Here is a 57,671-nt window from a genome sequence, read left to right as displayed (position 1 = left end):
AGCTCGAGTGTATTCGAAAACAAGTAGATAGAACTTGACCAGACATATTAATTTCAAAATGCCTTGATCTAATTTCAAGGCATTTTTAATTAAAATAAAGATCGTAAATCCCTTCCTAAAATCGTAATTTTGCACTTTGAAAAATTAAAAGAAAAGAAACGTGAAAATTCAGAATAACGCTACGCTGGAATTGAGTCATGAAGAGATGAAAAGCTACGGTTACGATGTGGTTGACGCTATCGTGGATCATTTTTCCACCCAAAACGAAAAACTCCCGGTAGTTTCCGGATCCAGACAGGAAATGGAGAAACTTTTTTTGGAGGAAGCTCCGGAAAAACCCACAGATGCCAAGGAAGTCTTGAATTTTGTTTTAGATGAGGTGATGACCAAAAGTAATATTGTGTCACACCCAAAGTCCTATTCTTTTGTTCCTGGACCCAGTAACTACATTAGTGCAATGGCCGACAGTTTAACGGCTGGGTTCAATATATTTTCGGGTGGCTGGCAGGCTTCCCCTGCGGCGGCCGAAATGGAAATCGTTGCTATGAACTGGCTTTTAAAGATGTTCGGTTTTCCACAGAAAAAAGGAGGCGGTATTTTTACAAGTGGTGGTTCTATGGCGAATTTAACGGCTTTGGTTACCGCGCGTACCGTGAAATGTGGCGATGATTTTAGCAAAGCCATAATCTATCTTTCAGACCAAGCGCACTCTTCAAATATTAAAGCCATTCGCGTTCTTGGATTTAGCAAAGAACAAATTCGAATTATCCCAACCGACGGCGAATTTAAGTTTTCATTGAATAAATTGAAAAATGCAATTGCAAAAGATCGTTTGGCAGGATTGCAACCATTTTGTTTGATTGCAACCGCCGGTACCACAAATACAGGAACAGTAGATCCACTTTCAGACATTGCAAAAATCTGTAAAAAAGAAGATATTTGGTTTCATATTGATGGCGCTTATGGTGGTTTCGCTATTCTTTCAGAAGAAGGAAAGCCACTTTTAAAAGGAATTGAAAAAGCAGATTCGCTAACTATCGATCCGCACAAATGGTTTTACCAACCCTATGAGATTGGATGTCTACTTGTGAAAAAACACAAATGGCTAAAAGGAACTTTCACCGAAAAACCTGAATATTTACGCGATATTGAAGGCAATCCTTCAGAAATAAACTTCTATGATCACGGAATTGAATTGACGCGTCGCTTTAGAGCCTTGAAGTTTTATATGTCAATAAAGACTTTTGGCTTGGAGGAATTCAGAAAGGCCATTTCATATAATATATCACTTGCCGAAGCAACGGAAGCATTTCTCCGTAAGAGCTCTAATTGGGAGGTGATTTCCCCAGCTACTTTGGCGGTAATCAACTTTAGGTATAACCCGATTGGGAACAAGCTTACCGAGAAGAAACTGGACGCATTAAACCAACGAATCTCCCAAAGTGTTGTAGATTCTAAAGAGGCTTTATTGGTAACTACGGTTTTGAACAGACAAGTTGTGTTGCGTATGTGTTTGATAAATCCACGCACTACCTTGGATGATGTTAAGGAAACTATCGCACTCTGTGAATCTTTCGCTGAAGAAAAAGCCCTCTCTTGAAACAAGCTGATGTCATAATAATTGGCGGCGGTGCTGCGGGTTTTTTTACGGCAATCAATGCTGCTGACCTGCCTGCCGGCAAGGCAGGAAAGAATCCTAAGGCTAAAATAATAATTCTCGAACGTGGAAAAGAAGTGCTCACCAAGGTTAAAATTTCTGGTGGTGGACGCTGCAATGTCACCCACGCCGAATTTCTACCGAAGGAATTATCGCAGAACTATCCACGTGGCGAAAGGGAATTGTTAGGACCTTTTCACACGTTTATGACAGGCGATACTATTGAATGGTTTGAAAAACGAGGCGTAGAACTTAAAATTGAAGAAGATGGCAGAATGTTTCCGATTTCTGATTCATCTCAAACCATAATTGATTGTTTTCTTTCCGAAACCCGACGTCTAGGAATTGATGTTCTTTTAAATCAATCGGTCAAGGAAATTCAGACGGATAGAGAAAATTTCATAATACAGACAGCCACAGAAACTTTTTCCGCAGAAAAATTGGTAGTTGCTACTGGAAGTAATCCGAAGATTTGGAAATTACTTGGAAATCTGGGGCACAGTATAATTCCTGCAGTTCCGTCACTTTTTACTTTTAACATTAAAGACCAAAGAATTTCGGATCTTCCTGGGATTTCTGCAGTTGTGAGTGTAAACGTTTTATTGCCAAAAGGCGTTCCCCCTTTGGGGGTTAGGGGCCTTCCACTATTAATTACCCATTGGGGAATGAGCGGGCCAGCAATTTTAAAGCTTTCGGCTTGGGGCGCTAGGATATTGGAGCCTTTAAAATACCATTTCAATATTGAAGTAAATTGGTTGAATAATCTTTCGGAAGACGATGTTTTTGATTCTTTAAAAGATCTGAAAATATCACAAGGAAAGCAGACTGTCTTTAAATACGCACAGTTTGAATTGCCAAAACGCCTGTGGCAAAGTCTTGTAAAAACTTCGGGAATTGATGAACGTCTTACTTGGGCTGAAGCCACTCGCCAAAATCTTCAAAATTTAGCAAATCAATTAACAGCTGGGATTTTTGAGGTTAATGGTAAAAGTACTTTTAAGGAGGAATTCGTAACTGCTGGTGGTGTAGATTTAAAAGAAATAAACTTTAAAACCTTTGAAAGTAGAATCTGTAAAAATCTTTACTTTGCGGGAGAAGTCCTTAATATAGATGCTATTACCGGTGGATTTAATTTCCAGAATGCGTGGACAGGCGGCTTTATTGTTGCTCAAAATTTGTCCTCTTAGTACGTTGAAACGAGGGACTGAATAGTAGAATTAAATATATTTTTTCATATATTTACTATATAAAATCTATATACAATGGAAAAGACGAAGAAATTGATCGAGCTGGATAATAAAACTTTAGCCATTTTAGAAGTCCAAGCCAAGTTAAATAAACGTTCGCTTAAAAATTTTATTGAATGGTCATTGGAGGAAACCGCACTACGTTTAGCAGAGCCGAGTGAAGAATATAGGGCAATGATAGATATACTAAAGAAACGTGATGCAGAGGGAAAGCTAAAATGGTATAGCTCTGAAGAAATCAAGAAGAGCTATGGCAGATAAAATATTCTTCTCCGAGGATGCCAAGCGTGATATTTATAGAACGAAATGCCAATATGATCTTGCTCAAAAAGGTGATGCTTTCTTAGATGATATCTTTAATACTTTAGAAGTGGTGAAATTAATGCCGGAAGCATTTCAGATTAGATATGATTCCGTGCGCATTGTTGCTTTAGAGCATTTTCGTTTTTCTATACATTATGAAATCGAGAGTGACGTGATAAAAGTTTACCGGGTTATACACCAAAGCCAATCCTATTAATATGAAAACCCACATAGCGCTTCTCCGCGGCCTGAATGTTGGCGGACATAAAATACTGAAAATGGCTGACCTAAAACTACTTTTTGAGAGTTTGGGTTTTGCTGAGGTTACTACCTATATACAGAGTGGAAATGTACTTTTTTCTTCCTCTGAACCACAAATGAAAGCACTGATTCTTGAGGAAATTATTTCTGAAGGAATAAAAGAACTTTACGGTTTTGAAGTACCAGTACTCGTAAAGGAAATTTCAGAAGTTGAAGCAATTCTTGCTGCTTGTCCGTTTTCCGAAGCGAAGAAAATGGCTTCCTTCTTCACGTTGCTAAATCAAAAACCTTCAGAAGATTTGGTCAAAGAAATTAGCAAACTTGACTTTCCAGATGAAGAATTTATTATAACTGAAAATTGCGTATATCTCTTTTCCGAAAAAGGCTATAACGAAGTTAAGTGCAACAATAATTTTTTTGAGAAAAAACTAAAGGTGGCGGCAACTACGCGTAATCATCGAACCATGGCAAAACTTGTCGAGTTGGCAAAATAGATTTTATTGGTCTAATTTTTTCAATTCGTTATTGGTGAGATCGAAATTTTCATCATCAAAACAGACAAAGATAACTTCCTCAATGTTCTTGTGATCTTGAAGAAAATCATTTACAGTTTCAACGGCAATTTCGGCAGCTTTTTCCTTCGGGAAATGATAAATACCTGTGCTGATGTTGGGAAAAGCGATGCTCTTGCAATTGTTTTCAATAACCAGTTTTAAGGAATTTATATAACAATTGGCGAGCTTTTGAGCTTCGTCATTTGTGCCACCGTTCCAAACCGGTCCAACCGTATGGATCACATATTTTGAAGGTAATTTACCGGCTGAAGTTATAACTGCTTCCCCCACTTTGCAACCGCCTTGTTCGGCAACAATCTTTTTGCACGAATTGAGTATTTCTGGTCCGCCTGCACGATGAATGGCGCCATCTACGCCACCGCCTCCCAGTAAGGAGGTGTTTGCAGCATTTACAATAGCATCTATCTTAAACGTGGTTATATCTCCTTTTTCTACTTTTAGTTTCATTACCCAATTTTAAACTTTTGAAAGTGCCGAGCCTTTATGAGCAGCAATATGATCAGACTTATCACTTTTTATTTCATACTGCGGATCGTCCTTACTGGCGTGATGCGTATAACCTTTATACTTAAAATCTGAATGATGTACTTTAATAATTTTCCCGCTTACGTGCCCGGCTTCTGAGTTCCATTTAACATGATCGCCTACTTTGTAATTTTTCATAGCTATTTCTTTTAAGTTAATTTTCTTTCAACTTAAAGATAAATAATTCTTGGGAATTCTAAATAGGTATTAACAAAGGTGTTGGTTTTTAAGATGATAAGCCTCTAAAAAAAATAGCAGCTTTCAAGTAATCTTATGAATCTTAGGAGCGTTTATAAAGTGGATTTTTAATTCTAGACAGATATGAGCACTTATGCTTCATGTAGGTTTAAAATGCAAATTGAAGTTTAGATCTCTTTCTTATATGATATAGAGATGCAATAAGAAATCGTAGATAGCGCTAAATGAAGAATATACTGCGAATCATATTGTAGGTTTAGTATTCCAAGCCTTACATAAACCTATATATACAGATCTATAAGACCATCGGGAACCTCTAAAAGTATTGTTTTCTTTTCGCGGTCCACTTTTTTAATAAAATGGTCAATCATTGGGATTAAGATTTGTTTTCCATCTCGGTCTATTTCAAATAGAGCCTGTGAGGTGGTATCATTTACACCAGTTATCTCACCAATCTTTCCGAAAGATTCGTCCTCAGCTGTATAACCTATAATTTCGTGATAGTAGAATTTGTTACCGGTAAGTTTTGGAAGAAATTCTAGGGGAAGATAAAGATGCGCGCCAATAAGTGCATCGGCTTCGTCTTCATTGTTTACATCTTCAAAGCGCACGCGTAAAAGTTCGCTTTTGTGCAAGGAACTTTCTTCAATAAAAAATGGAATCAGGTTTTTGCGTCGTTCCACAAAAACCGATTCCATTTCAGTAAAAAGTTCGGGTTCGTCCGTATCAAGTTTTACGAGCAGTTCCCCTTTAAAGCTATATTTCCTAACGATTTTGCCCAAGTAGAAGCAGTTCTCCTTTTGCATCGTTATTTAACTTAAGCTTCTTTTCCTTTGTTCTCTGTAGCTTTAGCAGAAGAAGAATTGTCTTCCTTAGCTTCATCAGCAGCTTCTTCAATTGCACTTTTGGCAGCCGGAGCTTCCTCTGTTGCAGTTTCAGTAGACTCACCTTCTGTAGCCTCAGCAGTTGCTTCAACTTCTTCTTCAGCAGGAGCAGCAGCAGCGGCTGCCTCAGCGGCGCGCTTATCACTTACTGCTTTTTCAGCGGCAAGTTTTTCAGCTTTATCTTTCTCCTCAGCTTCAGTTAGTGTTGCTCTTTTGCTGTCAATAGAACCTTTTTTAGTCTCCAACCATTCGTTGAATTTTGCTTCTGCTTGTTCCTCGGTTAAAGCACCTTTACGAACACCACCAGCAAGGTGATTTTTCAATAAAGCGCCTTTATAAGAAAGAATCGCACGAACAGTATCTGTAGGTTGTGCTCCATTTTGAAGCCAAGTTACAGCTTTGTCAACATCAAGGTCAATCTGTGCAGGGTTGGTTGTTGGATTGTAAAAACCAATTTTTTCAAGGTATTTACCATCTCTTTTGCTACGGCCGTCCGCCGCGATAATCCAGAAATAAGGTTTCCCTTTCTTTCCGCGTCTTTGTAGTCTGATTTTTACAGGCATGTTATGAATTAATTTTTGGAGTTCCCGACTCCGGTTATAATTAAGGACGGCAAAGATAGTATATTTTCTTTTTGAAACTCAATCAATTAAAGTTTTTCTTTACATTTGTCAAAATCCCTAACGAACTCTCAAAAATGCAAAAATATATATTTTTCCTTTTAGCCGCATTGTCGCTTTTCTCTTGCGAAGATATTGAAAAAAATGATCCGGCGCTTCAAGCAAATATTGACAATAACTTTTATGCTTCCAATGATGCGCGAGCTTCGTTAAATGACGACGGCAGCCTTACCATTCAGGGATTTACACAACTAGAAACGTTAACCTTGCAACTTTCGCAATTGGCTGAAGGTAATTTTACCATCGCTGAAGGGCGCCCCAATTACGCCGTTTTTCAGGGCCTTGGAGGAAATACGTATAGTTCTAGGCCTGATGGAGAAGGAATGATAACTATTTCAGAAGTGAATGAAGCAAACAAAACACTCACGGGTACTTTTCGTTTTAATGCTTTTCTGCCGGGGATTGATACCATTTATGTTTCAAAAGGTGTATTGCACAATATTTCTTACGCTGGCGCAGAAATTACAGATCCTACCAACGCAGGAACTTTTAGTGCAAAAGTGAACGGCGACACGTTTACGCCTCTTTCTGTTTCAGCTAACGACACAGGCAACACGCTCGTTATTGCCGGAGTAGGAGCTAATTCACAAATTGTAATTTCGATGCCTTCCAATGTTGAGCCTGATGCATATACAATTCCGAGATCAGGGTTCAATGCAAAATACCAAGATGCAGATGGGCTAGATACAACCGAGGAAGGATTGATAACTATCCTAGAGCACAATATTTCAGAAAGAACTATTGAGGGAACTTTTTCTTTCGTCACAAATAGATCTGAAATAACGGTAGGTGCTTTCAATGTAACCTATTAAATCCCACCATTTCTTAAAACTCCCTTCAAAAGGTTAAACCTTGTTAATTTACACTAAACTTAGGTTAATACTTCGTTGAACGCCTTTGTTAATGCTATATTAGGATATATCCGAATGAAGTTGAGCAGTTGTCTTTAGAGGAATGATGAAGAAAAAACAACTGTATAATTTAAAACGAAAGATGATGAAGTTTACTGAAAAAATGTCAAATAAATTAAACGAGCTGTTGGAGAAAAATTATGATGCCGAAAAGGGTTATAAGCAAGCTGCCGAAAAAGTGGAAAATACTCAAATGAAGCAGTTCTTTACCGAACAGGCTCAAAAACGTTACGATTTTGGTCACGAATTAAAGACTGAAATTAAAAACTATGGCGAAACCCCTGAGAAAGGTGGAAGTGCCACTGGAACCATGCACAGAACGTGGATGGATATTGAAACCGCCTTTTCTTCAAACAACGAAGAAACTATTTTAGGCGAAGTTCAAAAAGGTGAAAAAGCCGCTGTTGAAGAGTATGATGAAGTAATTAAAGATACTACATTGCCTCCAACAACCCAGAAAATTTTAACCAATCAGCGCAACAGCATTAACAGTGCGTGGCAAAGTGCCAAAAATTTTGAAGCGATAGTTTCTTAGAAGTTAAGAACTATGATTAAGAAAAAATGAAACCGTTCCCTATTTGGGAATGGTTTTTTTTGTGAACAACTCCTCGTATTTTTGCTTCATCAAAGACAGGGATTTTTCTATTTTTACCTTCAAGGTTCAATTTCGAGGTTTCAAGTTCCAAGTTTCAGGTTGAAAGTTCAAAAGCTTTACAAATACCAACTTTCAATAGGCAGTAAGCAATTGCAATAATCAATAATAATAAACAATAAATAACATTCAATGTATTTAATTTTCGATACAGAAACCACAGGGCTTCCCAAACGTTTTAACGCTCCCGTTAGCGATACTGATAACTGGCCACGCTGTATCCAGATCGCTTGGCAGTTGCACGATGAAATGGGGAATTTAATTGAGCATCAAGATTATTTGGTGCAGCCTGAAGGTTTTAATATTCCCTTTGATGCTGAAAAAATCCACGGAATTTCTACCGAATTGGCAACTGCTGAAGGGATTTCTTTAGAAGAAGTAATTGAAAAATTTAATACTGCGCTTTCAAAAACTAAATTCCTTGTCGGTCAAAATGTTGGCTTCGACCTTAATATTATGGGAGCGGAATTTTTCCGCATGGGAATGGAAAATCCGTTGCCCAACTTGCCTGTTTTGGACACTTGTACCGAGACTACTGCCCAGCTTTGCCAAATTCCAGGTGGGCGTGGAGGAAAGTTTAAACTACCAACTTTAACCGAACTTCACCAATACCTTTTTAACGAAACTTTCGGCGACGCGCACAACGCAACCGCAGATGTTGAGGCAACAACACGTTGCTTTTTGGAATTGGTGCGACGTCAGATATTTACAAAAGAAGAATTAGATGTTCAGCCAGATTACTTCGAAAATTTTTCAGAAGTAAATCCGAAGACGATCCAATTAATCGGGCTAAAGCATATCAATCTTAAAAAAGCTTCGGAAAAAATCCGGAAGCAAATGCAAGCCGCTTCGGATACCGAAGAGATTTCTTCCGAAGAAATAAAGGAAAACATTGCTACTTTAGAGGAAGCACCTTTTGTTCACCTTCACAATCATTCGCAGTATTCCATTTTGCAATCTACGTCTAGTACTGGAGATTTGGTAAAGGCGGCGGCGGCAAACAATATGAAGGCGGTGGCAATGACTGATACCGGAAACATGATGGGCGCTTTTCACTTTGTGCAGGCGGTTAGCAATTATAACAAATCTCTTTCCGAAGAAGATAAGGACAAAGAATTAAAAGGTATTGTAGGCTGCGAGTTTTTTGTGTGCGAAGATCATCTCAACAAAAGCCACAAGGACAATGGTTACCAAATTGTTATGCTTGCCAAAAATAAAAGTGGCTACCACAATTTGGCAAAAATGTCTTCTATTGCCTATACGGAGGGTTTTTATTACGTACCTCGAATTGATAAAAATATAGTAGAGAAGTATAAAAAAGATATTATTGTTTTAACGGGAAGCCTTACTGGCGAGGTACCCGGAAAGATTTTGAATATAGGTGAGAACCAAGCTGAAGAGGCTTTGCTTTGGTGGAAGGAAATGTTTGGGGAGGATCTTTATGTGGAAATTATGCGCCACGATCAAGAAGATGAAAAGCGCGTAAACGATGTTTTGGTCAATATGGCAAAACGCAATAACGTAAAGCTCGTTGCCTGTAACAACACCTATTATATAGATAAGGAAGATGCCAATGCCCACGATATTTTGCTCTGCGTAAAAGATGGCGAAAAGCAGGCGACTCCAATAGGACGTGGCCGCGGATATCGATACGGCTTGCCAAACCAAGAGTATTATTTTAAAGGTCAGGACGAAATAAAGGCCTTGTTTAAAGACCTTCCTGAAGCAATTTTAAATATAGAGGAGGTTGTTTCAAAAATTGAATCTTACTCTTTACATCGCGACGTCCTGCTTCCCAATTTTGGAATTCCCGAGGAATTTTTGGATCCCGGAGATGTTGATGGTGGTAAACGCGGTGAGAATGCATTTTTAAGACATTTAACTTATGAAGGCGCTAAACGTCGGTATCCTGAATTGATAGAGGTTTCCTATGAAGCGCTTACCAGTTTTGAGTTTCCAGAAGAAGCATCAGATCGGATTAAAGAAATAAAACAACGCCTTGATTTTGAATTGGAAGTAATTGCCAATACAGGTTATCCGGGTTACTTTTTGATTGTACAGGATTTTATCGCCGAAGCCCGAAGAATGGACGTTTCCGTAGGTCCCGGGCGTGGATCGGCAGCGGGAAGTGCCGTGGCCTATTGTTTGGGAATTACCAATATCGATCCCATTATGTACGATTTGCTTTTTGAGCGTTTCCTTAATCCGGATCGTGTAAGTATGCCCGATATTGATATCGATTTTGATGACGAAGGCCGAAGTAGGGTCATGGATTACGTTATCAACAAATACGGGAGTAATCAAGTGGCGCAGATCATCACTTACGGCACCATGGCGGCAAAATCTTCCATTCGCGATACGGCGCGGGTGCTGGATTTACCATTGAATGAAGCGGATCGGATTTCGAAGCTTATTCCGAATATGACCAAGCTGAATAAAATCTTCGGCTTTAGTGATGCGGAATTGCGAAGTCGTTTCCGTAGCGACGAGCTTCCGAAGGTGCAGGAGCTTTTAAATCTTTCCAAAGGAAGTGATTTGGAGGCACAAACCATAAATCAGGCAAAAATATTAGAAGGTTCTGTTAGAAACACAGGGATTCACGCGTGTGGAGTGATTATTACACCCAGTGATATTACTAATTTCGTCCCGGTTGCCACAGCTAAAGACTCCGATTTATATGTGACTCAGTTTGACAACTCGGTTGTGGAAAGTGCAGGCTTGTTAAAGATGGACTTTTTGGGTCTAAAAACCTTGACGCTTATAAAAGACACCGTAAAACTTGTAAAGCACAAACACGATATTGACCTCGATCCAGACTTTTTTCCGCTCGACGATGTAAAAACATACGAACTCTTCCAAAGAGGGGAAACCGTTGGGATCTTCCAATATGAATCTGCCGGAATGCAGAAATATATGAAGGAATTAAAACCAACGGTCTTTGCAGATTTAATTGCAATGAACGCCTTGTACCGTCCTGGGCCGATGGAATATATTCCCAGTTTCGTAAAAAGAAAGCACGGCGAGGAGGAAATTGAATACGATCTTCCTGCAATGGAGGAATATTTAGAGGAAACTTACGGGATTACGGTTTATCAAGAGCAGGTGATGTTGCTCTCGCAGAAATTGGCTGGATTTACCAAAGGTGAAGCAGATGTTTTGCGGAAAGCGATGGGTAAAAAGCAGATAGCTGTTCTTGATAAAATGAAACCGCAATTTATTGCTCAAGCTTCAGAAAAAGGTCACGATGCCGTAAAATTAGAGAAAATCTGGAAGGATTGGGAAGCCTTTGCGAGTTACGCCTTTAACAAATCGCACTCTACGTGTTACGCTTGGATTGCGTACCAAACCGCCTATTTAAAAGCGCATTATCCCGCAGAATATATGGCGGCAGTGTTGAGCAACAATATGAGCGACATAAAGCAAGTAACATTCTTTATGGACGAATGTAAGCGAATGGGAATGAATGTTTTAGGTCCTGACGTAAACGAATCTTTTCACAAGTTTACTGTAAACGATGAAGGTGCCATCCGCTTTGGAATGGGCGCGGTAAAAGGTGTTGGAAGCAGTGCCGTGGCAACCATTGTGGAACATAGGAAAGATGGAAAATACAAATCCATTTTCGATTTAGCTAAGCGTATCGATCTTCGTTCGGCAAACAAAAAAGCTTTTGAAAACCTAGCCCTTGCAGGAGGATTTGACAGTTTTGATACCCACCGCGCACAATATTTACACGACGAAGGTGATGGGATTATGTTTCTTGAAAAAGTGTTGCGCTATGCGGCAAAATATCAAGAAACGGAGAATTCGGCACAAGTTAGTTTGTTTGGAGGAGCTAGTGAAGTTCAGATTCCAGAACCAGAAGTGCCACCTTGTGAACAATGGGGCACGATGAAAAAATTGAAGCAGGAAAAAGAAGTGGTTGGAGTTTATATTTCGGGCCATCCACTGGACGATTTCCAAATAGAAATGAAGAGTTTTACCAATTGTAAAGTTTCAGATTTTAATAGATTAGAACATTTCTTGAACAAGGAAATGACTTTTGGAGGCGTAGTAAGTGATGTGCAACACCGAGAATCGAAAGCTGGAAAAGGTTGGGCTATTTTCGCGGTAGAGGACTATGAAGACAGTTATGAATTCAAGATTTTTGGAGAAGATTATTTAAAATGGCGCCATTTCTTAGTTCCGAATAGCTTTATTTATGGCCGTGTTTTCGTAAAAGAAGGCTGGACAAATCGTGACACCGGTAAAAAGGGAGATCCGCGACTTCAGTATAACAGTTTTCAATTGCTTCACGATGTAATGGAAAACAATTCAAAAAAGCTAACCCTTCAAATTCCGTTAGGCGATTTGGAAGATGGCAGAATTGATTCGCTTAAAGATTTGATACAAACACATAAAGGGGAAAAACAACTGTTTTTTGTGGTTTATGAAATGAACGAGAAAATTAAACTCACCATGCCTAGTAGAAAGCAAAAAGTGAATATTTCAAAAGAATTGCTGGACGAGCTGGAGAAAGAGCAAGTTCGGTATAGATTGAATTGACGCTGTGAGAGACCTAACAGGTCTTACTTCGACATTCGTAGCTTTACGCGAAGAATGAGAGACCTGTTTGGTCTTAATTGTTAATGACAATAGAAATAAACAATACCCCCATTTCCTAAACATATATTAACACGCTAAATTATCTTATAAAATTTCTTACTTTTGGGAATTAATTAAAAACAAGATTATGGCATTAGAAATAACAGACGCGAATTTTGAAGAAATGGTTTTAAAAAGTGATAAGCCAGTGTTGGTTGACTTTTGGGCAGCCTGGTGCGGACCTTGCAGAATGGTAGGGCCAATCATTGAAGAAATAAGCAAAGAATACGAGGGCAAAGCCGTTGTAGGGAAATTAGATGTAGATGCGAACCAAGAGTTTGCTTCAAAATATGGAGTTAGAAACATCCCAACGGTTTTGGTTTTCCAAAACGGTGAGGTTGTAGGGCGTCAGGTAGGCGTTGCTCCTAAAAACGTTTATGCAGAAGCAATTGACACGCTTTTGTAAGATTTCGATTAAAAAATAAAATTATAAAAGGCTTGGCGTATTGCTAGGCCTTTTGTTATTTTAGTGGAATTGTCTGGTCGAGTACTCCAGACAGTTATCGGGAGTGCTCTAAAGAACATTGAAAATTTGAAATAATTATAAAAGATACCCGTCTACGCGGGCCTAAATATGAAAAAAACAGAAAAAGTACAAGATAGAATCGATGGTAAATTATTAGAGGAACGCAAAGTTTTTTTATGGGGAATGGTGGACGATAAAAGCGCAAGACACGTTGTTGACAGATTGATGTATTTGGATGCCCTTAGTCACGATGAAATTAAATTCTACATTAATAGTCCAGGCGGATATGTTACTTCGGGTTTTTCGATCTACGATACCTTACGCGAAATAAAAAGTCCAGTTTCAACTATATGTACTGGCTTGGCAGCTTCCATGGGGAGTATTTTGCTTTCAGCTGGAGAAAAGGGCAAGCGCTTTATTCAGCCACACGCCAGAGTAATGATTCATCAGCCTAGTGGTGGCGCTCGTGGAGTTGCAAGCGATATTGAAATTACCGCCCAGGAAATTTTAAAAACCAAGGAAATCAGCGCACGCATCTTAGCAGAAAACTGCGGACAGACATTTGAAAAAGTAATGAAAGACTTTAATCGCGATCATTGGATGGATGCCGAAGAATCTGTGGAGTACGGAATAGTTGATGGAGTAATGAAATAGCTCCCTTTTTTAGACGAATTGGCTCTAGTTTAATTGAGCGTTGATATTAATTTCAAATCCATATTTTGGAGATTTCAAGTTGGCTCGAACGTAGGAAATTCAATTATTCCCTTTAGGGTTAGGGTAAAAATAATTGGATTTTCGGCCCTTTGCTCTTACCCCTTCCCTAAAGGGTGACAAAGTGCCGAAAATTAGATGTTTCAATAATAATAACCAGTTTAAACTTGAGCCGTCGGATTGTAATTTGAGACTTGAGACCTGCCTGCGGCAGGCAGGTGTGAGACTTCAGACGATTTAATAGCTGAAAAATAGTCTTAATCAATTTAACTTTATAATAAATTAATGGTCAATTGTTTGTGTTTGAGTAAGTATAGGTATAAACCATTCTTTGCTAAATTGATATGGCATTAAAAACAGAATGAAAGTCTGTTGCATTCGTTAGATTCAGAGTCGTGATGAATTGTATACTTGGTTTTAATAATTGATCTAATTTGTGCTATTCGTGGCGGTATTTTAACCCTAAGTTAGATAAAGTTCGTGATCTTGGACGGGCTCGAATTATGGACTTAACATCAACAAGACTATTTGTTATTTTTATAAATGAAATCTATCTAAACTTCGAAAAATGAAAAAAATAACTTTATTATTTGTGCTAGCAGCTACTATTATGTTTAGTTGCAAGAATGACGAAAAGAAGGAGGTTACTTCAGAAGAAACTGTAAAAGACATAGAAACCGACGACTCCCAAGTTATCGATGATCACAATTCCCGAATCGCACTGGATTGGGCTGGAATATATCAAGGTACCACGCCTTGTGCAGATTGTGAAGGAATTAAAACCGTATTGGAACTCAAGGACGACAAAACCTATACACTTTCCCAAACCTACCTTGGGAAGTCTAAGACAGATAATGAATTTAAAAGCAGTGGAAATTTTACTTGGGATGCTACTGGATCAAAAATAACGCTTAAAGGTGGAGATAGCGAGTTAAAGTATAAAGTAGGGGAAAACCAATTGCTGATGCTAGACGCCAAAGGAAAAATGATTAATCGCAAGATGTCTGATCTGTATATTCTGAAGAAAAGAAAATAACTTGGGAATCTGAGATTTATAGTCTCATTTAAACTGGTTTAATTGGATGGCTGTAGAGCTTTAATAGTATTTCTGAACAAATGCCGCTGAGTGATTTTTGCTAAATCGCATAGCGATTAATTAAAAGTTGTACCGTAAGAAAGTTTAAAAAATGTTACCGAACAAAGGTCGCTGAGTGATTTTGATTAAATCGCATAGCGATTTAATAAAAATAGTATCGAAGCGTGGATATTGAAAAAGGAATAAACGAAATTACAGGTTTTAAAAACCTAGAGCTGCTTGCAAAACAAGTGGTAGAAGGTTTTATTTCGGGACTTCATAAGAGTCCGTTTCACGGGTTTTCTGCGGAATTTGCCGAGCATAAAACCTATAATAACGGAGAAAGTACCAAACATATCGACTGGAAGCTCTTTGCCAAAACCGATAAGCTCTACACAAAACGTTACGAAGAAGAAACCAATCTGCGTTGCCATCTTATTGTGGACAATAGCAGCTCCATGCATTACCCAAAACTGAAACAGTTCCATATAAATTCCTTGAACAAAATTGGGTTTTCGGTATTGGCTTCGGCGGCAATTATGAACTTGATGAAACGGCAGCGCGATGCTGTTGGAATGAGTATTTATAGCGATAAATATGAATTTTACGCTTCGGAAAAGGGGAGTGAACGGCATCATCACATGCTTCTTCAACATCTAAACAAGGCCTTACTTTCTTCAAATGAAAAATCAGAAACGAAGACCTACGAACACCTACATCTAATTGCCGAAAAACTGAAACGTCGTTCTTTGGTCTTTCTTTTTACCGATATGCTCCAAAGTGATGCCGAGGCCGAAAAACTTTTTGAAGCCCTTCAACATTTAAAATACAACAAACACGAGGTAATCCTCTTTCACACTTTTGATAAAAAACATGAGGTAAACTTCGACTTCACTAACCGGCCAAAGCGTTTTGTGGATGTGGAAACTGGTGAGCATATAAATCTGTATGCCGACAATATTAAGCAGCAATACGAAGAAGCGATACAGAGTTATTTTACCGAGCTTCAATTGCGATGCGCCCAATACAGAATAAAATATGTGCTAACCGACATCAACGAAAGTTTTAATAAAATTTTGACTACGTACTTAGTGGAACGACAGAAGTTCGGGTGAGTAGAGAGTAGTTGTTAGCAAGTAGGCAAGTAGATTATTACTTTTGATTCTACTTTAATACTTCCTATTCAGCTTCTGATCCCCTTGAGGTATTAGCACTTTCTGGTTTGGAAATCATTAGTGTCCGATTAAAATATTACAAAACTCTGTCAAAGATAATGGGCGTTTAGAACTTTTTTATTAATCAGACACTTCCAGGTTAAAAGTTCCATTAGTTACTGAAATTTGAGAATCATCATCGTAATTATTAATCGCGGTGAAGGAGAACGTGCCGGCGATACGGTTGCCACTGTATTCTGTAACCTTTACTAAGCCTGTGCCTTCTCCAAACGTGTAATAGCTAGTTACCAGCCCATCATCGGAAACTGAAGAGTAGGAGGCAGAATTTTCTGTAGAGTCACCTACTATATAATCACCTATTCCTGTCACGTTCACTAGAATTATATCTATTTCGTTACTGTAATCAGAAGTGCCACCATCAATAAACAGCGCTGAAGATTCATCGTAAAGGCCTTTATAGCATCCGGACATTGCAGAAAAATCTATGGCAGTTCCCGCAACGGAAGCCTTAAAATCTCCAGCAGACATGTCGGACTCATCGTCTGAACTAAGATCACAGGAAATTAAACAGATGCTAAAAAATGCCATTATCGATAATTTTACTAAATTTTCCATGGTTTTGAATTTTGTTTTGCACGTATCGCAGGTGAGTTTCAAATGTATTGATGGAATATTTAATGTAAAATACCTAGTAGAGGGTATATTACTTTTTAAGGCTAAAGTTGCGGTAAAATAAAGGGTGATATTAAATTTGGAGAAGTCTATTCTTATTAAAACAGTGGCTTTATGGCATTTATGTGAGTTATTTGGATAGGCTTTGATTGGGTTTAAGCATAAAGTTTAGGGCAATTAATTCAGGTTTATTCCCTTCAAAATGGAGTGCTTAAAAAAATATAATTTTTTTTCAAAAAATAGTTTGTTAGAACCAAATGGAGTGGTATATTTGCCACCGCTTAATACAGCAAGGAACACGTTTCCAAAATGTATTGGTAACAATTTTTCACTTTGCCCAACTGTTGTTGGGGTTACCTGAAAAGGTTAATTGAAAATTTGGTCTGGTAGTTCAGTTGGTTAGAATACCTGCCTGTCACGCAGGGGGTCGCGAGTTCGAGTCTCGTCCAGACCGCTTAATGCCTTTGAAGAAAGGCATCTCACTCAAGAGTGAGTTTTAATAATGTTGTGTTGTCCTCTAAAGCTTTAGCGACAGAGGATGTGGTTTGATCCCGATAGCTATCGGGAAGACCGATGAGAAGCTTTTCCACACGGAGAGGCTTTTTTTGTTTTCGGGTAGTTTGCAAATTTAAAAGGGTTGCAAAAAGGTTGCAGTCCTAAATAAAAAGGTTGCAGTTGCCGAGTTGTCTAAAAATAACTTCTATTCAAACAATTTTTTTAGAAAGTTAGATTTTAAAGAATGAAAACTTCTTTATTATGCCAACTTAAAGATTCAAGAGAAGGAAAGCATTTTGCATCTGAAGGTAAAATAATCTCCGTTCCTTCGAATTGGGAGATAGACCATTTAGAGTCGTTGTCTTTTACAATTGGTGACACTCTCACAATATATTCATTGTTCACTGTAATCAAGCCTCTGTCAAAGGCGCGATGAAGGTTAGGAGATAGTGAGATGCCATTTGGAATGTTGTCTTCATTAGAAAGCCTGAAAGGAACTATATGGCAAGCATCAATCATTTGAATGTTTTTGGTGGTTTCTACTCGCATACCAGATATACAGCAACTATAGTTGTCTATTTTTGGAATGGTCCTTTTAAAAACGCCGCCTCTCACAAAGATTTCTTCGTCATACTCTTCTTCCTTGAGCTTCTTTTTTGATACGCTTTACTTGGTGATCAACCCCAATTATAGTGTTTACTTAGAAATTGGGATTGAGCTATAAAGGAAGAATGCTGCATTTTTATTAAGCATACATCCTTAAAATCTCCACTAATTCAGGAATGGAATGTATTTCCAGTTTTTCAAATACCCGATTTTTATAAGTGCTTACCGTTGAGGTATGGAGGTTTAATTGGTTGGAGAGCTCTTTTAATGGCAGTCCTTCAACTAACTTGTTTGCAACTTCAAGTTCTCTGTTTGATAAAGTTTCAAGAGGGGAGGAGCTTTGTGGTTTGTTAAGGGTATGTGAAAACATGGAATCTCTTATTTCCTCACTTATATACCTACCTTTTTGAAGCATTGCGGAAAGAGCTTCATCAATTTTCTCTTTGGAAGAAAGTTTGTTTAAGAACCCATCCGCACCCATTTTTAAATAGCGCAAGGCGTACAATTGTTCATCTTGGGAAGAGAAAACAAGTATCTTTAATTTTGGTTGTTTTATATGAATAAAATCGATGGCCTGCTGTAAGGTACCATTCGGCATGTTTACATCAAGGATAACAAGTTCAAAACTTTCTTTGGAAATAAGAGCGGAAAGTGATTTATAATCTTCTACTTCAGATAATAGGGCGTGGGGACGAAGCTGTTTTATAACTTGCACAAGTCCCATACGCACTATACCGTGATCATCCGCAACTAAAATGCGAGTGCCAGTGTGCATGGTAATTTATTTTTCGATTTAGGGCAGGATAACAGTGATTTTGGTGCCCACATTGTGGGTAGAATCAATTTCTATTTTTCCTTGCATCAAGGATACGAAATTTCTGACAATATTCAAACCTAATCCGGCACCTATTTCTCCATTTGTACCTTTAAAAACAGGGCTTCGAAAGGTGAAAAGAGATTCTTGGATCTCTAATTCCATCCCCGCTCCAAAATCGATTATAGATAGAGTTGTAGTGTTTTTTGTTCTAAAAGCTTCAAAGTGAATAGGTTTATCTCTATGTGAATATTTGATGGCATTGTCTAAAAGCTTTTCTAAAATGGCAAAAATTAAAAATGGATCAGTTTTAAAAACCAAACTTTCATCTCCTTGAAATTGGAAGTTTATTTTTTTGGCAGCTAGCTTTTTTTCAAACTTCGTTTTCAACTTGATAAATAAGTCTAAAGCCAAAAGATTTGATTTTTCTGGTTTAAAACCATTCATTTGGGTTTTAAACCATTCGTTTGTATCTGTAACTGTTTGGAGATTTTTTTTTGCATCCTGATGTATTCTAGGCAATAATTTAAAAAAATCATCTTTAGCAATGGTCTCACTTTCCACTGCTTCGGTTAACCAGATCAAACTTCCAAAAACCTCTTTAAAATCGTGCGAAAGTAGTGAGATCCAACCTGACTTTAATTCGTTTTCTTTCTGTAAGCGTTCTATTTCAGCGGATAGTTTTTTTATTTCCGATTTCATTATTTAAATATTCGTTTGATCTTTTCTGCTACCCTTCTTTGTACTTGTTGTAGCGCCTTATGATTTTTGGATGCGAAACTTTCGTTTTTTTATTTTTAACTTTCCCCTTGATTCATTTTCACTCCCAACCATTTTGAAAGCATATTACCCAAGGATTGCTTTAAGAGTGGTTTGGTTAAAAAATCGGTCATTCCGGCTTCTAGGCATTTTTCCTTTTCTCCAGGTAGACTTCCAGCGGTAAGTGCAATTATGGGGACTTCCATATGCGCTTCAGTAGCTCTGATTCTTCGCGTAGCCTCGAGACCGTTTAAAGTTGCCATTTGTACGTCCATTAAAACGATGTCTGGCTGTTCTTGAAGATATTTCTCCACTGCTTCCTCTCCATTTTTTGCCTCAAAAACTAAGGCTTCAGAAACAAGACTTTGTAAAAACAACTTTGTTAGGTACATATTAACTTCGTTATCTTCGGCAATTAAAATTTTTAGACCGGGAGTTTTCGGCACCAGAGGAATCTCGTCAAGGGTTTTGATTTTGTCCAATGCAACATTCTTGAGTCCAGACAAAATCTGATACATCTGCTTCATGCGGATGGGTTTTACGAGCCTACTCTCAATTTCCAATTCATCGCAGGCTAATTTTAGCTGATCGTCATCAGAAGAACTGTATAACACTATAAAAGGTTGTTCATGGGTAGGGGAGGGTTTTAGACCCTTTATTTTCCGTATTGTTTCAATGCCATCCATAACGGGCATGTGATAATCCATAATTATTACATCAAACTCTGGATGATCTATCATAACCAGCAGAGCTTTGAGGCCGCTATCGGCCTCTTCCACCTCAATACCTTTGATTTCCAACATCCGTCGCAAAATTTTTCTGTTGTTTTCATTATCATCAACAATCAGTACTTTTTTGATTTCCTGTAGGCCATTCTCTATTTCCTCACTTTCTACTTTGAATTCAAGATCAAAGAAGAAATTACTGCCTTTTCCCTGCTCACTTTCCAGTTGCAACTTAGAGTTTGCCAAAGCCAATAATTTATTGGAAATAGAGAGTCCCAGTCCTGTTCCCCCAAAACGCTTGGTGATGCTGCTATCTTCTTGTGAAAAAGCATTGAATATTTCTTGTTGTTTGTTCTCGTGGATTCCAATTCCAGTATCCTTAACTCCAAATCGCAATTGCATTTTTCCGTTTCCGTGATCATTTAATATTTTAATATAGAGCTCTATTTCACCGGTTTCCGTAAATTTTAAAGCGTTGCCCAAAAGATTGACCAGTATCTGTTTTAACCGCATCGCATCAGCCCAGATATATTGAGGTATGTCATGATCAATATCCATCAACATCTCCAAACCTTTTTTATTTATTCCGTAGGACACAATATTAAATGCTTCTGAAACCACTTCCTCCACTTCAATTCTATCAATGGCAAGTTTCATATTGTTGCTTTCCATTTTGGAAAAATCTAGAATATCATTAATGATACTGTACAGTGAAACCCCCGATTGGTTAATGATCTCTAAATACTGTTTTTGGGTGTCATCCAGATTTGTTGCGAGGGCAAGTTCTGTAAACCCGATAATCCCATTTAATGGAGTGCGAATTTCGTGGCTCATATTCGCCACAAACTCAGATTTTGCTTTATTCGCTTCTTCTGCCTCGGTTTTTGCTTTTTTAAGTTCGTAATCCAATTTCTTTTGCTCGGTAATGTCCAGCACATTCGCCAAAACTTGTTTGTTTCCTTCTGCATCTTCATCTAAGGCACTTGTAAAATACCAGATCGCTTTTTCCCCATTTTTTTTGATAATAGCCATTTCTCCCGAAGCATGTTCATAGTGTTGTACTGCCTGCAAATAAGCTTGTATCTGCCCGTGTTTTTCAGGATCGATCAGATCAAACAAAGTGGATTTCTGCATTTCTTCTTGAGAATAACCGGAGGCTTTAAGTCCGGCGGGATTAACCTCTAAAAAGTTACCCTCCAGGTCGTGAACACTCAAGATGCCTTCAATGTTATTAAAAAGTCGATAAAACTTTTGCTCGCTCTTTTTTAGAAGCTCCTCGCGTTTTACAAATTCGGTTACATCGCGACCTATAACAAATATCAATTTAGTTTCTGTTTCAGGAATACAGGTCCATTCTATCCACTTAACTCCGCCTTCTTTAGTATGATATCGATTCGTAAAGTTGACAACTGGTTTACCTGTTGTGAGTTTCTGCATCACTTCTACAGTGGCTCTTCTATCCTCGCGATCAATAAAATTGATAAAAGGCGATGCCATAAATTCTGCATCTGTCCAGCCTAAGGTTTTGGAAAATGCCGGGTTCAGCTTCAGAAACTTTCCCTCGAAGCTCACAATCCCTATGAGATCGCTTGAAAGTTGAAATAGATGATCGTGTTTTTCTAATCGCTGTTCCTTTTCTTTGCTCAATATCCATTTTGTAATCTGCGCTGCCGCTTTTTGAAGCGTTTTGTCATCAGATTCTGTAAAGGTTCGTTCTTTGTTGTCAATGATGTTTAGTGTCGCAACGTGTTGGTCTTCTGAATTAAGTATAAATTGAGATTTCCAAAATTTCACATCTATATCACACAAGGTAGAAGTTGATCGTTTAAACTCTAAGTTGTGCTTATCAATAAACTCTTCAGGATTGTATGAACCTTTCGGCCATATTTTTAAAACGGAATCGTTGGAAGAGGCCAAAACATACGAATCGCCTTCCTCAAAAAAGACAACAGTACACAAAGCGACATCTGTCAATTCTGCTACAGAGTCAACTAAAAACTGAAAGGTGTCTGTATAGCGATCGCTAAGAGTTTCGAATCGATCGATTAACTGTTGTGGAGTTGCTGGGGACTGAGAGTTCGGTTTTGCCATTGTTTTGGGATGATGAATTTTTGAGAAATATTTTATAGTGCGGTAAAACTGTATATAACGTTAATAGAATAAGTGTCTTTTTCCTTCGCCACCAATGATTGGGCGGCAATAGGGGAAATGGTATATTTAATATTCAAATTTTTATCGAGAATGGGTGTTCCATTGGCAATAATTTTTTGGGAAGTAGGAGACAGGGAAACATTTGGTGATTCTCCTTCTACGCCCACTTGCAAAATACTGGATGCTACATCAGACTGGACACCAGATTTTCTAAAAAAAGGTACATCTGTTTTAACGTACAGCTCATAGGTTTCATTATTTGAGATCCTTAATTGATTCGGAATTAATTTTGACTGCCCATTTTGATAATGAGCTATGGTGTTAAATTCAAAATTAACTGCACTGCCCGAGGTGGGAATGGTTATTTCTGAAAGCGGAAGTACCTTTAATGTGAAGTCGATATTCTGTTGTGAAGCAGTGGTGTTATCTGTGCTTTTTGCATTTAGATTTATCTGAAATTTATAGGTTCCCGCCTCGAAAAATTGATTTTTAAAATCTGATTGGGATACGGAAAGATTTAGTTCAAATTCATTTCTATTGCCGTTTTCAACATGGAAGCTATTGCCCTGAGTAAAATCTTTCCAGCTAGCAGTGAGCGGTAAAGTTGCTATTTTTGCGTTGTTGCCGCCAAGATTAAACATGGAAATATTGCGCGTTCCCTGTACTCCTTTTGATGAAGTAAACTGAATGTTGGAGGAAGCACTTTTAGCAAATAACTTAAAGTTGACGGTATTTCCTAGAGCAAAAACGCCCAGTTCCTTCGAAACGCTTGGGGGGGCCACTCTGAACTGTTCCAAAGAGTTTATTTCCTTATAACTGACGTTGCTGGCCGTAAGCCAAGAAATTGTCTGAGGAATGGAAATTAGTAAATTGAAGGAGTTTGGGGTAAAATCGTTATCATAATTATGCGTAACAACTAAGGAGTAATTTCCAGCTACAAAGGCATTATTTAAAAAAGCTTCGGCAAGCATTTTAAATTTGAACGTTATGTTTCCTTGTTTATATCTTCCCGAAGGGTGTGGATAGTACCAAGCTTGCGGGCTAGTAGTGAAAGATTGGAAGCCGGGTAATCCATCCTTCCCTTGGAGTGGAGAATCTTCTCCTCCAATGCTATCAAATTGCCAATTAAGCACGGAATTTGTTAATAAAACTCCCGATAGGGTGGTGTGGGAAAAATTTTGACTGTTTATGGCCCAGATTGCTGGGTCGTTATGATTATCCCACTTCTTATTTCTTTGGGCATTCATAACAGTTTGAATCGTTACGAATTCTGCTCGATTAAAAATATTATGAGCAGGCACAACAATATTTACATCCTGCGCCTCCACCGTCATCAGTGTTCCAAAGAATAAAAGAATTCCTAAAATAATCAATTTATAAATTTTCATATTCTTGCTTTATTAAAATTTCTTCACCTTAATTTCAGTATCCTTTTTTCTGTATTTAAAAATCAAAGGGCGCGCATAATCCGCACTTTCTACCACAATTTTTTGGGAAGGATTAATGTATTCATATTTGCTGTTTTCAATATAGATATCGTACGTGCCATTGCCTAAGAAAAACTCAAATTCATTGTTTTGGTCTACCACGGTACTACTTATAGTACCTTCATTGTCTTTCGCATATATCACTACGCCGCGTACATACGTGTCTAACTTATCATAGGCTTGCTTTATTTCTACTAATTTTCCGATTACCATATTCTTTTTCACCAAGCCAATTTTTAAGGTTTTATTTTGGTTTACAATAATGCTTGCATCTGTAATCATCCGCAAGCCGGCAGTTTCGTTAATTTTTATGGTATAGGTTCCATCGGGAACATTTGAAAAGCGAACTTTACCGTTCTTGTCTGTAATAGCAACAAAGTCGTTCAGTTTTACCGTTTCATCAGCAATGACAACTTCATCGGAATCATAAACCCCGTTGAAATTTTTGTCGTGATATAATTGTAAACTAACTTTATGATTCCCTGCAGCTGTTGCTTTTATAAAGTATTTTTTAATCCCGACCTTAAACTGATAATTGCTTCCTGAAAAGCCAAAATTCATCGTTGAATTATATTCGGAATAATTCCCATAGCCCGTAGCAGCCCAGCTTTGGGAGAATTTGTATTCTATATTACCATTTAGTGTTTTGTTAGTATTACTATATAGTTCAGAATAATTAATTCCTGCTGAAATTGCTCCTGTAAGTATGTTGTTAATGGTTTGGAAGTTATAGGAGGCATAGGCATTATAATTGAAAAAATTCTTGGCTTCCATATTGTAATAATTGAGATCAATCACGTCATTGGGATTGATCTGGGCAGAAGCATTTAGGGAAAAACCCAAATAACGATAAGATAAAGTGGTTTTTAGACTGTGAAACCAGAGCAGATTTGAAGGTCTAGAATATGAGTATTCTGCGGAAATATCAAGGCCGTGACCATTAAAGGAGGTTCCTATATTGGTGCGAAAGCGGTACGAAAGTAATTCCTGTGCAAAAGAAGTATTTATACTTTTCTGTCTTTCAATTTGTGGAGAAAGTGTAAAACTCCATTTTGCAAGCGAAAACTGTGTTCCCGTCTTTAACGATTGCGTGCTGTAAAAGTAATATGGATAATAATCCTGACCGCCATAATCACCGGTTTGTTGCAGGCTTAAATATTCAGGTTGTACTTGGGAGTTCTGGTATTGCAAAAATAATCTTCCGAATTTAGAGATTTTATAACCTATATTTTGATTAAAGTTAAAAGAGCCGCGATTTAGTCCTGCATAGCTTTTACTCGCTATATCGTTTAGGGATTGAAATTCCCATTTCCCAAATCTAGTTTCGTAATTTAATCCTGCCGAGATACCTGTATTCTGATCGTCGTTTACGCTTCCTTTCTCGTGGCTAGCACCGGCTTCTACCCTAAAATTATGTATAGCACCTCCCACAAAGGAAGAAACAAAATTTGCCACTTGAGTGTCGGTCTCCAAACGCGGATTGTGGTCAAAAATATAGGAAAGCTTTCCGTTGAACTCATTGGTCTCTCCAAAGCTGAATTTTGCTCCTGCTATTTTGGATCCTTTATTCTCCGGAAAATAGGTCCCGTAGAGATTGTAGTTATTGTCTAAAGCGAAAACCTCTACAGCTTTGTTTTCGCCAATTTTGGTCTTTATCAATCCTCCTCTTCCCGATACAGAATAATCGTAATCGTTTGCGTAAACATTCCCTAGGCGGAGTAGGGAATTTTTTCTTTCCAATTCAAACCAAGTGTCGTATAAATTATACTGGTTTTCGGAAAAATAGTAATCGGTAGCAAGATTAAACCTTCCTTGCATATCCTTTCCAATTAAAAACTCGGTATTACCCTTTAATTGCAGATAATTGAAACCACTGCTCTGTTCATTATAGCCAACTTCTACAAAATTTTTACCCATTTCAAGACCGGGGCCGCGCATTACCTGCCGGTTATTAGACAAGATGATTAGCTTTAAATTGGTGTTCCCTACTTGTTCGTTATTTATTAAATCGGTTGCTCTTACACTGATATTATAATCTGGGTAAAAATCTCCTTGATGCCGAAGTGAAACCCGAAACTCGACCAATCTTTTTTCTTGTCCTTCCAAGGAAAGAGTAATTTCTTTTGGCTTTACCTCCAAGCCATCAGGTACGGTTTGAAATGTGAGCTTGATGGAACGTTGGGAGTAGCCTCTGTTCTCAACAAACAAAGAAATAGTAGATTCAGCTTGCGCAGGATTGATATAGGTTTCGCGCGAAAAGGAATATAGGGCAATGTGTTTTTCTTCATTTCTGTCAACAAAAAACGAAGCTTCCAAGCTTTTCTTTTCTCCTTGAATAAGGTATGATAGCTGGTAGCTGATTTCTTGCGATTTCATTTTCATAAAATCCGTATTCACTAAAAACTTTATAGGCAAGCGTTTTTTTTCGTCTTTTGCTAGGGTATAGGTGGATTGTGAAGATAAAAGAAGTCCTGGGTATTTCTCTTGAGGTGCGATGTTTTCAACAATAATCTCGCTTTCACTTAAATTCTTTAAAACAAGAAAATTGATAAAACTTTGTCCCTGTTCTACAGAAAGCGTATCCTTTTCAAAATAAAAACCCAGTTGATTTTCGTTTTGGGCATATGCATTGAAAAGGCCAAAAAGCACGAGTGCCAAAATTGGAACTGTGTTTTTTAGGTTAGGGTACGGTATGCGATTAGGGGATTTCAATTTAATTTTTAAAACTCAAAAGTTTTTTCGCCGACTCTTAAATCGTTGGTTCCCGCCATTTTTATGATAGAAACTCCTAGGTAAGATCCAGAAAGCCCTTCGGGAAGTTGAAAGTTTACAACTTGTTTGGTTCCGGGAAGCATGGAAATGTTGATAGGGTTCAATTTAAGTTCTTCACCTGTGCTTGTATTTGTAAGTTCCAACTCTACCGTGGCATCGTTTACCAAATTGCCATCGTTTTCTATTCCAACGGCAACTTTGGGAGCTGCAGCGGTTTCAGCAGTGATGTTCTTAATACTAACAATGTCTAAACTTAGATTAGTATTGTCCAAAGGAGTATAATAAACGTGCAGACCAAATTCAAACAAAGTGATGATTCCAATCCCTTTTTGTTGATCTGCAATATCCTTTTGCTTGCCTATCTGTGTGAAAAACAACATAGCGTTAGTCACTTCCGAAGTAGATGCGTTTGCAGGAATCTTCATAGTAACCATAATCTCCTTGTCATTTTTAGCTGGAAGATTGACGGAAGATTCAATCGTTGAAACCCAAGAAGAATTTGAATTTTCCAAGGTGTTAGGGTCAAAATATACTTTGTTGCCATCTTCTTCTCTTTTCCAATCTTTTGTGTTGACGTTAAAAACATAATCGATATCGGAACTGTTGCTTAGAATTACAGGCAAACTAACCGTTTCGCCCGGACTTCCGGTAAAGAACAATCGCGTGGGCGACATAGAGATTCCTTGAGCTATGGCTGAAGAACCACAAGTAAGTATAAGCAATAGAAGAATTGAAAACTGCAGGTAGGTACGCATTGGAACTTTGGGGATTTGAATTAAAAAAGATTCCCAAAATTACGTTAAAAATGTAATCTAGGGAATCTTTATGAGTTAAAACCGAAGTTATAGAGCCGTAGCGGTATAAGTTACATTTTGAGTATAAGTGCCAGCTGGTTTTCCTAAGATATCAGCGGAAGATGATTTGGCTGCAGGAATTTCGTAATCCAAGTCAAGCGTTAAAGCACTTCCAAGAGGCGCATTTCCAATAAGTACTTGGTCAGCTGTCGATAGTACAATTGTGTTTTGAGTACCTGCCATTGATCCACCCGTTGCGGCTTTGATAGTTAAAACATCTACTGGAATGTTGTTTGATCCATTTATAAAGTTTGCGCCATCTGCTTTTACTTTTACGTCAAAGTTTTTGGTTGAGGTAACGATCAAACTATTTGCAACAGTTGCTGTTTTTGTAGAGTTGTAATCTTCAGCAGTTACATAGTTGAAATCTACAGCACCACCATTCGCAACACTTCCTGCATCGATTGAAATTACATCACTCAAGATAATATTTACTGCTGTTGTGGCAGTGTGGTTTTGAGCCTGAACATTGTTAGTTCCAAATACAATTGCTCCAAGAGCTAAGGTTGCGATGATAAGTTGTTTTTTCATAATTTAGGGATTTAGGGATTTATTATTAATTTTTGATTTTGTCCTTTACTTTGTTTTGACACTACAAAGATAGAACGCACTTGAAGTTTATTTTGTAGTAGAAGTTGTAAGTGTGTGTAGTAAAATATCTACAGGAGGGAAGATTGCCACGAATGCGCTAATTGTTCAAAGGACGAATTTCATGTCTTGAGATTATTAATTAGGCATTGTATTAAAGCTGAAGGAAGAAAGGGAGGATGCTATAAATATATCAAAAATTGTGTAAGAAGCGATTTAGGTTGCGGAGGTAGCTGGTATTTCTTTGGTGTGGGTAATCGTCATGGAAACTTGGTATTTCAAAATAATACATTTGTGAATTCGTGGTGAAAAGCTGAAGAACTGTACCAGCATAAAAAAATCCCCTTCTATTAGTCATGATGGCTAATGGAAGGGGAAAGCTAATTCGTGCTGGTCAAACTATAGCGCAGTAGCAGTATAGGTTATCTTTTGTGAGTAGTGACCAGCGGGTTTACCGAGGATATCCACAGAAGAGGATCGGGCTTGGGGAATTATATAATCTAAGTCGAGGTTTAATTTACTTCCCCTGTCTGCGCCGCTAATCAAAACCTGATCTTGAGTGGACAGAATAATAGGAGAGGAGGTTCCTGTTATTTGTGAACTTTCGTTGCGTTTAATGGTCAATACATCCACCGGAATACTATTGGATCCATTTTCAAAGTTTTCACCATTGGCTTTAACCTTTAAGTCGAAGGGTTTGCTAAAAGTTATAATAAGACTGTTGGGAATAGTGGTTGTTTTCTCGGAATTGTAATCGTTTACATTTTCATAATGAAAATCTACACTTCCATTATTTGCTGCACTTCCTGGATCTATTGAAATTACATCTGCCAATACGAGGTTTATAGTTGTAGTTGCATTCTGGGCCCATATGGTATTGGTTCCAAATAGTACAAGACTTACAGTAAAAGCTATGAGAATAGCTATTCTCCTAAAGTAGTGAAAAAGTAGGTAGGTGTTCATTTCGATCTGGGGTTAAAAATAAAACCCGAAGGTAGGCCAAAGAACTAGTATTAACAAATTTTATTACCGTTAATCCGATTTTATTTCACTTCGTCGATTTTTTTAATGTATTCATTAATTTAAGGCGATTTTTTTTCTTTTATTCAAAATACACAATGGAACATTAGGAAAAATTGCCGATTTCGCACTTTTATAAATAACATATATGGATAGTGCTGAGACGTATTTTGAAAAGGAACCCAAAAAGCTACTAGGACTAAGAGATTTAAAGCTGTGTCGTTCCGTCAAGTTCAGTCTGTGATCCATTGTCAAAAAAGATAATCGCTTGTAAATTAGCCTCAAACTAAAAGGATTCCCAAGATTACAGCAACTGCAATCAAGGGAATCCCTAAACTCTGCGTTAAATATTTTTTGACTTATAGAGCGGTAGCAGTATAAGTTACATTTTGAGTATAAGTGCCAACTGGTTTTCCTAAGATATCAGCGGAAGATGATTTGGCTGCAGGAATTTCGTAATCCAAATCTAGTGTTAAAGCACTACCAAGAGGAGCATTTCCGATAAGTATTTGATCAGTTGTTGATAATACAACGTTGTTTTGTGTTCCTGCCATAGTTCCACCAGTTGCGGCTTTAATAGTTAATACGTTCACAGGAATGTTGTTTGTGCCATCCGTAAAGTTTGCGCCATCTGCCTTTACCTTTACATCAAAGTTTTTTGTAGAAGTAACTTTTAAACTAGTAGGAACGTTAACAGTTGTATCTGTGTTATAGTCCTCTGCTGTAACATAATTAAAAGCAACGGAGCCTCCATTGGCAACACTTCCAGCATCAATTGAGATTACATCACTCAAAATAATGTTTACTGCAGTTGTAGCGGTTTGCGCTTGTACATTGTTAGTTCCAAATACAATTGCTCCAAGAGCTAAGGTTGCGATGATAAGTTGTTTTTTCATAATTTAGGGATTTACGATTTATTATTATTATTTGATTTTGTCTTTTACTTTGTTTTGACACTACAAAGATAGAACGCACTTGCAGTTTATTTTGTAGTAGAAGTTGTAAGTGTGTGTAGTAAAACAACTACAAAGCCCTTACGGAAGGATTCTTATGAGGTGGCTTTAAATAGCAACACCTATATATAGAGTGATCTATATATCCTTCGAGATTAATAGCTAAACAGTATTCTAAAAATCTTCTTATTCTTATATTAAGTTAGTTGGAAGGCTTAATCTATAGCTTTAGGCGAAACAAAAGGTTTATTAGAAATCAGTAAAATGCAGTAGTTTCTAACCAGCTATATCATATTTGCGGGATTTCTGGTTGCCATCATTAGGGTAGATGTCTGGTTTTTTGAAAGCTTGGATGTTATGGTGCATTTATAAAGCAGCCATGAATAAATCCTGCAGCCGACTTGGAGCGGAGCCGTTTTTTTTAGGATAGCTTTGGTATTTTAATTCACACATAACTTTTGGCGAACAAGGAGTCGAGCCAAACCCGAGCAGACAATCTTGATATCCCCAAAATTTTAAGTTTTCTGCAGTAATTGAGGTTGTTAATCTAGCCTTTAACCATCAATTAACAACAGATTAACCCAATTTTCACTTTTACAAAAGGCTATTCTACTATCTTTATAAAAGAAAAAAAAATTGAATATTAACCACTAAAGAAAAACAAATTATGAGTGCATTTTCAGACAAAGTAAAAGGTAATTGGAATATTGCCAAAGGAAAAGCCAAACAACAATGGGGCGACCTTACGGATGATGATTTAGATTATGAAGAAGGTAAAGAAGACGAATTGAAAGGTCGAATCCAAAAAAAGACTGGTGAAACAAAAGAAAACGTCAATAAGTTTTTTGACAATATGAAGTTTGATTAAATTTAATCAGATTATTAAAATTAAAATCCCGCTCAATGCGGGATTTTTTATGTTTTAGATTATTATAATCTGTCTGTTAAGCCCTAGCTTTACAAGCAGATTCTTTTTTGACTATTATAATTATAAATTCACATTTCAAAATTCGAAACACTAACCCATAGATTCAATGATTCAAGAAACAATACAAAGTAGAAGAGCAGTATTTCCTGCGCAATATAACGACCAGCCAATAAGTAAAGCAGAGGTCGAAACCATTTTAAAAGCTGCAAATTGGGCGCCAACGCACAAGCGGACAGAGCCATGGCGTTTTAAGGTTTTCCACGGGGAAGCTCAGGAAAAGTTAGGAACGTGGAATGCCGAAAAATATAAGGAAACTACAGCCAACTTTAAAGACGTTACCTATAAGAAGTTTTATGATAATCCCACAAAATCTGGCTGCGTAATCGCAATCTGTATGCAACGCGAACCAAAGGGAAGCCTTCCGGAATGGGAAGAAGTTGCAGCCACAGCTATGGCCGTACAAAATATGTGGCTAACCGCACACGATCTCGGAATTGGTGCTTTTTGGGGAACTCCGGGCACCATGAATTACCTAAATGAACTAGTGCCGATGGAAGAAGGAGAAAAATGTTTGGGCTTTTTCTTTATGGGAAAATATGACGGTGAACTTCCAGAAGGAATTAGAAAATCCACCATCGAAGAAAAAACAGTTTGGATCTAATTAAGGTTCAAAGTTCAAAGTAAAAAATTAAAATGAGACCTGTTAGGTTTTATGGTTTTCCGATAAGCTGAAAATAGCGCGGTAGAACCATTAAAAACCGAACAGGTTTTTTTATAAATTAAAATTTGTAACTAATTTATTAGTTTAAACTAATAAATTAGTTACATTTGTAGTCTAGGATACAACATCTTATATCTCAAATCTAACATCTAATGTCTATAAAACCAAAACAACTCACCAAAGCCGAAGAAGATATTATGCAAATTCTATGGGATTTGGAAGAAGCGAATGTTGCTTCAATTATAGAAAAATTGCCCGAACCGAAACCAGCATATAACACGGTTTCAACCATAGTTCGGATTTTAGAAAGCAAAGATTTTGTCAATTACCGAAAGGAAGGAAGAGGCCATGTATATTTCCCAAAAGTGAAGAAAACCGAATATAGTAGTCAATCCCTCAATAAATTAATGGACGGTTATTTTCAAGGTTCGTTTAAAAGTATGGTTTCTTTTTTTATGAAGAAAAACGATATCAGCATCCAGGAAATGGAGACTATTATGAAGGAAATTAATTCTGAAAAAACCAAAAAATGATACACACCATCTTACAAATACTGACATTTCAAGTACTGTTTTTGGCGGTATATGATCTTTTTCTGAAAAAGGAAACTTTCTTCAATTTAAACCGAATCTACTTATTGCTCACGCCAGTTTTAGGCTTTATTTTACCTTTTATTAGTTTTGATTTTATTCAGCAATATATTCCGCAAGAATATATTATTCAGTTGCCAGGGGTTATTATTGGTGGCGAGGTTTCAGAAACTGTTTCAAATGGAACTTCCTTGTGGATCACGGGTTTACTATGGCTTTGGCTCTTTGGAATGGGGATTAGCGCGCTTTTCTTTTGTTGGAAATTATATAAAATAACTAAACTGAAATCTGCTGGAATTATAAAAAATCTTCCGGATTATAAACTAATACTTCTTCCGAAAACGGACACTGCTTTTTCTTTTTATAAGACCATATATTTAGGTGAAAATATTTCCGAAGAAAACAAGACAAGTATTATTGCGCACGAAAAAATACACATTCAGCAAAAACATACGATAGATCTGCTGTTTTTTGAAGCGCTTCGCATCCTGTTTTGGTTTAATCCGATGATTTATCTCTTTCAAAATAGAATGACCACCCTCCACGAATTCATCGCCGATGCTGAGGTTACAGCCCAAAACGATAAAAAGCAATATTATCAAAGCCTGCTTTCAGAAGTATTTCAAACCGAAAAAATTTCATTCATCAATACATTTTTCAATCAATCATTAATCAAAAAACGAATCATTATGTTACAAAAATCAAAATCACATCGAAGTAATTTAGCAAAGTATTTATTGATAGTTCCACTTCTTGGAGCTATGCTGATTTATACTTCTTGTTCAGACTCCATGGATAGGATGCAAGAGGAACAGACTTTAATGGATCCACCTCCACCTCCACCTCCACCTATTCCACCTCCACCTCCACCTCCAACACTAGCCACTGGTGAAGATATGGATGTTCCTTATTCCGCTATCGAGCAAGTTCCCACTTATCCTGGATGCTCTGGCGACAATGAAACGATGAAAAAATGTATGTCCACGAAAATTGCTGAATCCATTAATTCCAATTTCAATACTGGAGTTGCCGATGATTTAAAACTCTCGGGAAGACAGCGAATTTCTGTTCAATTTAAGATTGACAAAACCGGAAATGTTGTGGATGTTACAGCTCGTTCACTTTCAAATACTGCTGAATTGGAGGCAGAAGCCATTCGAGTTGTAAAACTCCTTCCGCATATGGAACCAGGAGAACAAAAAGGCGAAAAGGTGAGCGTGCTTTATTCCTTGCCTATTGTTTTTGATATAGTGGAATGAAAAAAGCAATAATACTTCTTGCCCTATTCATATCATTTAAAGCCGGAGCCCAATCTGCTTCGGCTTCTTCTGTTTTACAAAACGCGGACAGCCTTTATGAAATTGGCGATTATAGCAATGCAATTAAACACTATAAGAAAGTCACGATGGATGCCGCAATTGCCACGAAAATTGCAAAGGCTTATGTCGCTATCGGGAATATTCCTAAGGCGCTACATTATTATGAACAAGCAATTTCAGAAACCAATCCACCTGGAAAGGAGAGAAAAGGGGATATTCAACTACAATTCGAATATGCAAAACTCTTGGGTCAATCTTTAAAGTACCAGAAAGCAGATAACATTTTTAAAAATTTGACAAATGAATTCCCAAGCAATCCTAACTTTATATATCAGAGAGCCTTGCTAAAGGAAGCTCAAAACGATTCTACCGCGATAGAGGCTTATAGAGAAGTATATCGTTTGGATACAAATCATATAAATGCTGCCTATAAAATCGCCCGAAATTATATTGAAAACAGAAGGTTTTTAGACGCTGAAATATATATTAATAAAGGCTTGGCTGTGGATAGTAGTAGCGTTCGGTTTCTAACTTTACGCGGATTAAAGCAATTTCACACCAAAGATTGTCCTGCCGCGATTGCAACATATCAGAGACTCTCCGCTCTTGGAGAGAGCAACATCCAAATACACGAGAATTTGGCATTTTGTTATTCCTATACCAATCAATTTGAAAAAGCATTGGAAGAATATAAAATATTGCTCAATAAGTTTGATGACAAAAACCCTAAATGGCATCTCGAAGTGGCCAAGGTTTACCGAAGCTTAAAAGAATATGAAGAAGCACAACGTCATATTAACATCGCTATCGCCCTTCAAGAAATTCCATTATCTGACATGTATTTGGAGATGGCTTCAATTTATAATTGGAAACAGGATTATAAAAAGGAGATGGAAGCTTTAAAAGCAGCATTTCGCAACAATCCCTTAAACGAAATGGCTCTTTATAAGCTCGCGGTTGCTGCGGATAATTATTTTGCAGATAAAAAAACGGTTTTGCTTTATTATCAAAATTATTTAAAGCAATTTTCTGAAAACGGACGTATGCGAAATTTGGCAAAACAACGCGTATCCGATTTAAAAAAAGAACTTCATTTCGCAACCGATTAAGTTTGAGTAAATTTGTACTTTTCAAGTTAGAATTTATTCTCAAATGAAGCATTGGTTTATCTGTATCTCCATTCTTTTTCTGGCAACTTCCTGCCAGTTTTTTGAGACCGAAAAGGTTTCCTCGGAAGAAATGTTTAAGGAGGAGATGGGCACCATAAATTGGAAAGATGTAGATAACTATCCGTCTTTTTCCAACTGCGAAAACGCGATAGAAAAACCCCAACAGCGAGAATGTTTTATAAATACAATTAGCTCACAACTCTACAAATCCATAAGTCACGAAAATATGGTGGCAGCACGGGATATTTATGATACCGTAAAAGTAAAATTTGAAGTGAGCAGCAAAGGCGAGCTTTCCATTCGTGACATAGAAATTGATACCCTCTTGCAAAAAGAATTTCCACACCTGGAGCAGTGGCTTATGCAAAGTATTGATTCGCTACAACCCGTGGCTCCAGCCTATAAACGCGGAATTCCTGTGAAAACGCAATTCACTCTGCCGGTAATCATAAAAACAAATTAACGGGCAGATTTCTAAAGATTGAATTTATAGCCGAGTGTGAAATCTATTGGAAATTCGTCATTGCTTTCCACGCTCAAACCTACAATATCATTGTAGTTAAAAGTGATATATCCATTTCCCACTTTGTAATCTGCACCAATCCCGAAGGTTATTGGGGCGTTAAAGTCACTGCCAGATGTGGTGGTTGTTACTGGAGGCGCTAACTCATATAGTTTTGTGTCTTCCCTTTTGAAATAGGTGAGTGCCGCAAATTTACAGTTAACGAAAGCATCGAACTTTGGTGTTTTTACAAATTTAAAACGATAATTCAACGATAATTGTGAAGCTGAATATTTATAGGAGTTACCTTTTACGGTTTGCTTAAAACGCAATACCATAACGTGTCTTTTCAATTTTACGGCATCAATCATTTCTAAATCAACTCCTGCCAAAGCTTGAGCCGTATTGTAGGTGTTCTCGGTATAAACACTGTTCGTAATCCCCACAAAAGCTCCAAGACGGAATTGCAAGTGAATAGATTCCTTATCCTCCTTAAAACTAGGATCTCTCTTTTTGTTGTATGTAGCAAAAAAGGAGTGTAAACTTGGTAGTGTCAGCTTTACCTTCTCGGTTGAAACAGGGGCATCACTGGTTTGTTGTTTTAGAGTCGTCTTGTATTCTTCTTGATATTCGCCATTTTGTTTTGTGTTTTTAAGTTCCACAATAGTATCATCTTTCTTTGAAAAATAACGGTATTCCCCATCAATGGTATTCCAAAGTAAGGTGAGTGAACCCTCCACTTCGGTTTTCAATGTATAAGTCTGTGCATCAACGGAATATTCTTGCTGCGCTTGCAAACTTCCAATTGAAAGTAGAAGTGATAAAACAAAAATTGAAAGTAACGATTTCATAAGGACGTGCTTTAAGCTATGGCTAATATAAATAATTAATCTATTTGCAACTGCCATTGTTATAATGGAAAAAGTTGAATTCGTGCACCGTTGAATGTCCTACGTCATAAGTCATTCAGTCTTAAGTCATTTTTTTTATGCTTCGACCCTTCCACAAATACTTCCCACGGAAACTTCCCAAAACCACTATAAATATCACTGCAGCATATACAAATGTCTGCAATGGAAATTTCCAAAAGGAAATCTTTACATTAAAAAATTGCGCAGATCGTTGAATAAAAACAAAATCCGTGATTATTTTAAAAACGATAAGTAACAAATAAACCAGCGCACGTTCCGAATCGAAAATCATAAGAATCGGCAATACCAAGATTGAAATATTTACCAGAAAAACCAAGGCACCAAGAAAAAGTGACGTTATACTTTTCTGTTTTGAAGTTTTAGAAGCCCAACGTATTCGCTGATTTATCACATCTTTCCAATTTTTCTGCGGCTTTGTTGAAACAATTGCTTCTTCAGATTTTAAAAATTGAACCCTCCCAGGAAAAGTCCTTTTCATCTTTTCCATCAGAAAAATATCGTCTCCACTTGCAATATGATCATTGCCTGAAAAGCCGTTCACCTCTAAAAATGCATTTTTGGTATATGCCAAATTTGCACCATTGCTCAAAAGCGGATTATTAAAACCAAAACCTCCAACGCCAACGGCTTGCAGACTCAACCCATCTAATTCCTGAAAGTTTTCAATAAAACTATCGGCAGATTCATACTTCACAGGACCACAAACCATCATTGGATTGTTTAGCTGAATAAATCGATCAAAGCTTTTTAACCAATTTGACGAAAGTGTACAATCAGCGTCGGTGGTTGCTATCCATTCAAAATTTGCTTGTTGGACTGCTTCAGAAATGGCGTCTTTTTTTGGAGAATTGGAAACGCGTTTATTCTGAATAGTTTTAATGGAAAACTTACTTTTCTGTATTGCTTCGTAAAGGATCGCTTCAGAATTATCTTCGGAAGCATCATTCACAAAAATGATTTCGAACGATGCTTCGGGATACTTCAGCTTTTCAATGCTTTTTAAAAGGTCGGGAAGATTTTCGGCTTCATTTCTAAAGGGAATTATAACTGAAAATCTGGTTTTGGGAATTATTCCTTCAGACCTGTCCGACAATTCGGAGAAAGAGAATGTGCGCACTTTCTGAAACCCATAAACCCATGCCATCATACAAAAAAAGTACAGAGTAAAAAGTGTCAAAAAGGCCCAAATCATCGGATGGTGGGTTGGTAAGTGATAACGTAAAAACTTCCTAAGATTGAAGGAATCACAAAATTTAAAAGCCACATTGCGAAGACGGTTGAAAGCACAGTCAACTCTGGCACTCCTACATAAGAAAAGAGCCACACCGCAACTCCGCCGCGGATTACCACATCAAAAATAAAAAGCGTAGGCAGAACGGAAACCAAAAAATACATGACAAAAATTAAGAGGTAAGCTTCGGAAATAGAAATATTTGCATCAAAAAATATTAACAATCCTAAGAAAAGGGAACTGAAAATTATATAGCGAATGATCGAATAAAGACTTGCTTTCAGCTTTATCGAAAAGGCAGTGTTTTTAAAAAAACGAACTATTTTCCCAATTGAAAAGCCTTTGAAAAGCAATTCTTTTTCTTTTAAAATATAACCAATTCCAAAAAGAAAGCCAATAATCAAACCAACAATTAAAATCCCTTCGTAGGAGAGTGAAAGATTGAATTTCTGAATCAAATAGAATAAGCCAATAATGCCGAACACGGTTGTTACCAGCATTTGAATCGCCCCAGAATAAAAATTGAGCAGCAATACTTTTTTTCGGTCTTGCGCTTCAAAATATAATGCTTTGGCACCGTACTCTCCAATCCGGTTAGGAGTTGCCAAGGAAACAGTCAATGATGCTAAACTCTGTTTCATTGCGGTTTTAAAATCTATTTTTTCAAAAGAGGAAACCAAAGTCTGCCACTTCAGGATTTCAAAACACCAATTGGCGGCTGCAAAAAGAAGGAATACAACAATGAGATATCCAGAAACAATTCCCCTGGAAAAAATCGTTCTAATAAATTCTTCGAGATTCAAAACCTCAGTACTCCTTACCTTATGAATGATAAACCCGAAAGAGATTGCAACTACGAGAAATTTAGTGGCAGTAAATAGGTGATTTTTCTGTTTGGCGGTGATGGCAATCATGATGCTAAAATACTAAATGAATTGGTTTGCCTACGAACTAAAATAAAATCAATCAGTTGAAAAGAAAAACCCAGACTTAATTCTTAACGAATTGTTGCCTGTTAAGGGCTTGTTAAACCACATGCATTATGTGGAGGTAGCTATATTAATGATTAATTTTAATACCATAAAATCTCCTATACTATGCAACAAGATATCTACAACCTCAAAAAAACGCTCGACACCGCCAAAGACAGGCCAACCTATTATAGTTTACCAGAACTTCAAAAACAAGGACACAATATTGAAAAACTTCCTTTTTCAATAAGAATTCTTCTTGAAAATGCACTTCGAAATTATGATGATTTCTCGGTAACTAAGGAACATCTGGATTCAGTTTTAAATTGGAAGCCTGAAAAAAGCGAAAAAGACGTAGCTTTTAAGCCCGCTAGAGTGCTTATGCAGGATTTTACGGGTGTTCCCGCGGTTGTAGATATTGCTTCTCTACGTGCCGAGATGGCTAGAAAAGGAGGAGATGCATCAAAAATAAATCCATTGATTCCTGTGGATCTTGTGATAGACCATAGTGTGCAGGTGGATTATTTTGCCGCACAATATGCCTACGAACAAAACATGGAAGAGGAATATAAACGAAACAAGGAGCGCTATACCTTTTTAAAGTGGGCGCAACGTTCGTTTGATAATTTCAGCGTGGTGCCACCGGGAATGGGAATTTGCCACCAAGTAAACCTTGAGTATTTTTCTAAAGGCGCAATTGCGCGCGACGGAATGGTTTTTCCAGATACACTTGTAGGAACTGATAGCCATACGCCCATGGTAAATGGAATTGGAGTTGTCGCATGGGGTGTTGGTGGAATTGAGGCCGAGGCTGCAATCCTGGGGCAACCCATCTATTTTATAAGCCCAGAGGTAATTGGTTTAAAACTTACCGGCGACCTTCCTTTAGGATCTACGGCTACAGATTTGGTGCTTACAATTGCCAATCTACTTCGTAAATATGGAGTGGTTGGAAAATTTGTTGAGGTTTTTGGTCCTGGACTGGATAATCTTTCCGTGCCGGATAGAGCTACTATTGGTAATATGTCGCCCGAATTTGGTTGTACTATTACTTACTTCCCCATTGACAATAAGACTTTGGAATATATGCGGGGCAGTAATCGAAGTGAGGAACAAATCCAGTTGGTAGAGGATTATTGCAAAGCCAATATGCTATGGCGTGAAAATGAAGACAAAATTGAATATACAGATGTTCTGGAATTGGATATTTCAACGGTACAACCAAGTGTTGCAGGCCCGAAACGACCACAGGATAAAATACTACTAAAAGATTTCAAGGAGAAATTTATTGATTTACTTGGTAATGGCTTTGGAAGAGAATACATAAAACCTTCCGAACGCGAAGAAGCTATTACCAGATGGAGGGAAGAGGGTGGAAGCCAACCCGTAGAACAATCGCACGATCCGTTGCCAGATGTTGAGGTGGAAGAAGCTAAGACCAAGGATGGATTAAAAACAGTATGGATCTCCCACGGTAACGAAAAATTCATGCTTTCAGATGGTGCTGTGGCTATCGCTGCCATTACTTCCTGTACCAATACATCCAATCCATTTGTGATGATAGGGGCCGGCTTGGTTGCTAAGAAAGCCCGAGAACATGGTATTGACGTTAAACCTTGGGTTAAAACTTCCCTTGCACCAGGATCAAAAGTTGTGACAGATTATTTAGAAAAGTCCGATTTGCTTAAAGATCTTGAAGCACTTCAATTTCACTTGGTTGGTTATGGCTGTACTTCCTGTATTGGAAATTCAGGTCCCTTGCCGCCGGCAATTTCAAAAGCGGTAGAAGAAAATGATTTAATTGTGACTTCTGTGCTTTCCGGAAACCGAAACTTTGAGGCGCGAATCCATCCACAGGTAAAAATGAACTTTTTGATGTCGCCTATGTTAGTCGTGGCTTTTGCCATAGCTGGAAGGGTTGATATTGATCTAACCACAGAACCTTTGAGCTGTGATAGAAATGGTAAGGCAATTTATTTAAAAGATATCTGGCCTACTGACGATGAAATTCATGAAGTAATGAGCGCAGTGCTTACGCCAAAAGATTTCAAAAAGAATTATGATGAAATTTTTGAAGGAAATGAAATTTGGAAAAATCTAGAAGTACCGGAAGATAAACTTTATCAGTGGCAAGATGATTCCACTTATATTAAAGAAGTGCCGTTTTTCAATAACCTTTCAGATGAGCCACAGCCTTTAAAAAATATTGAAGGTGCCAGAGCTTTATTAATGCTTGGCGATAGTATTACTACAGACCATATTTCGCCAGCAGGAGCTTTTGCGGAAGACTCAGCGGCCGGAAAATACCTGAAGTCAAGAGGAGTAGAAAAGAAGAATTTCAATAGTTATGGTTCCAGACGTGGAAATGATGAAGTAATGGTACGTGGAACTTTTGCCAATGTGCGTATAAACAATCAACTCTCCAACAAAGAAGGCGGATATACAACATACCTTCCTTCTGGGGAAGAAATGACCGTTTTTGAGGCTTCGGAAAAATATATTAAAGACAAAACCCCACTTATTGTACTTACAGGAAAGGAATACGGTAGTGGTTCTTCTCGTGACTGGGCTGCCAAAGGAACTATTCTCTTAGGAATAAAAGCCGTTTTGGCAGAGAGCTATGAACGTATTCACAGAAGTAATCTAATCATGATGGGGGTTTTACCACTTCAGTATTTGGAAGGTGAAACTGCCAGTTCACACGGTTTAACAGGAAAAGAAGTTTTCAGTATTACCGGTATTGAAAGCGATTTAACACCTTTAAAGAAAGTAACTGTAACTGCCAAGACCGATGATGGCAAGAAAATTGAATTCAAAGTTCTTGCAAGATTAGATTCCCCAATTGAGGTGGCATATTACCAAAACGAAGGAATTTTACAATATGTGTTACGACAGTTTTTAAAAAAATAGATTCTGAATCGGAATGCGGGTTTTGAGATTCGTTAACTCATGATTGGTGACTTATTAACTTGAGATTCGGAATATCTATCAGAGGATATACTCAGTGATCTTTTCGCGTATTCATTATTTTGAATTGCTATTGAAGGTGGCTGAGCCTGCCTGCCTTTTATTTGGTAGGTGTTTTGAAAGCATATCCCGAGATTCGTTTGACTTAAAACTGTTGCTTGCTTTCAAAATGTATCGAAGCCTAAACAACTAAAACATTGATTCTAATTGTAAGCCCTAGATTTCTCCGTAAAAATTTCATTGGAATTAGCCTTTGGCCTTTTGTGGTTTTAAAACATCATTACTTAAAAGAGGATACGGTTTTCTTAAACCACGAAGGCATTCATCTGCGTCAACAACTGGAATTACTGTTGATCTTTTTCTATTTGTGGTACAGTGTAGAATTTCTGTTTCGCTGGGTTCAATATAGAAACCGAAACCAAGCCTATAGAAATATTTCATTTGAAAGGGAAGCATATCAAAACGAGGAAAATCCAAAATATTTAAAGACTCGCCAATTCTACGGATTCTTGAAATATCTATAGAATTTAAAAGCTCTAATTTAGTTGCGATTTGATGTTCTGGTTTACACTGATATCTCAGAGGTTTCAGGTTAGTCCGAACAAAGAAAATTCAATTATTCCCTTTACAGTCAGCGTAGAACTGATTGAATTTTTGACCTTTTGTCACCCTTTAGGGATGGGGTAAGAACAAAATGTCGAAAATTGGATATTGCAATTATAATAGCAATTTTAAACTAGAGCCGATTTTAAAAAAAATGACTTTACCAGAAATCCTAATTCATTTATTCGACAAACAGCAAAAGATCTAATTCGAATAAAATTATCAAAGTGGAATTGTCAACCGCAATAAGTAATAATAGTAAAAGAAAATAGTAATAACCTGTTGTGCATTTTAGTCTAATGAACGTAAATGAACAAAATCTTGTTTTTTCCCTCTCCCGATAGAATCTATCGGGACAAAAGGATGAAATAAAGATTTCGATGATAATCCCTTTGGGGTTTGGGGTGCGTCTTGACCCCCGCCCCCCTAAAGCGGAGGATAAGAATTTCGAACACATTTAATAGCTAGCCGTATCTAGCTCCCTTTAGATTTGGGTAATATTGTCAAAATATGTTCAAAATGCACAATGGATAGTAATAATAAATAATAACAATAAAGAATAAACAATATTAAAAATGAACATCCTCTTTTCCCCGTTAAAAATAAAAAACACCACTTTTAAAAACCGAATGGTTGTATCCCCAATGTGTATGTATAGCTGCGTTGATGGTTATGCAAATGATTGGCATTTAGTACATTTAGGAAGCCGCGCCGTGGGAGGCAACGCTTTGATTATTCAGGAAGCCACCGCCGTTTCGCCCGAAGGAAGAATTTCTTATGGCGATATGGGGATTTGGAATGACGATCATATCATAAAACCCAGAGAGATTGTGCACTTTGTTCATTCACAAAAGGCTCTAATGGGAATCCAACTCGCACATGCTGGTCGTAAAGCAAGTCATCACTTACCTCTTGATGGCGCTAAAAAGATTGCTCCCGATCACAGAAATGGTTGGCAAACCGTATCTTCTTCAGCTTTACCTTTTAGAGAAGACGAAGCTCCGCCAGTTGCTTTAGATGCGGAAGGGATTGATAAAGTAAAAAATGATTATAGAGACGCCACGATTCGTGCCGAAAAAGCTGGATATGATGTAGTTGAAATTCACGCCGCCCACGGTTATTTGTTTCATCAATTTTATTCGCCATTGGCAAACGAACGTACTGATAAATACGGCGGAAGTTTTGAAAATAGAATCCGACTTTTGTTAGAAGTTACTGAAATTGTTCGAGACGTTTGGCCTGATGAAAAACCCTTATTTGTTCGAATTTCGGCTACCGATTGGACTGAAGGAGGTTGGACTGTTGAAGATTCTGTAAAGCTTGCTGTGGAACTAAAAAAGCGTGGCGTTGATCTTATCGATACTTCTTCTGGCGGAAACGTTCCAAAGGCAACTATTCCCAGTGAGCCAGGATATCAAGTGGAATTTGCGGCTCAGATTAAAAAGGAGGCAAATATCTTAACAGGAGCAGTAGGGCAAATTACAAGTGCGGCGCAATCTGAAGAAATTCTAAAAGAGGGGAAAGCCGATTTGATTCTCTACGGCAGAGAAAGTCTTAGAGATCCCTATTTACCCTTTCACGCCGCCGATGAATTAAACGTAGATGTTAACTGGCCGCTACAATATCAAAGAGCCAAATAATAACTAAAAAAAAATGCGAAGCGCTGCGAAATAGATTTTCTTAAATCAGGTTTGGCCAGAGTTTGCAGTTAAAAGATAGTATGAATAAAGAAGAAAATTTAATAAATATCCCGTTTTCGATTTTGGATTTGGTTCCCGTAATTGAGGGCAGCTCCCATAAAAGGGCGATGGAGAACAGTGTGGCTTTGGCCCAACATGCCGAAAAATTAGGCTATAAACGCTTTTGGATTTCGGAACACCACAATGCCGAAAGCCTTGTAAGTTCGGCCACGCCTTTACTGATTGGTTATGTAGCTGAAAACACAAAAAGCATTCGCGTAGGTTCGGGTGGCGTTATGTTGCCCAATCACGCGCCATTAATTGTTGCGGAACAGTTTGGAACGCTCGCCACGCTTTATCCAGATAGAATCGATCTGGGATTGGGACGTGCTCCGGGAACGGATCAAGTTACCGCAAAAGCGCTAAGAAGAGAACGGATGGAAACGGTAAACGACTTTCCAAACGATGTACAGGAACTGCAACAATATTTTTCAAAAACGAATAAAAATAGTCTTGTAAGAGCGATTCCCGGAGATGGATTGGAAGTGCCTTTATATCTCTTAGGCTCTAGCACTTATAGCGCCCAGTTGGCAGGAGCTCTCGGTTTACCTTATGCTTTTGCAAGTCATTTCGCGCCAACACATTTGCACGATGCTCTAGGTTTATACCACAGCAATTTTGAAAACTCCAAGCAATTAACAAAACCGTATGCCATGGCCTGTGTAAACGCGGTAGTTGCAGATACCGATGAAGAAGCGGAATATCTAGCCACTAGCGCAAAGCTGTTTATGCTTAACATTATCAGAAACACCCGCTCTCCACTTCCTCGGCCTGTAAAAAGCATGAACGGACTCTGGAGCCCTATGGAAGAAGCTCACGTTTCTAAAATGATGCAGTACACTTTTATTGGTAGTCAGGAAACTGTTCGGAAAAAATTGGTCAAATTTATTTCTGAAACCAGAGTGGATGAGGTTATTGTTGCTGCACAAATTCATAATCAAGAGGCTAGGTTAAGGTCTTTTGAATTGTTGTCAGAAATTCGAGAAGGAGTATAAAATGTTTTATAATCAATTGGGAAAAGCCCCGTCTGGCGAACGTTTAAAACGAATTCAAAATTCGCCCAATTATCGCGAAGGTGCATTTCATAATATCAACGAAACACCACAGCTGGCAGAAGGCTATAGCTTCCGAAAGATTTTGTACGATTTCTTGTTTCATAAGCCGAAACACCTAAAACCTTCCCAGCCCATTCCATCGGTTAAAACTAATTTAAAGGAATTGCCTTTGGATGAGGATTTGCTACTTTGGTTCGGGCATTCGTCCTATTATTTGCAATTGAATGGAAAACGTATTTTGATAGATCCGGTTTTTAGCAACAGCGCGTCCCCCATTCCAGCGACCAATAAACCTTATAAGGGAAGCAATGTTTACACAGCAGAAGATATTCCCGAAATTGATTATTTACTAATTTCCCACGATCACTATGATCATTTGGACTATAAGACCATAAAGAAATTAAAGCCGAAAGTAAGGCAAGTGATAACTGGCTTGGGCGTTGGTTCTCATTTTGAAGCCTGGGGCTATACTTCGGAATCTATTGTAGAATTAGATTGGAATGAAAGCTTAAAACTCGATGCAGACATTTCGTTAAATTCAGTTTCTGCGAGGCATTTCTCTGGAAGAAGTTTTAAAAAAAATAATACTCTGTGGCTTTCCTTTATTCTTAAAACGGAAAAATATAATCTATTCCTGGGTGGAGATAGTGGCTATGATATGCATTTTAAAAAAATCGGTGAGAAATTCGGTCCCTTCGATCTTGTGATTTTGGAAAATGGCCAATACAATTTGGCTTGGCATTATATTCATATGTTACCGGAGGAAACATTACAAGCTGCAGAAGATTTAGGTGCTAAAAAGCTATTTCCGGTGCATTCCAGTAAATTTGCTTTGGCATTGCACGCTTGGGATGAGCCAATGAATAAATTAGACGAACTAAATAAATCTTCAAAGATTCCTTTGATAAGGCCAATGATAGGGGAGGTGGTTTATTTAAATAAATCGCAGGAGTTTTCGCAGTGGTGGAAGCAGATATCCTAATCGATAATTTTGGATAGTTGCCGTTTTCAGTATCTTCGCGAGATCGCATTAATTAAATGATTCTTTAGGATTTAGGTTGTTTAAGAAATCTTCATTTCATCCTTTAGGAATGAGGTAAATAAATGAAGATTTCGTTCTAAACCGTTTCTTTAAATAATCTAGAAACTTACTATTAAAAAATTATAAGATGCTAAAAGCAGTACTTTTTGATATGGATGGGGTAATTGTAGATACAGAACCCTTACACCGAAAAGCCTATTTCAAAATGTTTGACGAGGTGAACATTGATGTAAATGAAGCGCTTTATGATAGCTTTACAGGCCAAGCCACTCTGCCAATATGCAGAACATTGTGCGAGCATTTCAAGCTTTCAGAAACGCCTGAAACTTTAGTTTCCATAAAGCGAAAGCACTTTAAATATCTATTTGAAAATGATTCTAGCCTTGCCTTGTTAGATGGCGTGCACGATTTGATCAAGAATTATCACGAGAATGGCCTTACTCTGGTTTTGGCATCTTCGGCCTCTATGCCAAACATAAATAGGATTTTTGATCGTTTCGATCTCAATAAATATTTTAAAGCAAAAATTAGTGGTGCCGATTTAAAAGCCTCAAAACCACACCCAGAAATATTTATAAAAGCCGCTGAACTTGCAGAAGAACACGGAGATAATTGTATGGTTATTGAAGATTCCACCAACGGCATCAAGGCTGCAAAAGCTGCCAATATTTACTGCGTAGGTTTTAAAAGTCCGAATTCCGTAAATCAGGATTACAGCATCGCAGATAGAGTGATCACTAGTTTTGATGAGATTTTATTTTCTAAACTGTCTCGTTAATCCCCAAACCTGACAGGTTTTAAAAACCTGTCAGGTTTCGAAGCAACAAACATTTTAAAAAGTAAAATAAATACGCCTCTCCTTTTTTTAAGGGATCGCTTCTGCTGAATTTATTTCGGAATGCCGATAGGCGAAGGGTTGATTCAGCTTCTAATAACAAACCAAATTCCGCCTTCTATTCTTCTTAAGAAAGCCTCTACTTTCATAATATTAAAATCAGTTTCCTTAGGAAAAAGACCGCTATTCTGTTATATTTGAGTTGATTTAACCTTAATCATGCTCATTATGACAAAAAATCTACTCTTTTATTGCGCTTTCTTTTCGATGAGTCTGGCTTTTGCGCAAATGCCAGGCGTTTATTCCATAGATGCGGATGGGAAATTGTATTTTTCCAGTGCAAATATAGAACGCAGCAGCGATGAAAATCAAGAACCCCTTGCCCTTGTTGGCCTCGCCTTGGATTGGGATCTGGAGGATTTTGATATTTCCAACAATCCAACGCTCGATTCTTGGGACCCGAGAATGGATGTCCACGAATCTGGTAATGCTTATGTGGTGTACAGCGACAATTATTCTAACGGACTTCAGAAAATTATGTTTCGTAAGAAAATAGGCAATGATGAATGGACCACTCCTATTTTTATTGATAAAGGTGGCGAGATTGGGGCCAGGAACAATCACTACGGAGCTATAGCAGTCTCTCCAAATGGCGATCTGCACGCTACCTATAACGTTTGGGCATACGAAAATGTTAGGAATTACGTCGGCTACTCCTATTATAATGCCGCTACCGATATTTGGAGCGACGGCGTGAAGATTTCTGATGAAAACGGTACCGTAAATCACTCAAGTGGTCGGCACGCTATTTATAGTACAGCCGATAACCTTCCTGTTGTGGCATGGGGTTATGACTACAGAGCAAACCAAGTGAATGAAGAAATCTATATGAAATTCTTTGATGGAACTTCTTGGTCTAGCGACATCCCAGTTTCCGATGTGACCGACAATATGGATGCTGGCTACCCGTTTTTTAAAAGCATTGGTAACGATAAAGGAATGATAATTTATTCTGAAAACACTGCGGGAGGTGTAACAGAATTGAAATATAGAGTTTATGATGAGGTAACGCACGACCTGAGCCCTGCCACCTTAATAACGGATGATAATATAGGAACCTTCAATTATACCTTAGCAACATCTCCTTCGGGTGAGGTTATGGTTCTTACCGTTCATAAGAAAAATGGACCTGACCGTGATGTTGTTCAAGTTTATGATTATGATGGGAATGCAGATTCATTTAGCCAATCTTCTCATATTTTTGAAGATATTTCTTCTTCAGCCGGTTTTAAAAGAATTGCGATGGACTGTAATTCCAATGATGACTGCGCGCTTATCTATACCGATATATTTGCGGAAAACATTTCCTTTGTGGAATACCAAAAAAATCAAGGCTTTTTTGGTCCTCCTGAAGTTATTGTTGATGAGGATCCGAGCTGGGAAGAGCCTGTCTGTAAATTCGATATACACGGTAACCTACATGTAGTTTGGAATGATATGCGATTTAACGATGGCCAAGGCTGGGATGAACGGGAGGTTTTTTATAAACGTGGAGTGAATATTTATATTGGAACTGAAGAATTTCAAAATAATGCAGTGATAAGTCTTTATCCAAATCCTTCCAAAGGCTCATTTTCTATAGAAACCAAAGATTCCTTTATTGTGGAAATATTTGATCTCTTAGGAAGAAAAATCCTTTCCAAAAATATCTCCGGAAATACTGAAATGAAGGATATACTATCACCTGGCACCTATCTAATACACTTTACCAACGAAAATTCATCAGTAGTAAAAAAGCTTCTTGTGGAATAAATCATTTCTTAATCGAGCAGAAAATGCCATCTGAATGGTTTTATTCAGATGGCATTTTCTTTTATAAGAATCCGATTAAATTACTTCACACGAATTTCCATAAACCTAACGGGTCTTCACATGTCCGCCGCCCGCGTGTCGCCGAAGCTTTTACTGCCTTTGTAGCCGCTTCGGTGTAGTAGGCAAGCGGAGGCACAAGCTATTGCAGCGTAGGAGGAAGACCTATTAGGTTTTATGTTCTATAGATCCATTATATCTTCCAAACCCATTACACTTTGATGGTGCCAATATTCAAAGCTTTCTTTGTCAATCAATTCAAAAATGGTTTCGCTGTCAATATTTGAATGTTTGTTAGAAGAATAAGCTTTAAATGAAGAATATATATATGTTTTAAAATCCTGCGTGAAGCCGTGTTTTACTGGATTTAAATGTATGTATCCCAAAACTTGCGTTAAATACTTTTCATCCTTTATACGCTTCCGCTTTAAGTGTTCCTGAAAAAGACTACCACTTCGTGAATAAGCCTTATTAATTGCCTTCGAATAAGCGTTGAACATATTGGAAAAAGGTTGGTAGGGACGGTCTTTATATCTTATGGAGATATCATTTTCATCTTTAATTCTCAATAAAAGATGAAAATGGTTCTTTAAAAGACAATATGCGTAGATATCCGCAATAGGTATAATATGTTTTTTTAGTAATTGGAGAAAGTAGGTGTAGTTTTTATCCTCAATGAATATGTTCTCCCTATTGTTTCCTCTATTAAAGATATGATAAGTGGCGCCAAGTTCTATAAAATCCTGTTTCATAATTACTCGTTTTTAGCGTTGTTATGAAGACCTAACAGGTCTTTGAGACCTGTTAGGTCTAGTGACTATACCTAACCGGCTTTTAGAAACCTATTAAATTTGCAAGTAAATTCTCTGTTTCTACTCCGGCCGAACTCTTCTTCATCGCATTAATTCTATGCTCTGAAAGTGGAAGCGGCGTTTCAAAATAAACCAGATTTCGCTCGCCTTGCTTCTTAAGATGGCTCCTAATAATAGCGTGCGTATGATAACTGGCTTGCTGTAGCTTTAAAAAAGGTTCGTAATCTTCAATATTGCAGATGGCGTCACTACGGTCAAAAAAGCCAAAACCTTTATATTGTCCCTCTACAACTAAAGCAAAACCTATTTCCCCTTCGGTTCTGCCTTTTCCTTGTATTGCGAAACTTGGATTGTTATCTTTTAAAGACTTCATGGCAGCCTGAACTTTTTGGTTGTATTCTTCCACCGTTTCTAAGTCCTCACAAATACCTTCACAGTTTTTTATTCGGTAGTGGGAGCATTTTTCAGAAGAACTCTGCAAGGTGCAAAAACGCGGACATAACTTAAATGTCTCACATAATTCCTCCAGTTTTTCGGTGGCTTCTGTTCTATTGTAAAAAGTGCTCACAGAATCGTGCCGAAGCTTTGTTTTTGACAATGCCAACTGAATAATGCCGCGTTGGTTTTCGTAATTAATAATTTGGTAGGTCGTGGCGGGCCATTTCTGTGCGCGGTTGAATTTCGGATAGTGTTTCCGGATATGTTCCGATTCCACCAACAGCGCTATGAGTTCATTTCCTGTACGTTCAAAATCTATAAAATGTGTTTCTTGCCCTAGTTGATATTCCTTCGTTTTTTTATCGTAAAAGTGGGAGAGGATTCGTTTCTTGATATTCTTTGCCTTTCCTGCATAAATCACCTGATGTTTTTGATTTTTAAAAAGATAAATTCCCGCATCCTCGGGTAGTTCATCAATCTGTTCTGCTGGAAGATGGGGTGGAAGGGTGGCCTGCTTGGAACGAGGATTCAAAAACGTATTGATCATTTCAAAATCTTCATCCAGCGATAGCAAGCGTTGAAAAAGAATTACGGTTGCATCTACATCTCCTTCCGCACGGTGGCGGTTGAGGTGTGGAATATTTATAGTATTACAGAGTCTACCTAAACTGTAAGAAAGATGTCCGGGAATCAGTTTCCGCGAAAGCCGAACAGTGCAAAGCTTTTTACGGTTGTAATGTTGCCCTAAAAGACGAAATTCGCCGCGGATTACATTATAGTCGAAGCTCACATTATGCGCTACAAAAATAGCGTCCTTTGTAAACTCCTCTATTTTTTCGGCAACTTCTTGGAAGCGTGGCGCATCTGCAACCATTTTATCATCAATACCCGTTAAGGCGGTGATATGTTGCGGAATGTCACGTTCTGGATTAACCAGCGAAGTATATTTATCAACGACTTCCCCATCTTTTAGAAGTGCAATACAGATTTCAGTAATCCTATTACCCGCAATCCCACCACCGGTGGTTTCTACGTCTATAATTGCGAAAGTGGATGATTTCATTTTTAAATTTTGCTCGAAAAACAAATGTAGGAAAATCTATTTGATTATTTTGGAATAATTCCTGTTAAATGGAAATAATCCAAGAAGTTGTTGAAATAGACTACTCTTCTTCCAGCTTTTTACCTTCATCTTTTCTTATTTTTTCATACTTTTTGGTAGCATTTTGATCGGTTTGATCTTTTTCATCAGGCTTTTTATATTTTCCGGATTTTTCCTCTTGGTATTCTTTTTCCTGTTGTTTGTTCTGATTTTCAGCATCCTCCATATGTTGCTGTGGCTTTTTATTAGCTTCTTTAGAGTTCATTGGTTTGATATTTGACGTTATAGTTTTTACTTGAGTATAGATTCTTTTTTAAACTAATTTAATCATATTCTCTTCTTCCAAATGCTGGTTATTATATATTTAACAATGGATAGTGATATCGTTATGCTTTTTAATACCTGGATTGGTTGCAATTACGAATTTGGATCGCTTTCTTAATATTTATATCCACTTGGTTAAAGTAACGTGAAATACCAATTGGGTTCTAGCTATTAATCTTATTTTTAGAATAAAAACAAATCCTATGAGATCAATCTGGAACGGTTCAATCAGCTTTGGCCTAGTGTCAATTCCCATAAAAATGTATAGTGCATCCGAGGATCGAAAACTCGATCTGGATATGCTGGATTCTCACGACAATGCCCGCATTCGCTATAAAAGGGTGAATGAAGACACGGGAAAGGAAGTGGAATGGAAGGATATAGTAAAAGGCTTTAAAAAAGATGACTCCTATATTATTCTGGAGAAAGAGGATTTTGAAATGGCGAATATGAAGAAGAGCAAAACCATAGACATTGAAGAGTTTGTGGAGGAAGCCGAAGTAAACGACCTCCTTTTTAAAAGCCCGTATTTTTTAGAACCGCAAAAAGAAGGCGGAAAAAGTTATAATCTGTTACGTGACGCCTTAAAGAAAACCGGAAAGTTAGGGGTAGCCACATTTGTGATGCGCCAAAAAGAGCACCTAAGTCTTATTGGTGTATATAAAAATGCCTTGGTACTGCACGTGATTCGTTTCGCAGATGAAATTCGCGATCCTGCAGATCTTAAACTGCCATCCACCAAAGTTTCCAAGAAGGAAGTAGATATGGCGCTTAGTCTGATTGAAAACTACACCGAACCTTTTAAGTTGGATAAGTATAAGGATGTTTACAATAAACAGTTGATGAAAATAATCAACAACAAAGCCTCCGGTAAAAAAACGCGTTCAAAAAAGGTTGATACTACGCCTACAAAAGCAGACGATCTGATGGCGAAACTAAAAGCGAGCTTAGAAAAGAAAAAGAAAAAAAGTAAAGCCTCCTAATCTTGAGTCTGGATGACTACATAAAGAAACGTAGGTTTGACGACACACCCGAACCTAAGGGGGAATTGGATAGAAACGATTCAAATCGTTTTGTAATTCAACGGCATCAGGCTTCCAGATTGCATTACGACCTTCGCCTAGAAATGGAGGGCGTTCTAAAAAGTTGGGCCGTTCCTAAAGGGCCATCGATGAATCCTTCTGATAAACGCCTGGCCATTATGACCGAAGATCATCCCGTAAAATACCTCACTTTCCACGGCACTATTCCCAAGGGGAATTACGGCGCAGGTGTGATGGATATTTGGGACGAAGGGCCTTTTCAGGTTTTGGAAAGCGATGAAGGAAAAGATCCTCTCAAGCAATTGAAGAAAGGGGATTTGAAAATTGAATTCTTCGGAAAAAAAATAAAAGGCAGTTTTGCTTTGGTTCATACCAATCGCGGCGAAAAACAGAACCAATGGCTCCTCATCAAAAAAAAGGATAACTACGCCACAGAGCTAGAATATGACGCGGAGGTTTTTTCAGCTTCAAAAAAAGAAACCAAACCTGGAAAAGTAAAATCGCTTAACCCATCAGAATTTATAAAACCCATGCTTGCCAGTCCGGCAAAGAAAATATTTAAAGATCCCGATTGGGTTTTTGAACTGAAATGGGATGGGTATCGGGTAATTTCAAATATAAAAGATGGCAAAGTGGAACTCTATTCGCGGAACGGCATTTCCTACAACAGTAAATTCGCTTCCATCAAAAAAGAGCTGGAAGCCATTCCCCACGACTGTATTTTGGATGGGGAAGTGGTTATCGTGGACAAAACTGGGACGCCCGATTTTCAAAAACTTCAAAAATACGACCCCGAAAAGACAAAAGGAGAGTTGCGGTATTATGTTTTTGATTTGCTTCATTTAAATGGTATGGACACCATTTCACTTCCTTTGCTGGAACGAAAAAGCTTTCTGCCCGAAATCTTGGAGGGTTTAAAAAATGTGCTCTATTGTAATCATCTGGCGGCAATGGGTCCCACACTCTATAAAAAAGCCATTGATGCAGGAATGGAAGGCGTCATAGCAAAGAAAGCGGATTCAGTTTATGATCCCGGCTACCGAAGTGAAAATTGGCTTAAAATAAAACATACCAACACCGAAGAAGCAATTATCTGCGGTTATACAGATTCCGTTGGGGGCGGCTCCATTTTTGGATCGCTGATCTTGGGAATGTATCAAGCAGAAAAATTGACTTATGTAGGAAATTGCGGTACAGGTTTTTCAGCTTCGGAACAAAAATCGCTTTTGGAGAAATTGAAAACTTTGGAAATGGATAAAAATCCCTTCGCCAAAAAGCTTGCACTAAAAGGAAGAACTCCCCATTGGGTAGAACCGAAATTAATATGTGAAGTAAAATTCTCTGAATGGACCAAAAGCGGCTTGATGCGTCATCCCGTATTTAAAGGGCTGCGAAAGGACAAGGATTTGGATGAAATTGTGCCACAGCAAAAAGAAAGTACAACACAAACCACAATCCCCCCTTTAGGGGCTGGGGGGCAAGGCCATACAACACAACCAAAAAGTTCCTCTTCGCATTTAGAAGTCGATGGTATTTCGGTACCACTTTCAAATCTGGATAAAGTCTATTGGCCAGATGCGGGTTATACGAAATACGACCTAATTGATTATTATCTAAATATTTCCGAAGTTATTTTACCTTATTTAATAGACAGGCCACAAAACTTAAATCGGCATCCCAACGGTATCAATAAGCCTTCTTTCTATCAAAAAGACAACGACACCTTACCGGATTGGGTGGAAACAGTAAAAATCTATTCCGAATCTTCTAAAAAGGAGATTGATTATCTGCTGTGTCAAAATGAAGCAACCTTGCTTTATATGGCGAACTTGGGCTGTATAGAAATTAATCCCTGGAACGCCACAATTGGAAATTTGGAAAATCCCACCTACACTGTTATAGACATAGATCCTTCCGAAAAAAATACTTTCGAAGAAGTTATTGAAGTAGCATTGGCTGCCAAAGAAGTCTTGGATCTGGCAAAAATTAAAGGTTTTGTGAAAACCTCTGGTTCTAGTGGAATTCATATTTATATCCCGTTGGGCGGGGAATACGCTTTTGATGAGGCGCGGGATTTTACAAAACTACTCTGTTACTATATCCAGGAAAAACTCCCGAAACTAACGAGTATGGAGCGCGCGGTAAAAAGTCGGAAGGGTAAAATCTATTTGGATTTTCTACAAAACCGACGCGGACAAACATTAGCTGCTCCCTATTGTGTCCGCCCAAAACCCGGAGCCACCGTTTCCGCGCCGCTAAGTTGGAAAGAAGTAAAACCTGGTCTACAACTCTTGGATTTTACAATCAAAACCATGCCTGATCGAATTGAACAAATGGGTGACTGGTTTAAACCTGTTTTAGGAAAAGGGATGGATATGGAGGCTGCCATAGATAATTTATCATAATTTGTCTTTGCGAATATGGAGAAGTGGTCTCAGATTCTAATCGTAACTTTGCATTCATAATTCTAAATCCCAAGATAAATATTGAAAAAATCCTACAAAACAATCGCAGTCATTGGCTTTGTCTCCAAAGGCATCATTTACTTGGTGATTGGCATCCTATCCTTATTGGCAGCTTTAAATATGGGTGGCCAAAGTTCGGGAGCAAGTCAAGCGCTTATATTTTTAAAAAAGCAATTCTTAGGCCGGACTATGTTATTGCTTCTTGGTTTAGGCCTCTGTTGTTATTCTTTCTGGATGTTCTTTCAGAGCATAAAAGATCCTGAGAATGACGGCACAGATAGAAAAGCCAAAATGCGACGCTTCGGCCTCTTTACCACTGGTTTAGTTTATACATTCATAGCGATTCTCGCTTTTTATCATCTCTTTGCCTATACGGGCACTGAAGAATCCGGCACCACCTATCTCGATATGCTCGGACCCACAACGATTTCTATTCTCTTTAACATTATTGGAGTCGTATTGGCAATTCAGGCTGTGGTTTTAGTGGTAGGTGTTTTTAAAGGTGGAATGTTGGACCAGTTTAATCTTGAAGGCAAAAAATATTCCAATTTTATACGTAAGCTCGGTATGTTCGGTTTCTATGCCCGAGCCTTTGTTGTGGGAATTATAGCTTATTTCTTTCTCCGTGCTGGAATTTATACAGGAAACCACGATGTAAAGGGAATCCAAGACGCCTTCGCATTTTTAGATCAATCCACGGTTGGGAGAATTTTAATGGCCATTACTGCAATTGGATTTATTTCCTATGGTGCGTTTTATGTGTTGCTAACACGGTATCGGAGTTTTGAGAAGGATTGAAAACACCATGTAGTTCTAACGCGCATAATTAAAGAGGGAGACTTAAGTAAATTCTTTAGAAAACCTCAAAATCATTTGAATTCCACTCTTCAGATTTATACAAATCGTTCAACATAGTATTTATCACGTTTAGATCAACCTCCATCTCGTTGTATTTTTCATTTGGTTCTAGACCATACCATTCCCTTATTTCCTCATGTTCTGGATGCTTCTTGTTGCGAATGCTTTTCAAAAAATCTGTATAGCCCCAAGGACCTCCTACATCTTCTGGCGGACATTTGCCGATGGCGTCGATACATATTGGTGCGCCATGAAACTGCTTCTCATCTTTTTTGCTGTTTTTCAGAAAAGTAATTTGGTGCCACCAATCATCTCCAAAGTCATACCAATACCAAAACGGCTTAGCGCCATTTTCCATTAGAAAAGAATCTTTCAAAAGCACTTGAAAGGCATCTCTTTTGGGAGCAGAAGCGAAACAGGCGAAATCTTCATCAAACTCATCAGGAATTCCAACGCGGATTTCAGACTTTGATTTTGCATCGCAAAATTCAAAAAGATGTGCGTTAAACCATCCTATACTTTCTTGGATAACCAAATGTAGCTGAAACATACTAATATCTTCAGGAACCAAAACCTTGCGTATCACCTTATGCGGAAGATCTTTGAGTTCAATTTTTAGTTTTAGGAAATTTTTGTTCATTTTTAAAATTTAAATAAATTGATTATGGTTCTAAAAGATTTACAGTTTCTAAATTTTGAATATGTTTAAAATTTTTGCGGATAAGCGTCTTTTCATTTTCCCTCTCTCCCATATACAATCTTATCTTTCCGCATTTCATTTTGCCAAGCCACTGGATCCTATATGCTGGTAATACCACCAGAAGCTTCCATTTCTTCCATAAGCTGATAGAGTGATTCTGAATTGCTTTCCGTGTCCTTTTCAACTTTTTCCTTTTCAGTAGAACTTTCAATTTCCAGCCCTAATCTTCTTGCCAATGCCTCTACTTGTTGTAAAAGCTTTCTATCGTTTCCCGAGATTGTAATTTCCATGATAAACTCACTAGTGTCCACTTAAAATAAGTTGAAAACCAGCTGATTAGTATTTTGTTCATTGACATTATTGTAATCTGATTTCATAAGTAGCTCATTTAAAGGGGTTTTATCAAGTAGTGATGCAGATAATATTTGTAAAATTTCATAATTGGAACGATTTATTTTTAATTCTTTGGCGACTATGGCCACCAAACAATATGTTATAATCGCAACATTGATTTGTACTCGAACAGCGTTTTCTGATCTGCCCCAAAAGGTTTTCACTTTTAGATGTTGTTTTATCCATTTAAAGAATAGTTCTACTTGCCATCTTTGTTTGTAAAGCAATGCAATATCATTAGCAGATAATTTAAAGTTGTTTGTTAAAAACACTAACGTTTTTTTAGTATCACTGTCGTAATATTTTACTTTACGAATTTTTTCGGGATAATCTTTAGAACTATAAAAGCCCATTATTTTTCCAATTTGGTCGTATTTGATTCCATTGGCTTTATCTGCTTTTCTTGAATACATTCTTTTGAATTTAATGTTCGATTTTGCTCTAACCACAAAATTAGCTTTAGCTTTCTCGATGCGATAAAGACGTCCATAATCTACATAAGCACGGTCAAATATATAGTAAGCTAAAGGCTCGTAATCTATAACATCCATCGCATTAACATCGTGTATGTTTGCTTCTGTAATATGAATGAACACGGGGATGTGGGTATTAACATCAAAGAGGGTGTGTAATTTGATTCCTGCTTTTGTTTTGCGAAAATGGGCCCAACAAAATACACTAAGGCAAAGGTCGATAGTAGAGGAGTCAAAGGCATAGATATTACCTTCTATTTCAAAATCACTTTTATCATTTTTGCTTTGGGCAATCTTAATCAAATGGTCTGCAAACTCTTCGAATATTTTGAAGTTTCGATTTTCATTTGCCTTTGACAAGTTGCTTCGAGTTATACTTTTACCAAACCCTAAATGATATGATTTTGACTTATGAGCCTCTATAATAAGTATCAAATCTCTCAGACTTTCTCTAGCAGATAATTGACCGAAAACCATACATAATAATTGATTCCAACAAGTAAAATGTTTGACTGATTTATTCCCAGAATATTTAGCAGTAACTCTATCAAAAACACGTTGTGGCAGAAAATTTACCAACTGAGAAAATATATATTTGCCTTGGTTCATATTCGTAATATTATTTTACGAACATAGATAGCCATTTCAAATCGTCACGCTTTAAAATGAGACTTAAAACACAGGTTTACAATAATTTCAAAGAACTTTTATAAACTTTTAGTGGACACTAGTG

52 protein-coding genes and 1 tRNA gene are annotated in these 57,671 nt (G+C 37.7%); 28 read left to right on the top strand and 25 right to left on the bottom strand.

Going from position 1 to position 57,671, the window contains the following annotated elements; all coding sequences use genetic code 11:
• The first annotated feature begins 205 nt into the window (after nucleotides 1-205).
• The 5 genes from G440_RS0110620 to G440_RS0110600 all read left to right on the top strand — a co-directional run bounded on the left by G440_RS0110620 (nucleotide 206) and on the right by G440_RS0110600 (nucleotide 3,962).
• Complete coding sequence (locus tag G440_RS0110620; RefSeq protein ID WP_034259415.1) at nucleotides 206-1,600, top strand: pyridoxal phosphate-dependent decarboxylase family protein; 1,395 nt, start codon at nucleotides 206-208, stop codon at nucleotides 1,598-1,600.
• The gene (locus G440_RS0110615) at nucleotides 1,597-2,844 is read left to right on the top strand and encodes a BaiN/RdsA family NAD(P)/FAD-dependent oxidoreductase (RefSeq protein ID WP_026451288.1); all 1,248 of its coding nucleotides are present in this window, start codon (nucleotides 1,597-1,599) and stop codon (nucleotides 2,842-2,844) included. The genes G440_RS0110620 and G440_RS0110615 overlap by 4 nt, the downstream gene beginning before the upstream one ends.
• A gap of 75 nt (nucleotides 2,845-2,919) precedes the next feature.
• On the top strand, nucleotides 2,920-3,165 hold the full coding sequence (locus G440_RS0110610) for a hypothetical protein (RefSeq protein WP_026451287.1): 246 nt from the start codon (nucleotides 2,920-2,922) through the stop codon (nucleotides 3,163-3,165).
• Nucleotides 3,155-3,424, top strand: coding sequence for a type II toxin-antitoxin system RelE/ParE family toxin (locus tag G440_RS0110605; protein WP_026451286.1), 270 nt, complete (start codon nucleotides 3,155-3,157; stop codon nucleotides 3,422-3,424). The genes G440_RS0110610 and G440_RS0110605 overlap by 11 nt, the downstream gene beginning before the upstream one ends.
• A 1-nt stretch (nucleotide 3,425) precedes the next feature.
• Nucleotides 3,426-3,962: a DUF1697 domain-containing protein gene (locus G440_RS0110600; protein ID WP_026451285.1), complete on the top strand. Its 537-nt coding sequence runs from the start codon at nucleotides 3,426-3,428 to the stop codon at nucleotides 3,960-3,962.
• Between the two features lie 3 nt (nucleotides 3,963-3,965).
• On the opposite strand, the gene G440_RS0110595 is transcribed toward G440_RS0110600, so the two are convergent.
• From G440_RS0110595 to G440_RS0110580, 4 genes are all read right to left on the bottom strand, one after another.
• Complete coding sequence (locus G440_RS0110595) at nucleotides 3,966-4,490, bottom strand: O-acetyl-ADP-ribose deacetylase (protein ID WP_026451284.1); 525 nt, start codon at nucleotides 4,488-4,490, stop codon at nucleotides 3,966-3,968.
• A gap of 9 nt (nucleotides 4,491-4,499) precedes the next feature.
• Nucleotides 4,500-4,706: a hypervirulence associated TUDOR domain-containing protein gene (locus G440_RS0110590; protein WP_026451283.1), complete on the bottom strand. Its 207-nt coding sequence runs from the start codon at nucleotides 4,704-4,706 to the stop codon at nucleotides 4,500-4,502.
• Between the two features lie 341 nt (nucleotides 4,707-5,047).
• A complete protein-coding gene (gene rimM, locus G440_RS0110585) occupies nucleotides 5,048-5,572 on the bottom strand; it encodes a ribosome maturation factor RimM (RefSeq protein ID WP_026451282.1) in 525 nt (174 codons plus the stop codon).
• An 11-nt stretch (nucleotides 5,573-5,583) separates the two neighbouring features.
• Complete coding sequence (locus G440_RS0110580; RefSeq protein ID WP_026451281.1) at nucleotides 5,584-6,213, bottom strand: 30S ribosomal protein S16; 630 nt, start codon at nucleotides 6,211-6,213, stop codon at nucleotides 5,584-5,586.
• Between the two features lie 134 nt (nucleotides 6,214-6,347).
• Between G440_RS0110580 and G440_RS0110575 the strand changes: the two genes are divergently transcribed.
• The 7 genes from G440_RS0110575 (at nucleotide 6,348) to G440_RS0110540 (ending at nucleotide 15,901) form a co-directional block, all read left to right on the top strand.
• Nucleotides 6,348-7,142, top strand: coding sequence for a DUF6252 domain-containing protein (locus tag G440_RS0110575; RefSeq protein WP_026451280.1), 795 nt, complete (start codon nucleotides 6,348-6,350; stop codon nucleotides 7,140-7,142).
• A 184-nt stretch (nucleotides 7,143-7,326) separates the two neighbouring features.
• Nucleotides 7,327-7,776 carry a ferritin-like domain-containing protein gene (locus G440_RS0110570; RefSeq protein ID WP_026451279.1) on the top strand — a complete coding sequence of 150 codons (450 nt, stop codon included), beginning with the start codon at nucleotides 7,327-7,329 and terminating at the stop codon, nucleotides 7,774-7,776.
• Nucleotides 7,777-8,025: 249 nt separating this feature from the next.
• Nucleotides 8,026-12,435, top strand: a complete 4,410-nt coding sequence (dnaE, locus tag G440_RS0110560; protein WP_026451278.1) for a DNA polymerase III subunit alpha — start codon at nucleotides 8,026-8,028, stop codon at nucleotides 12,433-12,435.
• A 187-nt stretch (nucleotides 12,436-12,622) separates the two neighbouring features.
• The gene (trxA, locus tag G440_RS0110555; protein ID WP_026451277.1) at nucleotides 12,623-12,940 is read left to right on the top strand and encodes a thioredoxin; all 318 of its coding nucleotides are present in this window, start codon (nucleotides 12,623-12,625) and stop codon (nucleotides 12,938-12,940) included.
• 168 nt (nucleotides 12,941-13,108) lie between these two features.
• The gene (locus tag G440_RS0110550; RefSeq protein ID WP_026451276.1) at nucleotides 13,109-13,654 is read left to right on the top strand and encodes a ClpP family protease; all 546 of its coding nucleotides are present in this window, start codon (nucleotides 13,109-13,111) and stop codon (nucleotides 13,652-13,654) included.
• 625 nt (nucleotides 13,655-14,279) lie between these two features.
• The gene (locus G440_RS0110545; RefSeq protein ID WP_026451275.1) at nucleotides 14,280-14,747 is read left to right on the top strand and encodes a copper resistance protein NlpE; all 468 of its coding nucleotides are present in this window, start codon (nucleotides 14,280-14,282) and stop codon (nucleotides 14,745-14,747) included.
• A gap of 224 nt (nucleotides 14,748-14,971) precedes the next feature.
• Nucleotides 14,972-15,901: a DUF58 domain-containing protein gene (locus G440_RS0110540; RefSeq protein WP_026451274.1), complete on the top strand. Its 930-nt coding sequence runs from the start codon at nucleotides 14,972-14,974 to the stop codon at nucleotides 15,899-15,901.
• A 180-nt stretch (nucleotides 15,902-16,081) separates the two neighbouring features.
• Here G440_RS0110540 and G440_RS0110535 read toward each other — a convergent pair whose 3' ends face one another.
• Nucleotides 16,082-16,576 carry a DUF6252 domain-containing protein gene (locus G440_RS0110535; protein WP_157417939.1) on the bottom strand — a complete coding sequence of 165 codons (495 nt, stop codon included), beginning with the start codon at nucleotides 16,574-16,576 and terminating at the stop codon, nucleotides 16,082-16,084.
• A gap of 437 nt (nucleotides 16,577-17,013) precedes the next feature.
• Here G440_RS0110535 and G440_RS0110520 point away from each other — a divergent pair.
• Nucleotides 17,014-17,087, top strand: a tRNA-Asp gene (locus G440_RS0110520).
• Nucleotides 17,088-17,365: 278 nt separating this feature from the next.
• Here the strand turns inward: G440_RS0110520 and G440_RS19830 are convergent.
• The 10 genes from G440_RS19830 to G440_RS0110470 all read right to left on the bottom strand — a co-directional run bounded on the left by G440_RS19830 (nucleotide 17,366) and on the right by G440_RS0110470 (nucleotide 29,800).
• A complete protein-coding gene (locus G440_RS19830; RefSeq protein WP_281170768.1) occupies nucleotides 17,366-17,743 on the bottom strand; it encodes an HNH endonuclease in 378 nt (125 codons plus the stop codon).
• 130 nt (nucleotides 17,744-17,873) lie between these two features.
• Nucleotides 17,874-18,509: a response regulator transcription factor gene (locus G440_RS0110510; RefSeq protein WP_026451271.1), complete on the bottom strand. Its 636-nt coding sequence runs from the start codon at nucleotides 18,507-18,509 to the stop codon at nucleotides 17,874-17,876.
• A gap of 18 nt (nucleotides 18,510-18,527) precedes the next feature.
• Nucleotides 18,528-19,250, bottom strand: coding sequence for a sensor histidine kinase (locus G440_RS0110505; protein WP_026451270.1), 723 nt, complete (start codon nucleotides 19,248-19,250; stop codon nucleotides 18,528-18,530).
• 95 nt (nucleotides 19,251-19,345) lie between these two features.
• Nucleotides 19,346-22,123 carry a PAS domain-containing hybrid sensor histidine kinase/response regulator gene (locus tag G440_RS19825; RefSeq protein WP_084426711.1) on the bottom strand — a complete coding sequence of 926 codons (2,778 nt, stop codon included), beginning with the start codon at nucleotides 22,121-22,123 and terminating at the stop codon, nucleotides 19,346-19,348.
• 32 nt (nucleotides 22,124-22,155) lie between these two features.
• Nucleotides 22,156-23,571 carry a hypothetical protein gene (locus G440_RS0110495; RefSeq protein WP_026451269.1) on the bottom strand — a complete coding sequence of 472 codons (1,416 nt, stop codon included), beginning with the start codon at nucleotides 23,569-23,571 and terminating at the stop codon, nucleotides 22,156-22,158.
• 12 nt (nucleotides 23,572-23,583) lie between these two features.
• Nucleotides 23,584-26,319, bottom strand: coding sequence for an SdrD B-like domain-containing protein (locus tag G440_RS0110490; protein ID WP_245574854.1), 2,736 nt, complete (start codon nucleotides 26,317-26,319; stop codon nucleotides 23,584-23,586).
• A 71-nt stretch (nucleotides 26,320-26,390) separates the two neighbouring features.
• Entirely contained in the window at nucleotides 26,391-27,197 is an 807-nt protein-coding gene (locus G440_RS0110485) for a fimbrial biogenesis chaperone (RefSeq protein ID WP_245574850.1), read from the bottom strand.
• A gap of 87 nt (nucleotides 27,198-27,284) precedes the next feature.
• Nucleotides 27,285-27,827: a hypothetical protein gene (locus G440_RS0110480; protein ID WP_026451266.1), complete on the bottom strand. Its 543-nt coding sequence runs from the start codon at nucleotides 27,825-27,827 to the stop codon at nucleotides 27,285-27,287.
• A gap of 456 nt (nucleotides 27,828-28,283) precedes the next feature.
• A complete protein-coding gene (locus G440_RS0110475) occupies nucleotides 28,284-28,847 on the bottom strand; it encodes a hypothetical protein (protein WP_034259394.1) in 564 nt (187 codons plus the stop codon).
• A gap of 416 nt (nucleotides 28,848-29,263) precedes the next feature.
• A complete protein-coding gene (locus tag G440_RS0110470; protein ID WP_026451264.1) occupies nucleotides 29,264-29,800 on the bottom strand; it encodes a hypothetical protein in 537 nt (178 codons plus the stop codon).
• 724 nt (nucleotides 29,801-30,524) lie between these two features.
• Between G440_RS0110470 and G440_RS0110465 the strand changes: the two genes are divergently transcribed.
• From G440_RS0110465 to G440_RS0110440, 6 genes are all read left to right on the top strand, one after another.
• On the top strand, nucleotides 30,525-30,725 hold the full coding sequence (locus G440_RS0110465; RefSeq protein WP_026451263.1) for a CsbD family protein: 201 nt from the start codon (nucleotides 30,525-30,527) through the stop codon (nucleotides 30,723-30,725).
• Nucleotides 30,726-30,891: 166 nt separating this feature from the next.
• Nucleotides 30,892-31,446 carry a nitroreductase family protein gene (locus G440_RS0110460; protein ID WP_026451262.1) on the top strand — a complete coding sequence of 185 codons (555 nt, stop codon included), beginning with the start codon at nucleotides 30,892-30,894 and terminating at the stop codon, nucleotides 31,444-31,446.
• A gap of 212 nt (nucleotides 31,447-31,658) precedes the next feature.
• Nucleotides 31,659-32,039 (top strand): BlaI/MecI/CopY family transcriptional regulator, encoded by a 381-nt coding sequence (locus G440_RS0110455; RefSeq protein ID WP_026451261.1) that lies wholly within the window; start codon nucleotides 31,659-31,661, stop codon nucleotides 32,037-32,039.
• On the top strand, nucleotides 32,036-33,355 hold the full coding sequence (locus G440_RS0110450) for a M56 family metallopeptidase (RefSeq protein WP_026451260.1): 1,320 nt from the start codon (nucleotides 32,036-32,038) through the stop codon (nucleotides 33,353-33,355). The genes G440_RS0110455 and G440_RS0110450 overlap by 4 nt, the downstream gene beginning before the upstream one ends.
• Nucleotides 33,352-34,524 carry a tetratricopeptide repeat protein gene (locus G440_RS0110445; protein WP_026451259.1) on the top strand — a complete coding sequence of 391 codons (1,173 nt, stop codon included), beginning with the start codon at nucleotides 33,352-33,354 and terminating at the stop codon, nucleotides 34,522-34,524. The genes G440_RS0110450 and G440_RS0110445 overlap by 4 nt, the downstream gene beginning before the upstream one ends.
• Nucleotides 34,525-34,567: 43 nt before the next feature.
• Nucleotides 34,568-35,047 carry a hypothetical protein gene (locus G440_RS0110440; protein ID WP_026451258.1) on the top strand — a complete coding sequence of 160 codons (480 nt, stop codon included), beginning with the start codon at nucleotides 34,568-34,570 and terminating at the stop codon, nucleotides 35,045-35,047.
• Between the two features lie 11 nt (nucleotides 35,048-35,058).
• Here G440_RS0110440 and G440_RS0110435 read toward each other — a convergent pair whose 3' ends face one another.
• The 3 genes from G440_RS0110435 to G440_RS0110425 all read right to left on the bottom strand — a co-directional run bounded on the left by G440_RS0110435 (nucleotide 35,059) and on the right by G440_RS0110425 (nucleotide 38,163).
• Nucleotides 35,059-35,937, bottom strand: coding sequence for a hypothetical protein (locus G440_RS0110435; RefSeq protein ID WP_026451257.1), 879 nt, complete (start codon nucleotides 35,935-35,937; stop codon nucleotides 35,059-35,061).
• Nucleotides 35,938-36,058: 121 nt separating this feature from the next.
• Nucleotides 36,059-37,165 (bottom strand): glycosyltransferase family 2 protein, encoded by a 1,107-nt coding sequence (locus G440_RS0110430; RefSeq protein ID WP_169718957.1) that lies wholly within the window; start codon nucleotides 37,163-37,165, stop codon nucleotides 36,059-36,061.
• A 41-nt stretch (nucleotides 37,166-37,206) separates the two neighbouring features.
• Nucleotides 37,207-38,163: a lysylphosphatidylglycerol synthase domain-containing protein gene (locus tag G440_RS0110425; protein ID WP_051285295.1), complete on the bottom strand. Its 957-nt coding sequence runs from the start codon at nucleotides 38,161-38,163 to the stop codon at nucleotides 37,207-37,209.
• 183 nt (nucleotides 38,164-38,346) lie between these two features.
• Here G440_RS0110425 and acnA point away from each other — a divergent pair, with 183 nt between their 5' ends.
• Nucleotides 38,347-41,130, top strand: coding sequence for an aconitate hydratase AcnA (gene acnA, locus G440_RS0110420; RefSeq protein WP_026451254.1), 2,784 nt, complete (start codon nucleotides 38,347-38,349; stop codon nucleotides 41,128-41,130).
• A gap of 303 nt (nucleotides 41,131-41,433) precedes the next feature.
• Here acnA and G440_RS21645 read toward each other — a convergent pair whose 3' ends face one another.
• Entirely contained in the window at nucleotides 41,434-41,628 is a 195-nt protein-coding gene (locus tag G440_RS21645) for a hypothetical protein (RefSeq protein ID WP_157417937.1), read from the bottom strand.
• Nucleotides 41,629-42,365: 737 nt separating this feature from the next.
• Here G440_RS21645 and G440_RS0110410 point away from each other — a divergent pair.
• The 5 genes from G440_RS0110410 (at nucleotide 42,366) to G440_RS0110390 (ending at nucleotide 48,273) form a co-directional block, all read left to right on the top strand.
• The gene (locus G440_RS0110410) at nucleotides 42,366-43,430 is read left to right on the top strand and encodes an NADH:flavin oxidoreductase/NADH oxidase (protein WP_026451252.1); all 1,065 of its coding nucleotides are present in this window, start codon (nucleotides 42,366-42,368) and stop codon (nucleotides 43,428-43,430) included.
• An 80-nt stretch (nucleotides 43,431-43,510) separates the two neighbouring features.
• Nucleotides 43,511-44,524, top strand: coding sequence for an LLM class flavin-dependent oxidoreductase (locus tag G440_RS0110405; RefSeq protein WP_026451251.1), 1,014 nt, complete (start codon nucleotides 43,511-43,513; stop codon nucleotides 44,522-44,524).
• A gap of 1 nt (nucleotide 44,525) precedes the next feature.
• On the top strand, nucleotides 44,526-45,566 hold the full coding sequence (locus G440_RS19820; RefSeq protein ID WP_051285294.1) for an MBL fold metallo-hydrolase: 1,041 nt from the start codon (nucleotides 44,526-44,528) through the stop codon (nucleotides 45,564-45,566).
• Between the two features lie 187 nt (nucleotides 45,567-45,753).
• On the top strand, nucleotides 45,754-46,404 hold the full coding sequence (locus G440_RS0110395) for an HAD family hydrolase (RefSeq protein WP_026451250.1): 651 nt from the start codon (nucleotides 45,754-45,756) through the stop codon (nucleotides 46,402-46,404).
• Nucleotides 46,405-46,689: 285 nt separating this feature from the next.
• Nucleotides 46,690-48,273 carry a T9SS type A sorting domain-containing protein gene (locus tag G440_RS0110390; protein ID WP_169718956.1) on the top strand — a complete coding sequence of 528 codons (1,584 nt, stop codon included), beginning with the start codon at nucleotides 46,690-46,692 and terminating at the stop codon, nucleotides 48,271-48,273.
• A 239-nt stretch (nucleotides 48,274-48,512) separates the two neighbouring features.
• On the opposite strand, the gene G440_RS19815 is transcribed toward G440_RS0110390, so the two are convergent.
• The 3 genes from G440_RS19815 to G440_RS0110375 form a co-directional block, all read right to left on the bottom strand.
• Nucleotides 48,513-49,082, bottom strand: a complete 570-nt coding sequence (locus G440_RS19815; RefSeq protein WP_034259390.1) for a transposase — start codon at nucleotides 49,080-49,082, stop codon at nucleotides 48,513-48,515.
• An 82-nt stretch (nucleotides 49,083-49,164) separates the two neighbouring features.
• Nucleotides 49,165-50,643 (bottom strand): exonuclease domain-containing protein, encoded by a 1,479-nt coding sequence (locus tag G440_RS19810; protein ID WP_034259388.1) that lies wholly within the window; start codon nucleotides 50,641-50,643, stop codon nucleotides 49,165-49,167.
• Between the two features lie 100 nt (nucleotides 50,644-50,743).
• Nucleotides 50,744-50,947, bottom strand: a complete 204-nt coding sequence (locus G440_RS0110375; RefSeq protein WP_026451248.1) for a hypothetical protein — start codon at nucleotides 50,945-50,947, stop codon at nucleotides 50,744-50,746.
• A gap of 262 nt (nucleotides 50,948-51,209) precedes the next feature.
• Here G440_RS0110375 and ku point away from each other — a divergent pair, with 262 nt between their 5' ends.
• From ku to G440_RS0110360, 3 genes are all read left to right on the top strand, one after another.
• Nucleotides 51,210-51,989 (top strand): non-homologous end joining protein Ku, encoded by a 780-nt coding sequence (gene ku / locus G440_RS0110370; protein WP_026451247.1) that lies wholly within the window; start codon nucleotides 51,210-51,212, stop codon nucleotides 51,987-51,989.
• 2 nt (nucleotides 51,990-51,991) lie between these two features.
• On the top strand, nucleotides 51,992-54,454 hold the full coding sequence (gene ligD / locus G440_RS0110365; protein ID WP_026451246.1) for a DNA ligase D: 2,463 nt from the start codon (nucleotides 51,992-51,994) through the stop codon (nucleotides 54,452-54,454).
• A gap of 81 nt (nucleotides 54,455-54,535) precedes the next feature.
• Nucleotides 54,536-55,312 (top strand): DUF1206 domain-containing protein, encoded by a 777-nt coding sequence (locus G440_RS0110360; protein ID WP_026451245.1) that lies wholly within the window; start codon nucleotides 54,536-54,538, stop codon nucleotides 55,310-55,312.
• A gap of 55 nt (nucleotides 55,313-55,367) precedes the next feature.
• Here G440_RS0110360 and G440_RS0110355 read toward each other — a convergent pair whose 3' ends face one another.
• The 3 genes from G440_RS0110355 to G440_RS0110345 form a co-directional block, all read right to left on the bottom strand.
• Nucleotides 55,368-56,012 carry a plasmid pRiA4b ORF-3 family protein gene (locus G440_RS0110355; RefSeq protein WP_034259386.1) on the bottom strand — a complete coding sequence of 215 codons (645 nt, stop codon included), beginning with the start codon at nucleotides 56,010-56,012 and terminating at the stop codon, nucleotides 55,368-55,370.
• 158 nt (nucleotides 56,013-56,170) lie between these two features.
• Nucleotides 56,171-56,362 (bottom strand): hypothetical protein, encoded by a 192-nt coding sequence (locus G440_RS0110350; RefSeq protein ID WP_026451243.1) that lies wholly within the window; start codon nucleotides 56,360-56,362, stop codon nucleotides 56,171-56,173.
• 21 nt (nucleotides 56,363-56,383) lie between these two features.
• Nucleotides 56,384-57,547 carry an IS4 family transposase gene (locus G440_RS0110345; RefSeq protein WP_026450205.1) on the bottom strand — a complete coding sequence of 388 codons (1,164 nt, stop codon included), beginning with the start codon at nucleotides 57,545-57,547 and terminating at the stop codon, nucleotides 56,384-56,386.
• Nucleotides 57,548-57,671: the final 124 nt, after the last annotated feature.

Origin of the sequence: Aequorivita capsosiphonis DSM 23843 (assembly GCF_000429125.1) — a bacterium.
In the GTDB taxonomy this organism is placed as follows: Bacteria; Bacteroidota; Bacteroidia; order Flavobacteriales; family Flavobacteriaceae; genus Aequorivita; species Aequorivita capsosiphonis.
Note: the sequence above shows the minus strand (reverse complement) of the source record. Positions and strands in the feature narration are given on the sequence as shown.

What these genes read in the sequence shown, in the direction of transcription:
- G440_RS0110620 (WP_034259415.1), top strand. Translation starts at nt 206, where the DNA reads ATGAAAAGCTACGGTTACGATGTGGTTGACGCTATCGTGGATCATTTT.
- G440_RS0110610 (WP_026451287.1), top strand. Translation starts at nt 2,920, where the DNA reads ATGGAAAAGACGAAGAAATTGATCGAGCTGGATAATAAAACTTTAGCC.
- G440_RS0110605 (WP_026451286.1), top strand. Translation starts at nt 3,155, where the DNA reads ATGGCAGATAAAATATTCTTCTCCGAGGATGCCAAGCGTGATATTTAT.
- G440_RS0110600 (WP_026451285.1), top strand. Translation starts at nt 3,426, where the DNA reads ATGAAAACCCACATAGCGCTTCTCCGCGGCCTGAATGTTGGCGGACAT.
- G440_RS0110595 (WP_026451284.1), bottom strand. Translation starts at nt 4,490, where the DNA reads ATGAAACTAAAAGTAGAAAAAGGAGATATAACCACGTTTAAGATAGAT.
- G440_RS0110590 (WP_026451283.1), bottom strand. Translation starts at nt 4,706, where the DNA reads ATGAAAAATTACAAAGTAGGCGATCATGTTAAATGGAACTCAGAAGCC.
- rimM (WP_026451282.1), bottom strand. Translation starts at nt 5,572, where the DNA reads ATGCAAAAGGAGAACTGCTTCTACTTGGGCAAAATCGTTAGGAAATAT.
- G440_RS0110580 (WP_026451281.1), bottom strand. Translation starts at nt 6,213, where the DNA reads ATGCCTGTAAAAATCAGACTACAAAGACGCGGAAAGAAAGGGAAACCT.
- G440_RS0110575 (WP_026451280.1), top strand. Translation starts at nt 6,348, where the DNA reads ATGCAAAAATATATATTTTTCCTTTTAGCCGCATTGTCGCTTTTCTCT.
- G440_RS0110570 (WP_026451279.1), top strand. Translation starts at nt 7,327, where the DNA reads ATGAAGTTTACTGAAAAAATGTCAAATAAATTAAACGAGCTGTTGGAG.
- dnaE (WP_026451278.1), top strand. Translation starts at nt 8,026, where the DNA reads ATGTATTTAATTTTCGATACAGAAACCACAGGGCTTCCCAAACGTTTT.
- trxA (WP_026451277.1), top strand. Translation starts at nt 12,623, where the DNA reads ATGGCATTAGAAATAACAGACGCGAATTTTGAAGAAATGGTTTTAAAA.
- G440_RS0110550 (WP_026451276.1), top strand. Translation starts at nt 13,109, where the DNA reads ATGAAAAAAACAGAAAAAGTACAAGATAGAATCGATGGTAAATTATTA.
- G440_RS0110545 (WP_026451275.1), top strand. Translation starts at nt 14,280, where the DNA reads ATGAAAAAAATAACTTTATTATTTGTGCTAGCAGCTACTATTATGTTT.
- G440_RS0110535 (WP_157417939.1), bottom strand. Translation starts at nt 16,576, where the DNA reads ATGGAAAATTTAGTAAAATTATCGATAATGGCATTTTTTAGCATCTGT.
- G440_RS0110510 (WP_026451271.1), bottom strand. Translation starts at nt 18,509, where the DNA reads ATGCACACTGGCACTCGCATTTTAGTTGCGGATGATCACGGTATAGTG.
- G440_RS0110505 (WP_026451270.1), bottom strand. Translation starts at nt 19,250, where the DNA reads ATGAAATCGGAAATAAAAAAACTATCCGCTGAAATAGAACGCTTACAG.
- G440_RS19825 (WP_084426711.1), bottom strand. Translation starts at nt 22,123, where the DNA reads ATGGCAAAACCGAACTCTCAGTCCCCAGCAACTCCACAACAGTTAATC.
- G440_RS0110495 (WP_026451269.1), bottom strand. Translation starts at nt 23,571, where the DNA reads ATGAAAATTTATAAATTGATTATTTTAGGAATTCTTTTATTCTTTGGA.
- G440_RS0110485 (WP_245574850.1), bottom strand. Translation starts at nt 27,197, where the DNA reads ATGCGTACCTACCTGCAGTTTTCAATTCTTCTATTGCTTATACTTACT.
- G440_RS0110480 (WP_026451266.1), bottom strand. Translation starts at nt 27,827, where the DNA reads ATGAAAAAACAACTTATCATCGCAACCTTAGCTCTTGGAGCAATTGTA.
- G440_RS0110475 (WP_034259394.1), bottom strand. Translation starts at nt 28,847, where the DNA reads ATGAACACCTACCTACTTTTTCACTACTTTAGGAGAATAGCTATTCTC.
- G440_RS0110470 (WP_026451264.1), bottom strand. Translation starts at nt 29,800, where the DNA reads ATGAAAAAACAACTTATCATCGCAACCTTAGCTCTTGGAGCAATTGTA.
- G440_RS0110465 (WP_026451263.1), top strand. Translation starts at nt 30,525, where the DNA reads ATGAGTGCATTTTCAGACAAAGTAAAAGGTAATTGGAATATTGCCAAA.
- G440_RS0110460 (WP_026451262.1), top strand. Translation starts at nt 30,892, where the DNA reads ATGATTCAAGAAACAATACAAAGTAGAAGAGCAGTATTTCCTGCGCAA.
- G440_RS0110455 (WP_026451261.1), top strand. Translation starts at nt 31,659, where the DNA reads ATGTCTATAAAACCAAAACAACTCACCAAAGCCGAAGAAGATATTATG.
- G440_RS0110450 (WP_026451260.1), top strand. Translation starts at nt 32,036, where the DNA reads ATGATACACACCATCTTACAAATACTGACATTTCAAGTACTGTTTTTG.
- G440_RS0110445 (WP_026451259.1), top strand. Translation starts at nt 33,352, where the DNA reads ATGAAAAAAGCAATAATACTTCTTGCCCTATTCATATCATTTAAAGCC.
- G440_RS0110440 (WP_026451258.1), top strand. Translation starts at nt 34,568, where the DNA reads ATGAAGCATTGGTTTATCTGTATCTCCATTCTTTTTCTGGCAACTTCC.
- G440_RS0110435 (WP_026451257.1), bottom strand. Translation starts at nt 35,937, where the DNA reads ATGAAATCGTTACTTTCAATTTTTGTTTTATCACTTCTACTTTCAATT.
- G440_RS0110430 (WP_169718957.1), bottom strand. Translation starts at nt 37,165, where the DNA reads ATGATGGCATGGGTTTATGGGTTTCAGAAAGTGCGCACATTCTCTTTC.
- G440_RS0110425 (WP_051285295.1), bottom strand. Translation starts at nt 38,163, where the DNA reads ATGATTGCCATCACCGCCAAACAGAAAAATCACCTATTTACTGCCACT.
- acnA (WP_026451254.1), top strand. Translation starts at nt 38,347, where the DNA reads ATGCAACAAGATATCTACAACCTCAAAAAAACGCTCGACACCGCCAAA.
- G440_RS21645 (WP_157417937.1), bottom strand. Translation starts at nt 41,628, where the DNA reads ATGAAATATTTCTATAGGCTTGGTTTCGGTTTCTATATTGAACCCAGC.
- G440_RS0110410 (WP_026451252.1), top strand. Translation starts at nt 42,366, where the DNA reads ATGAACATCCTCTTTTCCCCGTTAAAAATAAAAAACACCACTTTTAAA.
- G440_RS0110405 (WP_026451251.1), top strand. Translation starts at nt 43,511, where the DNA reads ATGAATAAAGAAGAAAATTTAATAAATATCCCGTTTTCGATTTTGGAT.
- G440_RS19820 (WP_051285294.1), top strand. Translation starts at nt 44,526, where the DNA reads ATGTTTTATAATCAATTGGGAAAAGCCCCGTCTGGCGAACGTTTAAAA.
- G440_RS0110395 (WP_026451250.1), top strand. Translation starts at nt 45,754, where the DNA reads ATGCTAAAAGCAGTACTTTTTGATATGGATGGGGTAATTGTAGATACA.
- G440_RS0110390 (WP_169718956.1), top strand. Translation starts at nt 46,690, where the DNA reads ATGACAAAAAATCTACTCTTTTATTGCGCTTTCTTTTCGATGAGTCTG.
- G440_RS19815 (WP_034259390.1), bottom strand. Translation starts at nt 49,082, where the DNA reads ATGAAACAGGATTTTATAGAACTTGGCGCCACTTATCATATCTTTAAT.
- G440_RS19810 (WP_034259388.1), bottom strand. Translation starts at nt 50,643, where the DNA reads ATGAAATCATCCACTTTCGCAATTATAGACGTAGAAACCACCGGTGGT.
- G440_RS0110375 (WP_026451248.1), bottom strand. Translation starts at nt 50,947, where the DNA reads ATGAACTCTAAAGAAGCTAATAAAAAGCCACAGCAACATATGGAGGAT.
- ku (WP_026451247.1), top strand. Translation starts at nt 51,210, where the DNA reads ATGAGATCAATCTGGAACGGTTCAATCAGCTTTGGCCTAGTGTCAATT.
- G440_RS0110355 (WP_034259386.1), bottom strand. Translation starts at nt 56,012, where the DNA reads ATGAACAAAAATTTCCTAAAACTAAAAATTGAACTCAAAGATCTTCCG.
- G440_RS0110350 (WP_026451243.1), bottom strand. Translation starts at nt 56,362, where the DNA reads ATGGAAATTACAATCTCGGGAAACGATAGAAAGCTTTTACAACAAGTA.
- G440_RS0110345 (WP_026450205.1), bottom strand. Translation starts at nt 57,547, where the DNA reads ATGAACCAAGGCAAATATATATTTTCTCAGTTGGTAAATTTTCTGCCA.